This window comes from Fulvimarina thalattae (genome assembly GCF_040239565.1).
In the GTDB taxonomy this organism is placed as follows: domain Bacteria; phylum Pseudomonadota; class Alphaproteobacteria; order Rhizobiales; family Rhizobiaceae; genus Fulvimarina.
The window spans coordinates 55698-111219 of sequence record NZ_JBEHWS010000008.1; the positions used below are offsets into that span (position 1 = coordinate 55698).

58 protein-coding genes (1 of these 58 running past the window's edge) are annotated in these 55522 nt (G+C 61.9%); 31 read left to right on the plus strand and 27 right to left on the minus strand.

Annotated elements, in window-relative coordinates:
- Nucleotides 1–556 carry the start of a coiled-coil domain-containing protein gene (locus tag ABRA89_RS12050; protein ID WP_349941726.1) on the minus strand. The gene continues 593 nt to the left of window position 1, outside the view, so the window shows 556 of its 1149 coding nt (coding positions 1–556); its start codon is at nt 554–556; the stop codon falls past the left edge of the window.
- A 184-nt stretch (nt 557–740) separates the two neighbouring features.
- Nucleotides 741–1487, minus strand: a complete 747-nt coding sequence (locus tag ABRA89_RS12055; RefSeq protein ID WP_349941727.1) for a DUF1134 domain-containing protein — start codon at nt 1485–1487, stop codon at nt 741–743.
- A 285-nt stretch (nt 1488–1772) separates the two neighbouring features.
- Between ABRA89_RS12055 and ABRA89_RS12060 the strand changes: the two genes are divergently transcribed.
- Both ABRA89_RS12060 and ABRA89_RS12065 read left to right on the plus strand, forming a co-directional pair.
- A complete protein-coding gene (locus ABRA89_RS12060; RefSeq protein WP_349941728.1) occupies nt 1773–2399 on the plus strand; it encodes a histidine phosphotransferase family protein in 627 nt (208 codons plus the stop codon).
- A gap of 112 nt (nt 2400–2511) precedes the next feature.
- Entirely contained in the window at nt 2512–2895 is a 384-nt protein-coding gene (locus ABRA89_RS12065; RefSeq protein ID WP_349941729.1) for a response regulator, read from the plus strand.
- Here the strand turns inward: ABRA89_RS12065 and ABRA89_RS12070 are convergent, their stop codons facing one another.
- A complete protein-coding gene (locus ABRA89_RS12070; RefSeq protein WP_349941730.1) occupies nt 2896–3774 on the minus strand; it encodes an NAD(P)-dependent oxidoreductase in 879 nt (292 codons plus the stop codon). It lies immediately after the preceding gene.
- A gap of 802 nt (nt 3775–4576) precedes the next feature.
- Here ABRA89_RS12070 and ABRA89_RS12075 point away from each other — a divergent pair.
- Nucleotides 4577–4858, plus strand: a complete 282-nt coding sequence (locus tag ABRA89_RS12075; protein WP_349941829.1) for a type II toxin-antitoxin system RelE/ParE family toxin — start codon at nt 4577–4579, stop codon at nt 4856–4858.
- A 16-nt stretch (nt 4859–4874) separates the two neighbouring features.
- Complete coding sequence (locus ABRA89_RS12080) at nt 4875–5177, plus strand: HigA family addiction module antitoxin (protein ID WP_349941731.1); 303 nt, start codon at nt 4875–4877, stop codon at nt 5175–5177.
- A 707-nt stretch (nt 5178–5884) separates the two neighbouring features.
- Here ABRA89_RS12080 and ABRA89_RS12085 read toward each other — a convergent pair.
- The 5 genes from ABRA89_RS12085 to ABRA89_RS12105 all read right to left on the minus strand — a co-directional run bounded on the left by ABRA89_RS12085 (nt 5885) and on the right by ABRA89_RS12105 (nt 11654).
- The gene (locus ABRA89_RS12085; protein WP_349941732.1) at nt 5885–6271 is read right to left on the minus strand and encodes a response regulator transcription factor; all 387 of its coding nucleotides are present in this window, start codon (nt 6269–6271) and stop codon (nt 5885–5887) included.
- On the minus strand, nt 6268–7773 hold the full coding sequence (locus ABRA89_RS12090) for an ATPase domain-containing protein (protein ID WP_349941733.1): 1506 nt from the start codon (nt 7771–7773) through the stop codon (nt 6268–6270). Before ABRA89_RS12090 ends, ABRA89_RS12085 begins: the two co-directional genes overlap by 4 nt.
- Nucleotides 7766–9193, minus strand: coding sequence for a sensor histidine kinase (locus ABRA89_RS12095; RefSeq protein ID WP_349941734.1), 1428 nt, complete (start codon nt 9191–9193; stop codon nt 7766–7768). The genes ABRA89_RS12090 and ABRA89_RS12095 overlap by 8 nt, the downstream gene beginning before the upstream one ends.
- Nucleotides 9194–9800: 607 nt before the next feature.
- A complete protein-coding gene (locus tag ABRA89_RS12100; RefSeq protein ID WP_349941735.1) occupies nt 9801–10496 on the minus strand; it encodes an Ntn hydrolase family protein in 696 nt (231 codons plus the stop codon).
- 123 nt (nt 10497–10619) lie between these two features.
- Entirely contained in the window at nt 10620–11654 is a 1035-nt protein-coding gene (locus ABRA89_RS12105) for a hydantoinase/oxoprolinase family protein (protein ID WP_349941736.1), read from the minus strand.
- 77 nt (nt 11655–11731) lie between these two features.
- Between ABRA89_RS12105 and ABRA89_RS12110 the strand changes: the two genes are divergently transcribed.
- Nucleotides 11732–12418 (plus strand): HisA/HisF-related TIM barrel protein, encoded by a 687-nt coding sequence (locus ABRA89_RS12110; protein ID WP_349941737.1) that lies wholly within the window; start codon nt 11732–11734, stop codon nt 12416–12418.
- Nucleotides 12419–12607: 189 nt separating this feature from the next.
- Here the strand turns inward: ABRA89_RS12110 and fae are convergent, their stop codons facing one another.
- From fae to ABRA89_RS12125, 3 genes are all read right to left on the minus strand, one after another.
- On the minus strand, nt 12608–13117 hold the full coding sequence (fae, locus tag ABRA89_RS12115) for a formaldehyde-activating enzyme (protein WP_349941738.1): 510 nt from the start codon (nt 13115–13117) through the stop codon (nt 12608–12610).
- A gap of 241 nt (nt 13118–13358) precedes the next feature.
- Nucleotides 13359–14261: a triphosphoribosyl-dephospho-CoA synthase gene (locus ABRA89_RS12120; protein ID WP_349941739.1), complete on the minus strand. Its 903-nt coding sequence runs from the start codon at nt 14259–14261 to the stop codon at nt 13359–13361.
- The gene (locus ABRA89_RS12125) at nt 14258–15187 is read right to left on the minus strand and encodes a RimK family alpha-L-glutamate ligase (RefSeq protein ID WP_349941740.1); all 930 of its coding nucleotides are present in this window, start codon (nt 15185–15187) and stop codon (nt 14258–14260) included. Before ABRA89_RS12125 ends, ABRA89_RS12120 begins: the two co-directional genes overlap by 4 nt.
- A 687-nt stretch (nt 15188–15874) precedes the next feature.
- Between ABRA89_RS12125 and ABRA89_RS12130 the strand changes: the two genes are divergently transcribed.
- A complete protein-coding gene (locus ABRA89_RS12130; protein WP_349941741.1) occupies nt 15875–16324 on the plus strand; it encodes a GNAT family N-acetyltransferase in 450 nt (149 codons plus the stop codon).
- 95 nt (nt 16325–16419) lie between these two features.
- On the opposite strand, the gene ABRA89_RS12135 is transcribed toward ABRA89_RS12130, so the two are convergent.
- On the minus strand, nt 16420–17001 hold the full coding sequence (locus ABRA89_RS12135; RefSeq protein ID WP_349941742.1) for a TetR/AcrR family transcriptional regulator: 582 nt from the start codon (nt 16999–17001) through the stop codon (nt 16420–16422).
- A 131-nt stretch (nt 17002–17132) separates the two neighbouring features.
- Between ABRA89_RS12135 and ABRA89_RS12140 the strand changes: the two genes are divergently transcribed.
- The 3 genes from ABRA89_RS12140 to ABRA89_RS12150 all read left to right on the plus strand — a co-directional run bounded on the left by ABRA89_RS12140 (nt 17133) and on the right by ABRA89_RS12150 (nt 20024).
- The gene (locus tag ABRA89_RS12140) at nt 17133–17828 is read left to right on the plus strand and encodes a DUF4336 domain-containing protein (protein ID WP_349941743.1); all 696 of its coding nucleotides are present in this window, start codon (nt 17133–17135) and stop codon (nt 17826–17828) included.
- A gap of 694 nt (nt 17829–18522) precedes the next feature.
- Nucleotides 18523–19644: a sensor histidine kinase gene (locus tag ABRA89_RS12145; protein WP_349941744.1), complete on the plus strand. Its 1122-nt coding sequence runs from the start codon at nt 18523–18525 to the stop codon at nt 19642–19644.
- Nucleotides 19641–20024, plus strand: a complete 384-nt coding sequence (locus tag ABRA89_RS12150) for a response regulator (RefSeq protein ID WP_349941745.1) — start codon at nt 19641–19643, stop codon at nt 20022–20024. Before ABRA89_RS12145 ends, ABRA89_RS12150 begins: the two co-directional genes overlap by 4 nt.
- Before the next feature lie 104 nt (nt 20025–20128).
- Here ABRA89_RS12150 and ABRA89_RS12155 read toward each other — a convergent pair whose 3' ends face one another.
- From ABRA89_RS12155 to ABRA89_RS12185, 7 genes are all read right to left on the minus strand, one after another.
- Nucleotides 20129–20374, minus strand: a complete 246-nt coding sequence (locus tag ABRA89_RS12155) for a hypothetical protein (protein ID WP_349941746.1) — start codon at nt 20372–20374, stop codon at nt 20129–20131.
- Nucleotides 20375–20480: 106 nt separating this feature from the next.
- Nucleotides 20481–20867 (minus strand): response regulator, encoded by a 387-nt coding sequence (locus ABRA89_RS12160; RefSeq protein ID WP_349941747.1) that lies wholly within the window; start codon nt 20865–20867, stop codon nt 20481–20483.
- A gap of 14 nt (nt 20868–20881) precedes the next feature.
- Nucleotides 20882–22909, minus strand: coding sequence for a GAF domain-containing protein (locus ABRA89_RS12165; RefSeq protein WP_349941748.1), 2028 nt, complete (start codon nt 22907–22909; stop codon nt 20882–20884).
- Between the two features lie 302 nt (nt 22910–23211).
- Nucleotides 23212–24186 carry a methenyltetrahydromethanopterin cyclohydrolase gene (mch, locus tag ABRA89_RS12170; protein ID WP_349941749.1) on the minus strand — a complete coding sequence of 325 codons (975 nt, stop codon included), beginning with the start codon at nt 24184–24186 and terminating at the stop codon, nt 23212–23214.
- A gap of 63 nt (nt 24187–24249) precedes the next feature.
- Nucleotides 24250–25467 (minus strand): ATP-grasp domain-containing protein, encoded by a 1218-nt coding sequence (locus ABRA89_RS12175; RefSeq protein ID WP_349941750.1) that lies wholly within the window; start codon nt 25465–25467, stop codon nt 24250–24252.
- A 5-nt stretch (nt 25468–25472) separates the two neighbouring features.
- Entirely contained in the window at nt 25473–26372 is a 900-nt protein-coding gene (locus ABRA89_RS12180) for an NAD(P)-dependent methylenetetrahydromethanopterin dehydrogenase (protein ID WP_349941751.1), read from the minus strand.
- Nucleotides 26373–26492: 120 nt separating this feature from the next.
- Nucleotides 26493–27494 carry a beta-ribofuranosylaminobenzene 5'-phosphate synthase family protein gene (locus ABRA89_RS12185; protein ID WP_349941752.1) on the minus strand — a complete coding sequence of 334 codons (1002 nt, stop codon included), beginning with the start codon at nt 27492–27494 and terminating at the stop codon, nt 26493–26495.
- A gap of 71 nt (nt 27495–27565) precedes the next feature.
- Here ABRA89_RS12185 and ABRA89_RS12190 point away from each other — a divergent pair, with 71 nt between their 5' ends.
- From ABRA89_RS12190 to ABRA89_RS12215, 6 genes are all read left to right on the plus strand, one after another.
- Nucleotides 27566–27940, plus strand: a complete 375-nt coding sequence (locus ABRA89_RS12190; RefSeq protein ID WP_349941753.1) for a 4a-hydroxytetrahydrobiopterin dehydratase — start codon at nt 27566–27568, stop codon at nt 27938–27940.
- A gap of 126 nt (nt 27941–28066) precedes the next feature.
- Nucleotides 28067–29185 (plus strand): hypothetical protein, encoded by a 1119-nt coding sequence (locus ABRA89_RS12195; protein ID WP_349941754.1) that lies wholly within the window; start codon nt 28067–28069, stop codon nt 29183–29185.
- Nucleotides 29186–29216: 31 nt separating this feature from the next.
- On the plus strand, nt 29217–30857 hold the full coding sequence (locus ABRA89_RS12200) for a formylmethanofuran dehydrogenase subunit A (protein WP_349941755.1): 1641 nt from the start codon (nt 29217–29219) through the stop codon (nt 30855–30857).
- Entirely contained in the window at nt 30845–31765 is a 921-nt protein-coding gene (gene fhcD / locus ABRA89_RS12205) for a formylmethanofuran--tetrahydromethanopterin N-formyltransferase (RefSeq protein WP_349941756.1), read from the plus strand. Before ABRA89_RS12200 ends, fhcD begins: the two co-directional genes overlap by 13 nt.
- Nucleotides 31762–32568 (plus strand): formylmethanofuran dehydrogenase subunit C, encoded by an 807-nt coding sequence (locus tag ABRA89_RS12210; protein ID WP_349941757.1) that lies wholly within the window; start codon nt 31762–31764, stop codon nt 32566–32568. Before fhcD ends, ABRA89_RS12210 begins: the two co-directional genes overlap by 4 nt.
- 211 nt (nt 32569–32779) lie before the next feature.
- Nucleotides 32780–34171, plus strand: a complete 1392-nt coding sequence (locus ABRA89_RS12215) for an HD-GYP domain-containing protein (protein ID WP_463671289.1) — start codon at nt 32780–32782, stop codon at nt 34169–34171.
- Between the two features lie 176 nt (nt 34172–34347).
- On the opposite strand, the gene ABRA89_RS12220 is transcribed toward ABRA89_RS12215, so the two are convergent.
- The gene (locus ABRA89_RS12220) at nt 34348–35271 is read right to left on the minus strand and encodes a LysR family transcriptional regulator (protein WP_349941758.1); all 924 of its coding nucleotides are present in this window, start codon (nt 35269–35271) and stop codon (nt 34348–34350) included.
- A 134-nt stretch (nt 35272–35405) separates the two neighbouring features.
- Here ABRA89_RS12220 and ABRA89_RS12225 point away from each other — a divergent pair, with 134 nt between their 5' ends.
- From ABRA89_RS12225 to fliP, 14 genes are all read left to right on the plus strand, one after another.
- Nucleotides 35406–36098 carry a DsbA family protein gene (locus tag ABRA89_RS12225; protein WP_349941759.1) on the plus strand — a complete coding sequence of 231 codons (693 nt, stop codon included), beginning with the start codon at nt 35406–35408 and terminating at the stop codon, nt 36096–36098.
- 24 nt (nt 36099–36122) lie between these two features.
- Nucleotides 36123–36731: an NAD(P)-dependent oxidoreductase gene (locus ABRA89_RS12230; protein ID WP_349941760.1), complete on the plus strand. Its 609-nt coding sequence runs from the start codon at nt 36123–36125 to the stop codon at nt 36729–36731.
- Between the two features lie 293 nt (nt 36732–37024).
- Nucleotides 37025–37234: a hypothetical protein gene (locus ABRA89_RS12235; protein ID WP_349941761.1), complete on the plus strand. Its 210-nt coding sequence runs from the start codon at nt 37025–37027 to the stop codon at nt 37232–37234.
- A gap of 90 nt (nt 37235–37324) precedes the next feature.
- Nucleotides 37325–38572, plus strand: coding sequence for a putative DNA modification/repair radical SAM protein (locus ABRA89_RS12240; RefSeq protein ID WP_349941762.1), 1248 nt, complete (start codon nt 37325–37327; stop codon nt 38570–38572).
- 63 nt (nt 38573–38635) lie between these two features.
- Complete coding sequence (ybgC, locus tag ABRA89_RS12245; RefSeq protein WP_349941763.1) at nt 38636–39079, plus strand: tol-pal system-associated acyl-CoA thioesterase; 444 nt, start codon at nt 38636–38638, stop codon at nt 39077–39079.
- Between the two features lie 252 nt (nt 39080–39331).
- Nucleotides 39332–40003, plus strand: a complete 672-nt coding sequence (locus tag ABRA89_RS12250) for a response regulator transcription factor (RefSeq protein ID WP_349941764.1) — start codon at nt 39332–39334, stop codon at nt 40001–40003.
- Nucleotides 40004–40371: 368 nt separating this feature from the next.
- The gene (flgK, locus tag ABRA89_RS12255; protein WP_349941765.1) at nt 40372–41781 is read left to right on the plus strand and encodes a flagellar hook-associated protein FlgK; all 1410 of its coding nucleotides are present in this window, start codon (nt 40372–40374) and stop codon (nt 41779–41781) included.
- Nucleotides 41782–41799: 18 nt separating this feature from the next.
- The gene (locus ABRA89_RS12260; RefSeq protein WP_349941767.1) at nt 41800–42852 is read left to right on the plus strand and encodes a flagellar hook-associated family protein; all 1053 of its coding nucleotides are present in this window, start codon (nt 41800–41802) and stop codon (nt 42850–42852) included.
- Between the two features lie 134 nt (nt 42853–42986).
- The gene (gene flaF / locus ABRA89_RS12265; RefSeq protein ID WP_349941768.1) at nt 42987–43334 is read left to right on the plus strand and encodes a flagellar biosynthesis regulator FlaF; all 348 of its coding nucleotides are present in this window, start codon (nt 42987–42989) and stop codon (nt 43332–43334) included.
- On the plus strand, nt 43334–43810 hold the full coding sequence (flbT, locus tag ABRA89_RS12270; RefSeq protein ID WP_349941769.1) for a flagellar biosynthesis repressor FlbT: 477 nt from the start codon (nt 43334–43336) through the stop codon (nt 43808–43810). The genes flaF and flbT overlap by 1 nt, the downstream gene beginning before the upstream one ends.
- Nucleotides 43807–44217: a flagellar hook assembly protein FlgD gene (gene flgD, locus ABRA89_RS12275; protein WP_349941770.1), complete on the plus strand. Its 411-nt coding sequence runs from the start codon at nt 43807–43809 to the stop codon at nt 44215–44217. The genes flbT and flgD overlap by 4 nt, the downstream gene beginning before the upstream one ends.
- 111 nt (nt 44218–44328) lie before the next feature.
- On the plus strand, nt 44329–44607 hold the full coding sequence (gene fliQ / locus ABRA89_RS12280) for a flagellar biosynthesis protein FliQ (protein WP_349941771.1): 279 nt from the start codon (nt 44329–44331) through the stop codon (nt 44605–44607).
- A gap of 128 nt (nt 44608–44735) precedes the next feature.
- On the plus strand, nt 44736–45299 hold the full coding sequence (locus ABRA89_RS12285; RefSeq protein WP_349941772.1) for a flagellar basal body-associated FliL family protein: 564 nt from the start codon (nt 44736–44738) through the stop codon (nt 45297–45299).
- Nucleotides 45296–46090, plus strand: a complete 795-nt coding sequence (fliP, locus tag ABRA89_RS12290) for a flagellar type III secretion system pore protein FliP (RefSeq protein ID WP_463671290.1) — start codon at nt 45296–45298, stop codon at nt 46088–46090. The genes ABRA89_RS12285 and fliP overlap by 4 nt, the downstream gene beginning before the upstream one ends.
- A gap of 51 nt (nt 46091–46141) precedes the next feature.
- On the opposite strand, the gene ABRA89_RS12295 is transcribed toward fliP, so the two are convergent.
- Nucleotides 46142–46519 carry a hypothetical protein gene (locus ABRA89_RS12295; protein ID WP_349941773.1) on the minus strand — a complete coding sequence of 126 codons (378 nt, stop codon included), beginning with the start codon at nt 46517–46519 and terminating at the stop codon, nt 46142–46144.
- A gap of 403 nt (nt 46520–46922) precedes the next feature.
- Here ABRA89_RS12295 and ABRA89_RS12300 point away from each other — a divergent pair, with 403 nt between their 5' ends.
- Nucleotides 46923–48383, plus strand: coding sequence for a methyl-accepting chemotaxis protein (locus tag ABRA89_RS12300; RefSeq protein WP_349941774.1), 1461 nt, complete (start codon nt 46923–46925; stop codon nt 48381–48383).
- Nucleotides 48384–48672: 289 nt separating this feature from the next.
- A complete protein-coding gene (locus ABRA89_RS12305; RefSeq protein ID WP_349941775.1) occupies nt 48673–49725 on the plus strand; it encodes a hypothetical protein in 1053 nt (350 codons plus the stop codon).
- A gap of 20 nt (nt 49726–49745) precedes the next feature.
- Here the strand turns inward: ABRA89_RS12305 and ABRA89_RS12310 are convergent, their stop codons facing one another.
- From ABRA89_RS12310 to ABRA89_RS12335, 6 genes are all read right to left on the minus strand, one after another.
- On the minus strand, nt 49746–51041 hold the full coding sequence (locus ABRA89_RS12310) for a glycerate kinase type-2 family protein (RefSeq protein ID WP_349941776.1): 1296 nt from the start codon (nt 51039–51041) through the stop codon (nt 49746–49748).
- Between the two features lie 5 nt (nt 51042–51046).
- Nucleotides 51047–52015 (minus strand): 2-hydroxyacid dehydrogenase, encoded by a 969-nt coding sequence (locus ABRA89_RS12315; RefSeq protein WP_349941777.1) that lies wholly within the window; start codon nt 52013–52015, stop codon nt 51047–51049.
- Nucleotides 52016–52112: 97 nt separating this feature from the next.
- A complete protein-coding gene (gene sucD, locus ABRA89_RS12320) occupies nt 52113–53009 on the minus strand; it encodes a succinate--CoA ligase subunit alpha (RefSeq protein ID WP_349941778.1) in 897 nt (298 codons plus the stop codon).
- An 11-nt stretch (nt 53010–53020) separates the two neighbouring features.
- Nucleotides 53021–54205, minus strand: coding sequence for a malate--CoA ligase subunit beta (locus ABRA89_RS12325; protein ID WP_349941779.1), 1185 nt, complete (start codon nt 54203–54205; stop codon nt 53021–53023).
- Nucleotides 54206–54230: 25 nt separating this feature from the next.
- Complete coding sequence (locus ABRA89_RS12330) at nt 54231–55169, minus strand: HpcH/HpaI aldolase/citrate lyase family protein (RefSeq protein WP_349941780.1); 939 nt, start codon at nt 55167–55169, stop codon at nt 54231–54233.
- Between the two features lie 30 nt (nt 55170–55199).
- A complete protein-coding gene (locus tag ABRA89_RS12335; protein ID WP_349941781.1) occupies nt 55200–55430 on the minus strand; it encodes a hypothetical protein in 231 nt (76 codons plus the stop codon).
- Nucleotides 55431–55522 lie beyond the last annotated feature (92 nt).

Consider the following 55522-nt stretch of genomic DNA (forward strand, 5'->3'; position numbering starts at 1 on the left):
GAACCCGCAGATCGTCGGCGAGTTCGTCATTGCGCGTTTCCAGCGTGATGATCTGGACCTTTCGCTCGTCGGCGATGTCGGTCATCTCTTCGAAGCGGCGGCCCAGCTCCTCGAACTCCTCGATCCGGACCCTCAGGTCATGGTGGACCTCGCGCAGCTCGGTGTCGACTTCATCGGCTTCGGCCTCGCGTTTGGACAGAGCCGTATTGAGTTCCTCTAGTTCGCTCATCTGCTGAGAAACCTGCTTGGTGAGCGCCTTGGTGCGCGCCTTCAGCTCCGCGTTCTCGCTCGCCACCCGTCCGGCATCGGCCCGTTCGAGGGCGGCCCGGCGTTCGCGCTCTTCCGATGCGATCTCGCGCTGGCGTGCCTCGAACGCGGTCTGTGCGCGCAATCGATCATAGGTGCCCTGGATTTCCCGCGCGTTGACCGGGATCGTCGCCTCGAATTCCTGCTTGGCGATCGAGCGAGCCCGTTTCCAGACGAGCGGCGCGATCAGCAGGGCGCAGAGCAGTGCGAGCAGAAACCCGAAAGCAAATGTCAGGGCGGCGGTAATCATGGGCGCGAACGACTATCCTGATGAAGGCCGAAACAAGATAGGTCGCCTTCGTGCGGAATTCGCCCCCCAAACGAATGAAGGGCGAGGAAAACCGTCAGCTGTTGCGCGATTGCGAGCGACGTTCAGCAAGAAGTGTGCCGCGCGCCGCGTTCGTCATGGCGCTGGGTCTGGGGCCTTTGGTGGCTCAGAAGGGGTTCCAGGTCGGAGCCGGCGTCATCTTCAGATAGCCGATGTTCACGCCCAGGCGTGCGCCGACGCCCGTTTTGATCGGAACGATCATTACATTGTCACGCTTCAGCCCGGTCATCGCGAAACCGCCAACAAGATAAGCGGTACCGGTGATCCCGCCATAGCGACCATAGATTGCCTGAACGGAGGGCAGATCGTAGACGAGCATCATGGTGCGGGCGCCGTCCGCGCCGGCGTCGAGGCCTAATGAAGGTCCCTGCCAGAAGATGCGGTGATTGCCCGCGTTCTTCGTGTAGAGCGTGCCCTCTCCGAAGCGCACCCCGCCGATGAAGGCGCCCGAGGCCTCCTCTCCGAGGATGTAGCCATTCGGTAAACCGTAGCTCTGGATCGCCTGCTGCATGAGCTGGGCGAGGCCGCCCGATGTCGCGCCGAAGAACTGATGGCCGGAGCGCAGCACTTCATCGAAAGAATAGTCCGCACCGCCGGCAGGCGCTGGCTGCTGCTGAGCCGAGTAGGGCTGCTGGTTTCCGTAGGTTTGCTGCGTGCCGTAGCCGTTCTGCGTCGCATAGGTGCCAGCCGGATCGGCGTATCCACCAGACTGCGCCGTATAATTTGGCTGGGTGGAATATCCCCCCTGTGCCGGAGCGGCGTATTGTGCGCTGGCCTTGCCGGGTGAGAACACCAATGCGGAGGACAGGACTGAGATCAGGGCTGCTGCGATAGAAAATCGTGCCGATGACATGGGCGGTCGACCCCCCTCCGATCGAATGGGCGCGGAATTTGCGCATGGGCGAGCGTTCTGGTCCGCCATTAGAAAACGTTAGGCTTTCGAAATCGCTAACGAAGTTTGAGAGGCCGGAAATCAGGCTGGCGCAAGTCTGAAAGGGGATGCCAAGGTGGGAAGCGTTGAGCCTGCCGTTCCGGACCGCTCTACGAGCGTCGGAATTCATGGGTGCGGAAGCGAGCCGAGCGCCCGACGATCATGCGGTTCGAGAAGGCCGCGCCAAACCGATACGAGGAACGCCTGATGAACAAACTGCCAGAACTCGCCGCGGCCGATCTCGCGGCGCTGCTTGCGAGCAAGATCTGTCACGACATCATCTCCCCTGTATTCGGCATTCAGAGCGGGCTCGAACTCCTCGACGACATGCCGGACGACGCCGAGTCGATGGGCCTCGTGCGCAATTCCTGCAAGGCGGCCGTTGGCAAGCTTCAGTTCGCCCGCATGGCCTACGGCGCGTCAGGCTCGCAGACCGCGGCGATCGATCTCAACGATGCGAAGACGGTGGCCGAAGGGTATATGGCCCACGAAAAGCCCGAACTCGTCTGGTCCGGCGAGCCGGGATATGCGCCGAAGAATTTTGCGAAGGCCGTCCTCAACCTGATCGTGCTCGCGACCTCCAGCATCAGCCGTGGCGGCGAGGTGAAGGTGGTGATCGAACAAGCCGATCCGGGCCGCGCGATCGTTTCCGCCAAGGCCCAGCGCATCCGCATGCAGCCCGATACGATCGCGCTGATCGAAGGCACCTATGAGGGCGAGCCGATCAGCGCCCAGACGATCCAGCCCTATTATATGCTGTTCTGCGCAAACGAAGCGGGCCTGACCGTCTCTCACAAGGTCGAAGACGGCAGCGTCACCTTTACCATCGGCTGAAAACCCGGCCTTGTCGCATACCTTTTGGCAAGCTTCCTCAGGATAAGCTCCGGTTGGAATGCCGCTTGGCGGTGACCCTATCCGCGTTTATTCAAAGAGGGAGCGTCCCGCCATGGCGACATGCCTGTTGTTCGACGAGATGCCGATCGTTCGGAAGATCGGCGAGCGGATTCTGGCCAAGGCCGATTACGACGTCACGGTCGTCGAAACCCTCGCTGAGGCTGAGGCGCATATCGCGAAGGGCGAGCTTCCGGACCTTGCCATTCTCTCCTCCACCGGCGCGGCGAACAATGTCACCGATCTGGTCAAGGCGATCCGCGAGGAGCTGGGCGGCAAGCGGCCGGTGATCCTCGTCGCGATCGTGGAGCGCAATATCGGGGCGCTGATGCGGTTTCGGCGGGCCGGGGCGAACGGCATCCTGATGAAGCCGTTCGATGCCCAGACCTTCAGCGACACGCTGCAAATCCACATGCGCGCCGCCGAACTCGCCGCCTGACTATTTGGCCGGCTTGCGCAGGCGCGCGAGCAGGGCCGAGGTATCCCAGCGCTTGCCGCCCATGGCCTCGACCTCCGAATAGAACTGGTCGACCAGCGCCGTCACCGGCAGCTGCGAGCCGTTGCGCTTGGCTTCGGCGAGACACATGCCGAGATCCTTGCGCATCCACTCGATGGCAAAGCCGTGGTCGTAGTGGTCGTCGTTCATGGTCTTCCAGCGGTTTTCCATCTGCCAGGAGCCGGCGGCGCCCTTGGAGATGACCGAGATCACCTTCTCGATGTCCATGCCGGAATTCTGGCCGAAGGCGATCGCTTCCGACAGGCCCTGGACGAGACCGGCGATGCAGATCTGGTTCATCATCTTGGTGATCTGGCCCGAGCCGGCTTCGCCCATCAGGCCGACCATCTTGGCATAGCACTCGATCACGGGCTTCGCCGCGTCGAAATCGGCCTCACTGCCGCCGCACATGACGGTGAGCTGGCCGTTCTCGGCGCCCGCCTGACCGCCCGAGACCGGCGCGTCTATGAACTTCACGCCCTTCTCGCTGCAGGCGGCGGCAAGTTCGCGGGCGAGTTCGGCCGAGGCGGTGGTGTTGTCGATGAGGGTCGCCCCGCTCTCCATGCCGGCGAGAACGCCGTCGTCGCCGTAGACGACCGAGCGCACGTCGTCGTCGTTGCCGACGCACATGAAGACGAATTCGGCGCCGCTCGCTGCCTCCTTCGGCGTCGCGGCATGGGCGCCGCCGTATTCGCCGGCCCATTTCTCGGCCTTCGAGCCCGTGCGGTTCCACACCGTGACGTCGTGGCCGCCCTTGTTCTTCAGGTGACCCGCCATCGGGTACCCCATGACTCCAAGCCCGATGAACGCCGTCTTCGCCATGATCGCCTCCGCAATGTTTCAAGAAGACGGGCAGATATGGAAGGCGAGGCGGCTTTCAACGCCGGGACCTCGGGAAAGGGCACGGCTTGGCGTTCCCGCGCTCGGTGCCGAGCCGGGGTTTGCGGGAGTCTTGCTTGGACCGTCCCCTTAAGTGGCAGGCCATTGGGACGATCCCGCATGTCGGTCCGCCTTGGCAGCGGAGCGCCGGAGGCAAACCCTCCGAGAATTGGGTGTTGGTCGGTTCGCCACCGGCGCACCCCGCGCGGGATTTGTCGAACTCGCTGCGCTCGAGCCTCAAAAGCCCTCCCGCGGCAGGCCCGTTCCCGGCGTTCTCACCGGATCGCCGCCCAAGGGGCGGGTTTCGACGGAAAGGACCGATGAACGGCTGGCCCGCAGGCAAGCCCTTAATTTTCGGGCGGCTGTTGGCGTTTCCCACCCCTTAAAGGTGGTTAAGTGGACCGATCCACACCCGCGCCGTAGTACGCGAGGAGCCAACGGGGCCGCGAGACGTCCGGGACGCGGCAGCTTCCGGAATAAGCCACGCGCCGCAGACACCGCACGCATTCCCGAGGGATCCCGGCGATCACCCGTGCCATCCGGAATGCGATGGGCGGAGTGTAGGCGATGGCGCAGAGGCGGGGATAAGTTTCGGTGCAGGGGCGTGCCAATCCCGGTCGCTCGGGGTCGCACTCTCAAGCTTGATAGCCCGTAGCTACGCCGAGATTGTTGTAACGGATATGACGCATTGCGTTATATGCCGTATCGCGTTACACTCGCTTCAACTTCACAGCACGTCGACCGGATGATCGTCAGCTTCAACGACAAACAGACCGAGACGATCGCCAGCGGTCGGTCGGCTCGAAAGCTACCCGGTGACATTCAACGCACGGCGTTGAAGAAGCTGCGGCAGCTGGATGCGGCGGCGGTACTGGACGACCTGCGCATTCCTCCTGGCAACCGTCTGGAGGCATTGCAGGGCAACCGTGCCGGCCAGCACAGCATCCGCATCAACGACCAATGGCGCATCTGCTTCCGATGGGACGCTGGCAACGCCTACGACGTCGAGATCGTCGATTACCACTGACATTGAGGAGGCAGGCATGAGCGAACAGACGACCGAGGATTGGCTGCCCAACGTGCACCCCGGCGAGATCCTGCTCGAAGACTATCTGGAGCCCATGGGGCTGACCAAGAACGCGCTGGCCACCGCCATCGGCGTGCCGGCGACCCGCATTGGCGAGTTGGTCCGCGGGCGCCGTTCCGTCACCGCGGATACCGACCTGCGCCTGTCCCGCTATTTCGGCACGTCCGAGGGCTTCTGGCTGCGCTTGCAGAATGCCTATGACCTGATGGAGGCCCGGCGCTCCGGCCACTATCACGAGATCGAGCCACGGGCGGCGTGAGGCGTACCGCCGGATGACGGGTTTCGCGGGAACGGGCCGATGAACGTCTGGCCCGAGAGACGACCCTAACATTCCGGGCGGCTGTTGGCGTTTCCTACTTTCGGGGAAAAGGCCGAGTGGGCCGGTCCACGCCCGCGCCGCAGACACCTTATGCATTCCCGAGGGATCCCGGCGATCACCCTTGCCATCCGGTATGCGATTGACGGAGTGTAGGCGGGGTAGCGGGAGCGGGGATAAGATTTTGCCTTCTGCCGGTCGCTGTGCCTCTCGTTTTCAAGGAGAGATCCATCAGCGTCGTCATCCCGGGCTTGACCCGGCAACCAACGCGTCCGGCCTATCATCCGTTCGATGATTACGAGTGGAGATGGGTTTCCCGTCGAGACGATGTTTCGGAAAAAGACGCTTCGCTCGCTTGGAGGACTCGGGACGATAGTCATTGAAATGGCCGCCGTGGAGCGACCATGAGGAAATTCACGCCAGACCGCCCAAGTCCATCATTGAACCGAAGAAAGCCGTTCCAATCGATCGCCTCGATTTTTTCGACGCTCACATGACGAGAATGGAATGACTCGGACGTCGTGGTCTCTCCAAGCGTGATGTCGAAACGGATCGCGCGTCGATCCTTCTTGCGATCAAAAACGGTTCAGCCGTGCTCTTCCAATAAGTCATGGCTGGATCCGACTTCATCCTTTGCCTCACCGGCACTATCAGGATGCCTGAAGAGGCGCATCGTGACCGATCTTGCGGACGAGCGCGGCAACTAAATCTACCAGATCTTTTTCGAGGAAGGGTTTGGCAAGATAGGCCTGATACGCCTTCTCGCCGCTCACCGGCAATCGCCGTTCGGGAATTGCGCTCAGCAGCAGGACCGGAATTTCGAAATCCTCTGCCCGAAGCTGACGCACCATCTCCAATCCGTCCATCGTCGGCATCATGTAATCGCTCACGATGGCATCGGGCGTTAATTCGCGGACCATTTCCAGGCCCTTTTTCCCGTTGGAGGCGATGACGACCTCATAGCCCTCGTCTTCGAGCATGAGCGAGGTGAGCATGGCCATTGTCGCCTCGTCCTCGACGATCAGCAGCCGGGTCATCGGTTGGACTCCGTGTTGGCGACTCCGCCGGATTGGCCTGTGGAGCTGGCACCGCTGGTCGTCGTCTTGTCGCGATCTGCCGGATCGGCGGACTGCCGAAGGACGACCCCGCCACTCGTCACCTCGAATTCCTGACTGATGTGGTCGAAGTCGCTGTCGCGGACCTTCAGGATCGAGGCCCGATGCCGGACGGCATTGCCTTCGAGCGCGTAGTGAAGAAGAATAGAGTTGTCGATCGTCCCGGACAGCTCCTGCGCTGCCAGCGTCTCCGGAAAGAAGAGCTGCGGGACCTCCCGCGTGAAGACGGTCGTGGCACCGAGTTCCTTCAGCATATCGTTCAAAGCGCGCAGAAACGCGTTCAATCGAAGGTCCGATGGTGCCGATCCGACGAATGCGTTGATGCCGTCGACGAAAACCCGGCGGGCACCCGTTGCCTCGACGGCACGAAGCAGTTGTTCGCCAAGGTCGTCGATGAGATTTTCGAGCGGTCGCTGCCACAGGATGGCGAGAGAGCCTTCGTCTGCCAGCTTTTCCAGATCCATGCCGAGTGCTTTCGCCTTGCGGAACAGGCGGGAGGGCGTTTCGTAGAAGCCGAACAGCACGCCTTTCTCGTCGGGGCTCGACTCGCCAATGAACTGCAACCCGACCGTGGTCTTGCCGCTGCCGGTCGGACCAAGGAGGACGGTGGACGAAAATTCCGGAATGCCGCCGCGCATCATCTGGTCGAGCGCCGCAATCCCGCTTGTCAGACGATGGATGGAGGCGTTTCCTGACTCCCCGATGGGAGCGATCGCTTCGAGCCTCGGATAAAGTTCGATACCCCTGTCGCAGATCCGAAACTCGTTTCGTCCACGAATGATTTCACCGCCGCGCTGCTTGTGGACGATAAGCGACCGGAGCGATCTCTCACCGCGGATCTCGTCGACAATTTCGATCCAGCCATCGACCAGTGTGTATTCCGGAGACGACGCCGCCCGATCCTGATTGGTCAAGATCATGACCGTGGTGTTCGTCAGGGCCGCCTGCATCGAGAGTTCGTGGACGAAGAGCCTGAAATCATCGGCGTCCGCCGCCCGATCAGGATTTGAGGGTGCCGCGAAGAGGCCGTCGAGGATGACGACGGATGGCTTTCGTTTCCTCAGTTCCTGCAGGAGTGCGCGGCTGAGGGCGGCAAGTCCTTCGTCCCTGACGGTGGAATAGACGCTGGAATAAAAGACCTTTTCAGGCACCTGTTCCGGATCGAAGAACGAAAAGCCCTGCATATTCGCAAACATTCGCCCGAAGTTTTCGGCCAGCAATGTCAGGTAAAGAGCGTTTTCCCCGTTCTTGGCCTGCTGGTGGCAGATCTGATTGGCCATCACCGTCTTTCCCGCACCGGGCGGGCCCTGAACGATGTAGGCCGAGCCACGTATCAGGCCGCCGCCCAGAATGCGATTCAGACCGGTGATGCCCGTGTCCAGACGCTCGATCGATGCAATTTCCACGGAGGAAGACTCAATCATTGAGGGGGCTCGCTCTCTTGAAGCCGGTTTGATGCGAGGTTGGGACAGGCGGCAGAACCGCCTTGATCGTGCACACCAATCCCGTCGGGCGGTAGTCCGTGGTCACTGAATTTGCGTCCGCACCGAGGCCTCTCCTGATCAGCCTCGATCCGAAACCACGACGTTCGCTGAGCACAGGTGGTGGCCCGCCGAATTCGCTCCACACTATCTCTAAGGCTGTACCGGTGGGGACATCGTGCGTTTCCCACCGAATATCGACGTATCCACCGGGACGCGACAGCGACCCGTATTTGACCGCATTGGTGGCGAGCTCGTGAACGAGCAGTGTCGCCGAAAGAACGATCGACGCCGATATGGTCAGTGGCGGACCTGATATCCTGAAGCTATCGGCCGATTCCATGTGAGGAAGAACGGCCGCCGCGATGGCTTCCCGAAAATCAGCCGAAATGAGATCGGCCTGCATCAGTGCATCCTGTGCCCTGCCAAGTGCGCGGAGCCTGGCCGAGAATTGCGCGATGGCTTCATCCTTGCTGGCCGCGCCCCGAAAGGTCTGCGTCGCAATAGCGCTCACGACCGCGAGAATGTTCTTGATGCGATGCTGGAGTTCGCGGGCGAGAATCTCCCGACGTTCCTCCGCCTGTTTTCGCTCGGTGATGTCGACCACGACCCCCGGTAACCGTCTGGGGCCACCCTCTGGACCGGGCACAAGGCCGCCGCGTGCAAGAACCCATCGAATGGAGCCGTCCTTCTGTATGAGACGGTATTCGCACGAGAACGGTTCACCGCGATCGATCGTAGCGGCGAGCGCGAGGTCCAGTTTTTCCCTGTCATCAGGATGGAGAGCACGGACGTAGTTTTCGCGGGCAACACCCTCGATCACGCGCTCCGGATCGACTGAATAGATGCGGGCGAAGTTCTCGTCAGCAAATACGAGATCGGTCTCTACGTGGTAGTCCCAGACACCGACCATTCCGGACGCGGTGAGTGCCAATTGCAGGCGCTCTTCGCTTGTAGTCAATCGCTGCCTAGCTTCGAATTCGAACGTCTTATCGCTTGCGACGACAAGGAAGCCCGAGGCGTTTTCCGGGCCGTCGGCAGACAATGCGAATATCGAGCCTGTAACATAGGCCGAAGATCCGTCTTTCCGGCGAAACCAGCGCTCGAGCGACGCGGAATCGTCCGAGAGGACAGCCTCCATCTCTTCCTGAAGGGGGTGAGACGTCGATTGTTCGTCAATTGCAATCAGATCGACGGATCGATCGACAGCCTCGGACTCACTCCAGCCGAAGATGACTTCAGCACCGGAATTCCAGAAAGTAATGTTACCATCGATATCAGTCGCGAAAATCGCAAACTCAGACGACCTGTCTAGGATGGATGCGATGACGGCCGCACGTGAATCCGGAAAAAGCCTGAACATCCAGAGCCAATCCCCCGCCCTCCGATCCTTACACAGTCCTGTTATCTAACAAGGACTTGAGAAACAACCAACAATTCGGCTTATGAGCGAAATGTATATAACTCACTGTAGTTGGGTGCCGCATTCCTTGCCGCCTACTGTACCAGCTGCACAGGTGCTCCGACTGTCGCGCCCAAATTTCCGATTTGCGACTTGTTCAAACGCCGATTGAGAACCGAAATTGTTTTTGGATTTTAGCGATCGTTCTCATCAAGTAATGGTAGATCTTCACCTGACCAAATCATTCGCAAAGACGCTGAGCGCACTCGCTAGCGCGGCCCTTCGAACAGTGGCTCACAAATCGGAGGGGCAGTCGATGACGTCGAAGACGTCGACGACGCCGCGGTCGAAGCGTGACGCCAAACGCTTGAGGAGGGGGCGGCTGGCGCCAGCGACGACCAGAGGCACTTCGCGGTGTTTCTTCGCGGGACACGACTTTGAACGTCACGTCGTGGATGGCGAATGCGATGTCGGCCGGTCTTATTCATTCGTTGGAAGACACGTCAGGGCTTTGACCGGCGAGCGATGAAAAGCTGGCGACGTCGCGCCCCAACACCGATACAAAATATCAATCGAAAATTTTCCCGATGGCGGTCTTTTCGGCTTCCTTCCATTGACGCACGACATCGCTCACCTGTTCGATTTCATCACCGTCGAGGTGGTGGGCGCCTTCTTCGTCTATGCGGCAAAGATTGAACGGTCCGCCGACGCTGGGCGAGGTGAGGTCGAGCGCCTGGAGGACCCTGAGGATCGCCGCGCAGCCGAATTCCAGCGATCGCTTGGCAAGGTGGAAGTGGGACAGAAGCGAGCCGGCCTGCTGGGCCATGGGCGCTCCGCTGCCGATCGCGTGGAAGCCGATATCGGCATAGTGCCCGATCATGCCCGAAGGCGTGATCTCCGTGATCCACGGCTCGCCGTCGCGCCATCCGGCCGCCATGACATAGGCCGATGGCGTTCCGCCGCCGTCCTCGCCCGGAATGTCCGGGATGAACGTATCGTAGTGGTGGCGGAGGATCGGGAGGACCTGTTCCTGCAGGGCGCGCCCTATATCGGGTGCTTCGAGGATCGCCGCGCTGTTTTCGTTGAAACGACGCTCCACGTCGGTCAGCACCGCGCGCGATCCGCTGCCGCCCCAGGCCGCGAGTTCGCCCAAGGGATGAAGCTTGTCGGCGGGATAGGTCATGTCCCGCCCCTTGTCCGTGATCTGCGAGTCCGAGCCGAGCACGACTCCGTTTCGGCAGACGGTGGCAAGCACGACGGTCATGGTGCGATCCTTTGAAGGTTGGGACACCTGTGCGTTGCCGAACTTTTGTCCACGATAGTCAGGCTGGGATGCAGCTTGAGGGCTTAACGGCCTCAACGCCTGTTGGCTGCCGTTCTTTAGGTTTTATTTATGCCCCGCGTTCGCCAACACACTCAGCGCACTCGCCGGTGCCGACCTCAGCACCGCGTCGCGCAGGTCGGAGTGGCAATCGACAAGGTCCGAAAAATCGACGACGCCGCGGTCCAGCCTTGAGGCGAGACGCTTAAGGACCGGGCGGCCGGCGCCGGCGACGACGAGGGGCGCATCGTCGGTGATCTCCTCGCGGGAGAGGACCTTGAGGGCGGCATCGTGGATGGCGCGGACCTGGGCTTCGGCGAAGGCGTGGGCGAGCCATTCCCAGGCGCCGTCTCGGGCATCCGCCGTATCCATGCCGATCATCCGCGCGATGCGCCGGCGCGAGCCTTCGAGGTTCTTGTCGCCGTTGTCTGCCGCATCGTGCAGGTCGTCGTCTTCATCGAGATTGCCGATGACGCGCTGGACATCGGCCATGGTGGCGAAGAACTCGTTCATGACCGGGATCGTGCGGCCGACGAAGGGGACTTCTCGGGCGACCGCCATCAGGGCCGTGCGGGTATAACCCTGATAGACGAGCTCGCCGGAGGCGAGGCGATCGCGATCCGTATGGCCCTTGGAGGCGTGGACGATGCCGTCCGCGATGGGCACGAGATCGGTCGTCGTCGAGCCCATGTCCATGAAGAGGGCTTCCTCGATGTGCTTGGCGGCGAGGGACGCGCTGGCGTGCCAGTTGGCGGACGCGATGTCGAAGGTGTTGGAGCGGGCATCGCCCAAGGAGAGGAAACCCGCCGCCCCGCCATAAAGCCGGATATCGCCCGAAAGGCGCTCGCCCATGACGCGGGCGATCTTTTCGACGCCCTGGCGGCGGGAGGGGAAGACATCGGCGACTTCGCCCGTCATGGTGATGGCGTGGCGATCGACGGGGCCGGCTTCCTCCTCGATGAGGTCGACGGCGGCTTCGAGGCTCTCGAAATCCTTCCAGATCGGCGTTACCTTCTGCCAGACCTTGACCACACGGTCGTCCTCGGCGAGGGCCGCCTTGAGGTGCGCGCCGCCGATATCCCAACCCAATGCCCGTGCCATGAAATGCCCCGATCGCGATTCGAACTGGAGCGCGTCATAGCATTGTGTGCGGCGAATGACAGGGGAATGAACCCGCCATGCAGCTGATCCCGGTGCTCGACGTGATGAATGGCGAGGTCGTGCGAGGGCAGGGCGGGCGGCGCGAGAGCTATCGGCCGATTAAGACGCCGCTTGCGGAGAGCGCCGAGCCGGTGGCGGTGGCGCGGGGGCTGATCGGGGCGACGGGGGCGGGGGTGATGTATGTCGCCGATCTCGACGCGATCACGGGCGGGGCGGCGCAGGTGGCGGTATTGCGGCGGCTAGCGGAGGCGCTGCCGGAGGTGACGTTCTGGGTGGATGCGGGGTTTCAGACGGTGGCTGCGGCGGAGGCGCTGATCGGGGAGGTCGGGGCCGAGCCGTGGCGGATCGTGCCGGTGTTCGGGACGGAGACGTTGGCCGAGGGCGAGGCGCTGGCGGGGATGGATGCGGCGGTGCTCTCGCTCGACTTCGGGGCAGAGGGCTATCGCGGCTCGCGGGCGCTGCTGGAGGATGTGAGCGGCTGGCCGAACGACGTGGTGGTGATGTCGCTCACGGCGGTCGGCTCGGGCGGCGGGCCGGATTTTTCGCGGCTGGAGGAGATCGTGGCGCGGGCCGGGGGGCGGCGGGTGCACGCGGCCGGAGGTGTGCGGGGCGATATCGATCTCGATGCGCTTGCCGCGATGGGCGTTGCCGGGGCGCTGGTCGCGAGCGCGATCCATGACGGGCGGATCGCGCGGCGGGGATAGAAGTCCCGGGGGAGCAAGGCGAACGGCGGCCGGCCAAAGAAAAAGGAGCCTTTCGGCCCCTTTTTCCTTCGATGTTTTGCGTCCGCGAGAGCGGCGCCCGGTTTATTGGAAACCGAATTTGGCGGCCAATCGCCGGAGAAGTCCACCGGACATCGCCGATTCTTCCTCTCCCCCGGGATGGTCTCTTGTCTAAGCGCCGGCGAACGGATGCTCGGCGGAACCCTTCTTGGAGACGACTTCCTGCGCGGTCGGCGTACCCTTGATGGCGCGCTCGATGGACTCCATCGTGGCCTGGTAGTTGTAGTCGCGGATCTTGGCGTCGTCCTCGGCTTCCCAGTGGATGAAGACACCGACGCAGATGTAGAGATCGTCGGCTTCATCTGCCGGGATGATGCCCTTTTCGACCGAGTCGGCGACGGCGCGCGCGACGGCGGTCTGGGCCGGGCCGAACATCTGGACAGCCTGCTTGGCGCCCTTGATGGTGACCTTGTTGAACATCACGGTGTTCGGCTTGGTCGGCAGGTTCGGCGCGACGACCGCGAGGAGCGTCGTGAAGCCGTCCTTGTTGTTCGTCAGCGAGTGGCAGAAAGCCGACTCGGCGGCCGAACCGCGGGGGCCGATGATGAGGTCGATGTGTGCGACTTCGTTACCGTCGCCGACGAGCGACTCGCCGACCATGACCTTATTGATGGTTGCCATGAGCAATTCCTCCTGTTGTTCGGTCCCACCGGTTGCGTTCCAGTCGGACCTCGAAAATGTCTGTTACCGGGATATGAGATAGCCTACTTACCTGCCTCAACAAGCCGTATCGGCCATCTCCTCCCGGCCGATGGACTGCGAGAAGCAATCCATCCTCACGGCTACCCTTGTTGGCGGCATCCCATAACGAGACCGGTTAGCCGGATAGCGCCGTTGTCACATGGACCTCGACGGCGCGCAGTCAATCATCGCGGGGGCTGTTCCGCAAGTGAGCGGGAAAAAAAGCCGATTGCGAGAGGTCAATAGCGAAGAGTGTCGCAACGGTGAGGTCGGCGGAAGTGCCTGGATTCAAACCCTCCTCCTTCAATTCGGCGTCGAGCCGAAGGGCTTTTGCGGCGATCTCTTCGGGGGGCGAAGTAGGGGTGATCGTCGCTGCAAACCGGGCGAATCGCGCGCGGACGGCTTCGGCGCGCTCGGGCCCGAATTTGCGGCCGATATGGGAGTCGGCGAAGCGTGCGGTATAGGCGAGGTAGATCGCGAAGGCCGGCCCCAGGGCATATCCAAGGATCGCCTTGTGTACGGCAGCGGGTGCGGTGACGCCGATTGCGAAGATGTCCGAGAAGTCTGTCGCGTATTGATGCGCGATGCGATCCTTCTCGGCGGAAAGGCGCATGGCTTCGATCAGCGGAATACTCGGGGCTTTGCGGACATCGTGTGCATCGTCCTCGCCGAGGCCGCCGGGGGATGCGTGAGCGATGGCGGCGAAGACGTCGACGGTGTCTTCCTCGGTAAGGGTGGTAAGGACCGTGTGGAGCGCCTCTCGCAGAGCCTCGGGGCCGGAGCCGACCATGGTTTCGGCGGCGCGGGCGAGCGGGGCTGCGAGGAGGAGGATGCCGAGATTGGCGTTGCAGCCGGCGGCGGCGAAGCTGGTTCGGGTGGCATCGAGAATGCGGCGGCCGACGAGCCGGGACGGATCGGCGATAATCGGGGCGGCGGCAAGGGCGGCGCGCTCGAAGGTTTCGGCGTCCATGTCGTGGCCGGGCGCGTGGATGTGGACATTGCCCGGCTTGATGGCGGCGAGTTCCGCGCGGCAGGCTTTCAGAAAGGCCGCCTCGATCGCGCCTGGTGTCTCGAAAGGGCTCATACCGCGCGTGGCAGAGCGATATCCGCGCCCGTCTGCCTTTCACAAGCACCGTCGAGGCGCGAGAGGAGGTCTTCGGCGCGGGTGCGGGCGATATCGAGCGGGACGACGCGCGAAAGGCCGGTCCAGGCGGGCATGGAGTTTACCTCGATGAGCTGGATCGCGCCGTCGGCGTCGCGCAGGAGATCGACGCCGCAGAAATCGGCTTCGACGGCCTTGGCCGCCGCGACGGCGAGGGCGCTCATCGCCTCGTCCGGCTCCATGGGCAGGGCGATCGCGCCCTGCTTAATGTTGGTGATCCAGTTCGCCGCCTCCCGGCGCATCCCGGCGATCGCCTTGCCGTTGGAGACGAGGATGCGGAAATCGGTCCACCGCTCACCGACTGCTTTGCCCGCGAATTCCTGAAGATAGTAGACGCCGCCGGCAATCTCTTCGGGTGGCGGCAGATCGTCCGGAGAGCGGAGCAGCTTGAGCCCCTTGCCCTGGCTGCCGAAGAGCGGCTTGAGCACGAGGGGGCCGGATGTCGTCTCGATCGCTTCAAGCGCCTGCTCTCGTTTCTCGACGCAGAACGAGCGCGGGCTCGGCAGGCCTGCGGCCTTGAGGCGAAAGCTCGTCGCGGCCTTGTCGACGCAGAACTCGATCGCGCGCGCGGAGTTGGAGACGGGTATGCCAAGGCCTTCGAGCGCGTGGAGAATGCCGAGGCGGCGCGTCACGCCCTCGAACGTGCCGCCGTCCATGGTGCGCACGCAGACCGCGTCCGGCAGATCGCCGTCGAAGCCGGGTATGGCGAAGCCGGAGGGCGAGCCGGTGTCGAAGGCGATGTCGGCGAGCTTGGCGAAGGACGCGCTTGCCCCGCACGCCTCGAACGCCGCCTTCATCTGCCGTGCATGGCGGTCGAGATTGGCGGTGACGACGAGGATGCGGGGCATGGATGGTCCGGTGTTGACTGAAATGGTCCTGCGCAGCCAAGCAACGCGGGGGGCAAGGCTGTCGCGGCTCGACTGCGCGAAACGTCATACGCTCGGATCGTATGCGAGGGTAGGGTGCGCACGACGGATTTTGCCTCGACACGTATTGCAAGGCGTTCGCCTCACACTTCTATATTGCCGCCTCGGCGGGAATGCGCCCGACGCCATCTACTTCAACCAGCCGCTGCTCGCCGCGGCCTGAAACCCGCAGCCGTTCCGCTTATCAGAACCGGTGAGACTTTTCAGACTACCGGAGCCACCTCTACTGACACGCCCGCACGGGCGAACCGGATCGTTCCCGTGGGGACGAGAGGTTCGGTGATCTCGCGATAATTCTGGACCCATCGGCAGAAGCTGATCAGGTCGTGAAACAGATCGAGACGCCAAGCCTTCTGGACCCCATCATGCGGCGGCTCAAACGCCGACCGCGAAGAGAAGCATGCGGCCCACGGGGCGACATGATCCGGCGATGAAGATCAGGGAGCTTGACCTCAACGACCCCAATCAGAGAAGAATTGTAAATTCTGTTTCAGAACCCCTGGTCGTTAGCTTCTGACCCCTTGCAGTCTTTGCAACGTCACCGTTGCCTCCCAAAACCAAACATGGATAGCGACGCGAGAGGCGAGCGTAAGCCGAAGAGTATCAACGATGCCAAAGCATTCCACTATCGAGGTGGGTCGGATTAAGGGGTTGCCCGAAGCAGTCGACGTGCTCCTGAAGGACGCAGATGCCGAGGGCTTCGACACGATGTCAGTGCTCCGCGACGAATGGAGCGCCGGTTCCAATCGCTTCGAGCGTCCGGGCGAAGTTTTGATGCTGGCGAAGGTAGATGGGACGGTGGCGGGGATTGGGGGAATCACACAAGACTTTGTAGAAGCGGACCACCTGCGGATGAGACGCTTCTATGTGCGTCCTGCTTTCCGTCGGCTTGGTGTCGGTAGCCAGATTGCACTGCACGTCCTGGAACATGCCCGTCCGTTCAACCGGCCCATCGTACTTCATGCCGATGGGCCAGATGCGGAGGTGTTTTGGCCGACGCTTGGTTTTGTCTCCATAGACCGAATTCACACGACCCATGTGTTCAGGCCTTTCGGTTAGCGGCTTTCGCTGCAACTGTCCCGTTCGACCAGGCCGATTCCGACCCAAATGAGACGTTCGGGCGCAACGTAAGGAATATCCGCTTCCAGCTTACGTTACGTGCCGATACCCTCTACGACGATCCGGACGATGCGGTTGATCTCGTCGGAGCCGACCTCTCTCCTCTCCAAGCCGGAGAGCATCACCTGAGCGTAGAGACCCAATAAGACAAGCGACAGGAAGGCTGCGTCTTCGTCCTTGCGGATGATGCCCTGCGACTGCCCGAGCCGCATCGCGTCGGTGACGACGCCCTGGAACGATTGTCCCTCCGGAGGAGTGGTCGTCGGACGAATGCGCGGCGCAAGCGCACGCCGAGCAAGATCGGGGTTCGCAAGGCACCACCTCGCGCTGTCGCAAAGGATCTTCTCCAGCAGAGCCAGTGCCGCTTCGCCCGATCGAATTGCGGGTCCATAGAGCGGCTCCGCCAGCGCTCCTGCCTGTGCAATGATTGCATCGGCCACCGCATCCTTTGACGCGAAGCAGTTGTAGACCGTCTTGCGCGTCAATCCCGCTCTAACGGCGATCTCCTCGACTGTCGCGGCTTCAAATCCGGCCTCGCGGAAGACCGCCTCGGCTGCGTCCAGAATGCGGGCGCGGGACCGGGCGGTCCGAGGATGAAGAGTTATGACGTCCGTCATGGTCGAACGCTGACCCGACTGGGCAAGCTTGAAGATCCTGCTGGAAGAAATTTACACACGTGTGTATATCGCAAGAGCGATCCGCCGAGAAGTCGTTTCGTGCGCTCATCGCAAACCGAAGGTGCTACGATATGCTTCAACAGTTCGGCTCCGAGCTTTGGCTCTGCGACGGTCCCGCCATAACAGGAACCGCGGGTTTTCGGTTTCCCACGCGCATGGTGGTGGTGCGGCTACCAAACGAGGGCGGCCTGTGGGTCTGGTCGCCTGTGGCCTTGACCGCAGACATTCGGACTGGCGTCGATGCACTCGGACCCGTCCGGCATCTCGTTGCACCCAATAGCCTGCACTACACATTCTTGGCCGAATGGGCCGCGGGCTATCCCGAGGCGCGGGTTCATGGGGCGCCCGGTTTGAAGGAGAAAACGTCGGGAACCGCAATCCATGCCCGGCTTGACGATAGGCCCGATCCCGAATGGAGCGGCACGTTGGATCAGGTTGTCGTGCAGGGCAACCGGATCACCACGGAGGTCGTCTTCTTCCATAGGGCATCCTCCACCGTGATCGTGACAGATTTAGTGCAGCACATCCCACGGGACTGGTATCGCGGGTGGCGCGCGGTGATTGCCCGGCTGGATCTTATGAGCGCGCCTGAGCCATCGGTCCCGCGCAAGTTCCGCCTTGCGACGAGGGATCGGAGTACGGCACGGCACGCTGTCGAACGCATTCTCGCGTGGAATGCCAGGCGATTGGTGTTCGCTCATGGCCCGTCATTACCGGCGGGCGGTACTGAGGCTTTGAGACGGGCGTTCGATTGGCTGAGGCACTGAGCGGGGCCAGCTCGAAATGAGCGTTCCTGCAAAGCACAGCAAAATTGGCTTCGTTCCGAATAGCTGCCGTAAGTCGGCGGTCTCGCAAATGACCGCTCTCCACCCCTTCCTGACATTTCGACCCTTCCTTTCTTAACGCTTTCCGTGATTTCCGTGTCATCTTTCGCGGGCGAACAGAAGGGCTCTGCAGCCTCTTGCTTCCGGGGCTCGGAGACGGTTCGAGGGTGACGATGTTTGGCGGGTCTCGCAGCAAACGCAAGGATCGCTCCGCCCTCCCACCATTGCCCCCTCTGTCGAACGACGCATCCATCAGTTTCGGCTCGAACGACCCGTCGCGGAAGATTTTGCGGGAGCCGGGCGCGTCCATTAGCGCCGCGTGCTGGGGAAGCGCCTTGGGTCGATGTCGTGGATGTCGCTTCGATCGTCCCTGAAGATCTCCGCGAAGGGCTTGCCTTAATCGGCTGCCGCCCGGCGGGAACGCTTTTGCCGGGATCCGGATAGAGACCTTGTGCGTTTGGCTGACAGGTCGAAGTCAGCCAACGAATTTTTCGAGGAACGGGGTGCGCCGATCCATTGAGGCGTTCGCTTCGGTGGCTTATTTCGCGGATATGTGATTGAAATATCTGACCCCAAACCCGAATTCCAAAGGGGCTCAGTCGTTCGTAGTTCCAACCCGCGCGAAGAGTCCGTGTTCATGCCAAACTCGCGGCAACCGCTGCAATCGACCTCAGCGGCGAACGCGCCGCTCAAGAACCTTCGCCGCGGGGGAGAGCAGCTTTTCGAGACCGAACGCCGTCTGAACGCCGTTCTGAACAACGCATCGGTCGCCATCTTCCTGATGGATGACCGCCAGCATTGCATCTACATGAACCGCGCCGCCGAGCACCTGACCGGCTGGAACCTCTCCGAAGTGCTCGAACGCGATTGCCCCCTGCACGACATCATTCATCACACCTATCCGAACGGCGAGCCGTTTCCGCTGCATGAATGCGCGATCGATCGCGCCTTCCCGGAGAACAATCAGGATCGCGGAGAGGAGGTCTTCATCCATCGCGATGGCCACTTCTTCCCGGTCGGCTTCACGGCGAGCCCGATCCGGGACGACGAGTCCAACATCATCGGCACGATCGTCGAGGTTCGCGACATCAGCGAGGAGAAAGCGGCGGCCGAGCGGCAAAGCCTGCTGATCAACGAGCTGAACCACCGGGTGAAGAATACTCTGGCGACGGTTCAGTCGATCGCTTCGCAGACCTTTCGAGGGCAGGCGACGGATCCGGCCATCCGTGCGGTTTTCGATTCCCGCATGGCCGCCCTTTCGACCGCGCACAACGTGCTCGTGGAAGACAACTGGGAAAGCGCCAGCCTGAAAAGCGTCGTCGAACGGGCTGTCGCCCCGCATCTCTCGGTGGACGCCGACGTTGACCGTTTCACGCTCGAAGGCCCCGATGCGCGCCTGCATTCCAAGGTCGCGGTGACGCTTTCGATGGCACTGCACGAACTGATGACGAACGCCGCCAAATACGGCGCCCTGTCCGTTCCTGATGGTCAGTTGGTCGTGCGATGGTCGCTGTCCGATCTCAACGACGGGCGCGAGCAACTCGATCTCGTCTGGGAGGAAAAGAACGGCCCATCGGTGATACCGCCGACCCGTAAGGGTTTCGGCTCGCGGTTGATCGAACGGCAACTGCCCATGGAGTTTGCGGGCAGCGTGGATATTCAATACGCGCCCACGGGCGTCGTCTGCAAAATTCAAATTCCGCTGACACCGCTTGGTTGGGATGGGCAGGCCAAGTTGACGGAGGCGCTCTCCCGATGACTGCCTTGAAGGGCCTTAGAGTTCTTCTGGTCGAGGACGAAAGCCTTATCGCCATGATGGCCGAGGACATCCTGAGCGACCTCGGCTGCGACGTCGTTCTGGCCATGCGTCTCGACCAGGCGCTGACCTATGCGCAAACCGAAACATTCGATCTCGCGGTGCTCGACGTCAATCTCGGTGCTGCGCGAAGCTATCCCGTCGCCGATCTGTTGCTGGAGAGCGGAACGCCTTTTCTCTTTGCGACCGGATACGGCCTGAAGGGCGTGGATCCGAACTATGGATCGATCCCGGTGATCCAGAAGCCCTATGTCGAGGCGCAGATGGCGGAGATGCTCGTGCGGCAACTGCCGGCCGATGCAACGCCGGCCGAGCTGCAATAGGGCGCGCGGGCACTCGATAGGATCGAACGCCGCGCTCGAGGAGCTTTATTGCGCGGGATGCTGGCGAAAAACCGGTGCCATTTCGGGTTTCCGCCGCTGATCGCTCAGCCGAGCGATGCGTCGACGAGCTTGGCGAAGGAGCCGCTCGCGCCGCATGCCTCGAACGCTGCCTTCATCTGCCGCGTGTGGCTGTCGATCTCTGCGCTGACGACGAGGATGCGGGGCACGGATGGTCCGGTGTTGGCGAAAATGTTCGTGCGCAGCCCCGCGACGTAGGCAAGGTCGTCGAGGCTCGACTGCGTGAAACGTCTTATGTTCGGATCTGCTGCGAGGGTAGGGTGCGGATGCAAACACCATGCCTACTCTCAAAGATGCGTTGGATAATGCTTTGGGTTGATGAATCGAGCGGGTATTGGGCTCGAGAATACGCCTGGAAATCGCCAATTCCGTTCAAGCTTAAACTGTCGATGCCATTGAGCGCATGGTGGTGGCAACGATGCCATGATCGATTGGCTTTGAGAAAAATTCTGAGCGAACAGGCAAACGCACTTTGGTCGCATCGAGTGTCGATGCGGTCAGAATGATCTCGATCGGTGGCCATCGATCCCGTATTGCGGCCGCGATTTTTATCCCGTCTATGCCCTTCGGCATGTCGAGATCGATATAGACGATGCGGATATCCGGCCGACTTTCGAGGATCGCGATGGCATCGTCCACGTCCATCGCCTCGATGACTTCGAAGCCGTTCTCTTCACACAGATCGACCACCTCGAGACGCAGAACAGGCTCATCCTCGATCACGAGCACGATGTCCTTCGCCGTATCGTCGATGGTTCTGTGCATACGTGACATCGATATCATGTTTGCTGCATTTGCGCCAAAGAGGCGGACATGGCGGCTTCGAAGCCCTGTTCGCCGTATTTCAGTTCAACGTTTCCTGCGCCGATGAGCCCAGTGCGGATAATACGCGAACCGAAGCCACGCCCTTCCGGTTCCTTGGCCGGCGGACCACCGCGCTCTCGCCAACTAAAGTAGAGCCGTTCCTCGTCCTCTCCTTGCCGTATCGTCCATGCGATTTCGACACAGCCATCTGGCACGGACAGAGCACCATACTTCGCAGCGTTTGTACCGAGTTCATGAAGGAGGAGCGAGAGCGACAAGGTGGCACGTGGGCCGATCTCGATGCTGCGTCCGGTGATGACGAAGCGGTCCCCGGCTTCGAACACCGCAAGGACGCCCGTGACCACGTCTCGCAATCGTGCGGAAGCCCAGCTCTCCTGCAACAGAACATCATGGGCATTCGACAAAGCCCTGAGGCGCTTCGAGAGCGCATTCACCGCGTCCCGGTCCTCCACTCCTTTCAGCGTCTGAGTGGCGATGGCCTGCACCATGGCAAAGGAATTTTTGAGACGGTGGGAGAGTTCGCCGTTGAGGATCGCCTGGGTCTCCTCTGCTCGTACCCGGCCGATGGCGGCTTGGGTCCGGTCGCCCACCTGCCTCACGAACTGCAATTCTTCATCGGACCAGACATGAGGATTTCGACTGTGCGCGAACACGACCAGCACAAGCTGGCCGTTCTCGATGACCGGAAGGTTGAGAAGGGCACGGATTTGCATGGATGCTAACGCCTCGGCGCTATCCACCGTGCGTTCATCCGCCGTCACATCGTGGATCGCGACGGTTTCGCCTCTCTTGAGATTCTCGATATACGATCCGAACGAGCGAAACTCGTGCGTTCCCGCTACGCTCGCGATGTCTGTTGCACACCAATCGAGGGGTACGTCGATGGTTTCCGACCGAAAGTCGACAGGTCCGAACCCGACACGGTCGGCGGGTATACCTTTGGACACGCAGTGTGCCGCCGCGAACGTAATGTCGGATACGGACTCGAGGTCGCGCAGTTCGTCTCCGAAGCGGATCAGCGCATCCTGACGCCTCTGCTGGACGATGCGGTCGGTGACTTCGATAAAAATGACCGTAAAGCGGTCGCCTCCGACTGATTGGGCAACTCCATCATACCAGCGGTCCAACTGACCGACCTGCCGAGTAAAACGTATCGGCCGACCTGTTCTGACGACATTCGCGAACTCTTCGACCCACGCATCTTCGATTTCAGGAATGAGTTCGCGAACCGTGCGTCCAATGACAGATCCGTGTGGGAGGCCGATCAGATCGTACCAGGCTGTGTTCACCTCCTCATAGCGCCAGTCGTAGATGTGCCCGTTTTCGTCTCTCACCACGCGGCCCAGTAGGAAGCCTTCCTGGAGGCTATGGAACAAAGAATGCCAGCGATGCTCGGAGATGCGTACCGACATCTCCTTTTCGACCATTTGCGCGACGGAATTCAGTCGGCGTATGTCGGTGTCCGACCAGGAATGCGGTTCGTTGTGAATTGCCGCCAAAGCCCCGACGATTTCCCCATCCGGCAGTGAAAGGGGAACGCCGAGATAGGCGACGACGCCAATATCCCCGATGGCGGGGTTATCCTTGAGCAAAGGATCAAGCCGGGCGTCTTCTACGATCAACGGGGCATGCCGATCGACCACGTGCTGGCAGAAGGAATGGGTTATCGGCGTTTCGCCGCGTTGGTCCCAGGGCGCCGGCAAGCCGCTATGGCCTGCGAAAACCTGTCGATTCTCATCGACCAGCGTCACGGTGGCGACCGGGACTTCCAATATGTCACGAACATGATCAGTCAGGTGTCCGAACTGTTCGTATCCGCTGCGATCGAGAAGGCCGCTTTGTCGAAGAGCGAGAATGCTCGCAGATCGGCTATCGGAAATGTTGGTTTGAAACATAGAAGTCAGAGACAGTTTGGGACGATCATTCAATCGGTTGGGCACCGATTTGCATTTTCTTGTAGCGTAAGAAATTCCACCCGTCACGGTGGCTTCATTATAAGAGACGCTCCAGAATTATACTCGCGCATGGTCAGGACGATGCTCCCCACATGCTAGCCAACGTAGAAATTGCTAGCCAACGTGGAATACTTACCCGCGCTTGTCAGCTTTCTAACACCGTCGGTATTGAAACGCTTTCATTCTATTTTGCTTCGACTGCCGTGGGCGCGCAGGAGGACTTTGCATCCTTCTACCTCTAGTCCTTCAGGACGGCATCTGAAAATGAATACGTTTAAATGTCTCACCGGGAAGGCGAGGATCGCGCCACGCCCTCCCGCTTCGGTCGCTCAGTCGAACGACGCATCCACCAGTTTCGGGTCGATGGAGCCGCCGCGGAAGGTTTCGCCGGATTCGAGGGCGACGACGTGGACTTCGGCGGGCGAGAAGAGCATCGGGTCGATTTTGTAGAAGTCGCCTTCGTATTCCCTGAAGATTTCCGCGAAGGGCTTGCCGTAGTCGGAGGCGGTGGAGCTCGGCAGCTTCTCCGCAAGATCCTTGGCTTCGCTCGCCGGGCCGGTGACGTGGAGCAGGATGCGGCCGCCGTAGATGACGGCATCGTTGGTGCGGCCCATGGCGGTGATGAAATCGGGGTGCGGCGGGGCGAGCGGGGCGGTGCCGATGCCCTCGACGATGCGGGAGAGATCGAACTTCAATTCGTGCGCCTTGTGGAGCGCGACCTCGACGACGCGGCCGACGATCTGGATCGCGCCGGCGAGCGAGGTGGTCGGCGTGATCGCGAAGGTGAGCTTTTCCGGCGCGACGCCGCAATCCTTGGCGATCTCGCGGACCAGCTCTTCCGGCGGTGCGGTATCGGTTTCGAGGACGAGCACCGCCTCGTCCGCGCTGTCGGAATAGGCTATGTCCTCGAAGATATGCTCCTTGCCGGCCATGGCGCGGCCGGGGCCGGAGCCCATGGAGAAGTATGAGCTGTCGCCCTCGCCATGGGTCAGCTGCCAGCCGGCATACTGGCTGCCGAGGCAGGCGATGACGGGCTGGGAGGTTGCGACGGTGAGGGTGAAGGGCCAGCGATCGAGATAGGAGCCCACATCGATCCGCACCTGACCGAGGCCGCCGAGGCAGACTTCCGTCAGCAAGCGTCCAGCCTCGAAGGAGCCGGCGACGGCAGAGCCTGCGTCGATGATGGTTTCACCGGCCGCGCCGGTCGTCACCTTCACGCGGAGTTCTGCGGCATTGTCCTTAAGGGTCTGGATCAGGGGCAGTACGCCCTTGTTGACCGAAATCTTTCTCTGCTGCGTCGACATTCATTCCTCCCGATCGATTGCGATCGAACCCCCTTGGCCCCGGATTCGCACTCGGTTTCTATGTTATTGGACTTCCGCCGCCAACAGGGATGATCGTTGGCCGGCATCGGTGCGCTGGTTTGTGTTTTCCGATTTCGCGGGCGTGCGAAGATCGGCGATATGCTGCTGAAAAAGCGCCATCGCCTCGGTTTCCGTCTCACCTTCGGCATAGACCGTCGCGATCGGCTCGCCGGTTTCGAAGCTGTGGGGCAGGGAAGAGCGGTCCCGCGTCCACTCCGGCCAAGAATAGTTCTCGTCGAAGGTGAGCGGCGCATCGGCCCAGGCGAGGCCCGAAGCCCGGTAGGCGTCCGGATAGGGCGGCAGGTCCTTCGGCAGGATGCCGTTGCAAGCGTCGATGTGGAGCTTCAGGAGCGGCGCGTCCGGCTGGTCGAAGATATCGACCGTCGCGCCGAAGCGGGCGTTGATTTCGAGACAGTAGACGAATTCGCCCGCGACCACGAAATCGGCGCTGAGAAGGCCGGTGAGGGCTGTGCCCGTCTCGTAGGCCGAGCGGACGATGCGGCGAAGATCGTCGCGCATCGTCTTGGCGACGGAGGGGGGCGGATCGAGCGGGCCGACCGCGCCGCCATAGCGGAACGGTTGGTCCTCGGTTGCGTCGACCCACTGACGCGAGAAGCCGAGGGATCTAATTTCGCCGCGTGAGGCCAAAGCGGCGAGCGAGAAGCGGGTGCCGCGCACGAAGCGCTGAGCGTAGCGCCGGGTCCCGCTGTTGCCGGAAGGCCGCTGCGCGTTGGACCACTGCACGTGATTGCCGCCGCAGCCGCCGACCTGTTTGGAGACCCAGCCATCGTCCTCGGGCGGAGCGTAAAGGGCGATCTCGGGGAAGAGGACGCCTGTCCGGTCGCATATCTGCGCGAACCAGAGCGGGTCCTTCAGCCGAGCCGAGGCAGTCGCGCCCGTGCCGAGGATCGGCCAGCGCTTTCCGATTTCGGTGAGGAGGTGCGGGCGATCCTCGAAGCCAGCGCCATAGACGAAACCGATCGGCTCCTCGCCCTCGGCCAGCTGATCGAGCGCGGCGAGGAGGTCTTCGTCGGTGAAGCCGTCCGGATAATGGCCGGTGACGAGTTCGGCGCGCTTCGCCGCCGCTGTGAGGTCGAGATCGGCGAAGAAGTCGACGGCCAGCGCGTCGTAGCCCGAGGGGCGCGCGCTCTCGGCGATCTGGCGCGCCGAAAACGCCGCGCACAGGATCGTCGGGCGGCCCGTCGTTTCTGGTCCGCTCAAGCGGTTCAGTCCTCGTTGACCAGCTTGCGGGCCAGATCGAAGGCGTGGCGGAAGTCCAGAACCTGGCCTTCCTCGGCCTCGATCATCTGGCGCAGCAGGCCGTATTCCGTCTTCGACTTGAAGACGCCGGTCGCCAGCGCGCCGATGCCGAGCGCGTCGGTGCCCTCGATCTTCACGGCATCGTCCATCACGTCGATGCCTTCGAGGCCGACAGGCGGCACGGCGTTGACGTCGGCGGCGACGAGAAGCTTCGAGGCCTTCTTCAGCTGATCATTGCTGAGAACCTGGACGCCTGCCTTGGCGGCGGAGAGAATGACCTCGACATCGGAGATGATCTCCGAGTTCTTCTCGTCCGAGGAACCGTCGACCGGCTCGACTTCGACGCCGAAGCGCTCCTTCATCTCGTCGGCGCGCTTCTTGACCCGGTCGACGCCGCTATAGCCGACGATGCGGACCTTCGCGCCTTCCGAAGCCGCGATGACGGCGGCGCAATAGCCGACGACGCCGGTCGCGCCGAAGACGGCAATGGTCGTGTCTTTCAGCTCGGTGCCCTTTTCCTGCTTCAGCGCCTTCTCGACCTTCGCAACCATGGCGGCTGCGGTGGTGAAGGAGCCGGCAGGATCGGCCATGATGTTGCAAGTGAAGGGCGGAACGAGCGCGTCCTTGGCCGCATCGATCATGTCGAGGGCGAGGACCGCGTCGTCACCGCCGAAGAAGATGGCCGAATTCACGCCGTGATCGGGCGGACGCGAGAAGATGACGTCCTGCACGAGGTCGCTTACTTCGTCGAGCTCGACGCTCTCGTACGGGGTGACAGACTCGTAGCCTGCATCCAGCGCCTGATTTACGTCGAAGGGGCTCACGTGCTTCTGCGGCGTGATCATGTGCAGTATGTTTTTTGGCATATCCGTTTTCCGTTCGATTGATTCAGTCGGCGGCGCCCCGTGAATGTGGGGCTGCTCCTAACACCGATTCGATGACGTGGCGAAGAGCCCGATCGGGTAGAAAAAGTGCAGTCGGCTGTTTTAACGGCCCGAAACGTGCGCAAGGGAAAGGCGGCGGCGGTTTTCCTGCCGCACCGATTCGACCACCGCACCCTGATTGCGGCCTTTCGCGATGGTGATGGTCAGACCGTCGAGATCTGTCTCGGCCTCAGCCCGCGCCACGATCCGTTTTGCGTCTTCCTCGCTGGCCGCGAAGGCAAACCCCGTCGGCCCCCAGGAGCTCTGGCCGATGCCGTGGGCGCCGTTCGCCGCGAGGCGCGCCATCATGTCGGCGACACGCGCACTGGTGAAGATGCCGCCCTGGGCGGGCGCGAAGTGGGAGCCGACGATCTCCTGGATGCGCGCCAGACCCCGGCCGAAGGTGCTGATGTCGCGCTCGACCAGGCCGGGGAGGACGTTCATGAGGGTAAGCGCGGAGACCTCACCGGCAGCTTCGGCGGGGAATTCGGGGAGGGTCGCGAAGGCTTCGAGTTCCGCGGCGCCGTGGATGCCGGAAAGATCGTCCTGAAAGACGAGGATGATCCGCCAGTCATCCGGAAAGTCGAAATGTGCAACGAGGGGCGGGGGCGCTTCGCTCTCTCCCTTGCCGCCATCGACCGCGAGGCCGCCGCTGGTGACGAAGGCGGCGCCGAGGCCGGATCTCTGGCCGCGCCCGAGTGCGGCTGCATCGCCCGCAACATCCAGTTCTAAGCCTTCGAGGGTGCGTAACGCGGTTGCGAGGGCGAGGGCGAGCTGCGTGCCGGATCCGAGCCCGGAATGGCCGGGAATGACGGTTTCGATGGCGACGCGATGGTTCGTTTCCAAACCGATATGTTTCTGCAGCGTCTCCAGATATCCGCGGGCACGCTCTTCGTCGGGGCCGGTGACCGAGTTTTCATGGTCGCGCGTGATCGAGAGGGACGTTTCCGGGCCGTCGATCGCAAGGCCGATACCGCCGAAACGACGTCCGAAATTTGCCCCCGGATCGAGAAAACCCAGATGCAGGCGAGCGGGGGCGGAAACGTGGACGACGTGGTCTGGCAAATTCGATCCTGTCTTCATGAAGCGCACCGCCTATTATTGAGTGCAGAACCGATCGGACAAGGGAGAAACCGATGGCCGCCAAGACCTATTCCGACGCGGAAGTCGAAGACCGCCTGAAGAGCGAACTGCCGACATGGCGCCTCGAGGACGGCTGGATCCGCCGAACTTACAAGACACAAGGCTGGAAGGGCACCTTGATGGTGATCAATGCCGTCGGTCATCTGGCCGAGGCAGCGTTTCACCATCCGGACATCACCGCTTCCTATGCCTGGGTCGAGGTGCGGCTGATGAACCACGCCGCCAAGGGCATCACCGATTCGGACTTCGCCCTCGCCAAGATGATCGAACAGATGATCATGTGGCAGCCGGGCAAGGAGGACGGACCGCTTCAGGGCACGCCGGACGATCCGCGCTTTGCTTATATCAAATACGAGAAATCCAGATGATTTCAGTCGGCTAGTGCAGGTTGCGGGCGAGCTTTCTTCGCTTGAAGAGATTTCTGGAAAGCGGACGGCTTGTCGCAGCCGGAAGACGTGATAGTTCCCATAGCGGGCACAGAAAGTGATTGAGACGTGACGACTGCATGGATCGACGGCCAGCCGGTCTCGTCCGGCGAGGCGATCCGCGAGGCTGTGAGGCTGCTATCGACGAGCCGCCTGCCGCTGGTGACGGGCCGGTTCGATGATATCTCGGCCTTGCGCGAAGCCGCGCGGGTGGCTGGTTTCAGTGGCGGCGTTCTGGATCATCTGGATCTGGACAAGGTTGCGCCGCTCATCGAGGCGCTGCGCGACAACGGGATCATCCGCGTTTCGCCGGGCGAGATGCGGCGGCGGGCGGACCGTGTACTGGTCGTTGGCGCCGATCCGTTCGCGAAGAGCGAGGCGGTTTTCGAACAGATTTTCTCCGTGGACCCGGACCTTGGCGCAAAGACCAAGGGCGAACCGCGCGAGATCGTGCTTTTGGGCCCAGATGGGCCGGGCCGCTTCTCGGAAGCCAAGGGGAATGTACGGACAATCGCCTGTCCCTCGGACGATCTTGGCGATGCGATCGGCATTCTTCGGGCGGCGCTGGGCGGCAAACCGTTCAACGACGGGCCGTTCGAGGAAGGTGCCGCGCGGGCACTGGCGGGCTGGTTGAAGGATGCGGGGTTCGCGGCGATCGTCTTCGATGCGGGCGAACTCGATGCAATCGCGATCGAGGGCGTTGCGGGGCTGGTATCCGATCTCAACGCCGAGACGCGGGCTTCCGCCCTGCCGCTGGCTGCGGGAAGTGCCTATGGCGCGGCCGAGGGCGCGATCTGGTCGACGGGATTTCCGCTCCGAACAGCGTTTGGGCGGGGGGATCCCGAGCAGGACATGGCGCTGAACGATGGCGGACAGCTGCTTGCCTCGGGCGAGAGCGATGCGCGTCTGGTGCTGACCTATGACGACGGCGCACTCGACGCGGCGGACGTGCCGACGGTTTTGCTGAGCCCGGCGGAAGAGCCGGCTGGCGAGGGTGCCCACGTCGTCTTCAAAATCGGGCGGCCGGGGGTTGATCACCCGATGGTCCATCACGAGCCGCGCTTCGGCAGTTTCGTGTCGAAGCCGGCCGAGCATTCCGGCATGGCGACGAACGCCGCCGATATTCTCTCCGCGATCGCCGACCAGCTCGGCAAGGTACACCATTCGAACGACGAGGCCCGCGCATGATTTTCACGCGGCGGGACGGAAAGGCAGCCCCATGCTGACGCGCCTCAAAGGCGGCCATGTGGTCGATCCGGCGAACGGCATCGACGAGGTTCGGGACATCTTCATCGAGAGCGGCAAGATCGTCGATGCGCCGGCCGAGGCTGCGTCGGCGGACGAGACCGTCGATTGCTCCGGCATGGTGGTGATGGCGGGTGCGATCGACATCCACTCGCACATTGCCGGCGGGCATGTGAATACGGCCCGCCTGCTGCTGCCGGAATGGCATCGAGCCTTCTCCGCGCGGCCGGGCGAGACGGCGCTTTCCAAGGTGGGATGGACCACCGAGGAGACGGGCCTGCGCTATGCCGAAATGGGCTTTACGACGGTGGTCGAGCCAGCCATGGGGCCGCAGGCGGCGCTGCATGCCCATCTGGAGCTCGCCGACATTCCGATCATCGACAAGGCGACGCTGGTCGTCCTCGGCAATGACGACATGCTGATGGCGATGATCCGCGACGGCGAAAGCGACGAGGCGATCGCCGACTATGTTTCGTGGACGGTGGATGCCTCGAAGGCGCTCGGCGTCAAATGCATCAACGCCGGCGGTTCGGCGGCCTTCAAGGAGAACGTCCGCTCCTACGCTTTCGATGCTGAGGTGCCGGATTATGGCGTCTCGTCGAAGCAGATCGTGAAGACGCTGCAGAAGGCGGTGACGGATGCCGGCATCCCCCATCCGCTGCATGTCCACTGCAACAATCTCGGCGTGCCGGGCGCATCGGCGGAGGCGGCGACAGCGACGATCCGGGCTTCGGAGGGCATGCCGCTCCACCTCGCCCATATCCAGTTCTACGGCTACGGCACAGAGGGCAAGCGCGGCTTTTCCTCCAAGGGGCAGGAGCTGGCACGGCTGATCAACGAGAACCCCGACGTCACCGTCGATATCGGCCAGGTGATGTTCGGCCAGACGGTGACGATCTCGTCCGACGAACTCCGCCAGTTCGCGGGTCGCGGGCAGGCGAGCCCCGGCAAGACGATCATCATGGATCAGGAGGCGAACGGCGGCGGCGTCGTGCCGATGAACTACAAGGAAAAGAGCTTCTTCAACGCGATCCAATGGGCGATCGGACTGGAGCTTTTCCTCCTCATTGAGGATCCGTCCCGCGTCTTCTTCACGACCGATCATCCGAACGGCGCGCCCTTCACCACCTATCCCGACATCTTCGCTCTGTTGATGGATAGAAATGTACGGGAGAAATGGATCGAGGCCCTGCCGAAGGGCGTGAAGAAGTGGACCTCGCTCGCTGAGATCGAGCGCGAATATACGCTCGCCGAAATTGCGACGATGACCCGCGCGGCCCCCGCCAAACTTCTCGGCACGAAGGATCGCGGTCATCTCGGTTCGGGCGCAACAGCCGATATCTCGGTCTACCGGCCAGACGATGACAAGGCGAAGATGTTCGGCGCGGCGGCCTATCTCTTCAAGGACGGTACGAAGGTGGTCGAGAACGGCGCGGTCGTTGCCAAGCCTTACGGGCGGGCGCTGACACTCAAGACCCATTCGGACGCCAAGATGGGCTCGCGGCTCGATCGCTATTTCGACGAGGCCTACGGGCTTCAGTCGCGCTGGTTCAAGGTGGAAGGCAGCGCGCTGAGACGCGAGACGCCGTTCCGGGAGGTCCCATGCCTGTCATAGAGCTCGCTGCCACGATCAACGGCGTGCGCATCGACGACGATTTCGCCGAAGCCTTCCCGATGTGCGGCACGGCGATTCAGATCACGGCCATCAACGAGAAATGGGCGCTGGAAGCTGCGACCAAGATGACGGGCTTTGCCACATCGGTCATCGCCTGCGGCTGCGAGGGCGGCATAGACCGTGCGCTTTCGCCGGACGAGACACGCGACGGCCGGCCGGGCGTTCGCGTCCTCTTCTTCGGCTTCGATGCCAAGGGTCTCGAAAAGCAGGTAACGACGCGGCTCGGCCAGTGCATCCTTACCTGTCCGACGGCTGCCTGCTACGCCGATTACGAGTCTGACGAAACCATCGATCTCGGTTCGGCCATCCGCTATTTCGCCGACGGTTTCCAGGTTTCGAAGAAGTTTGCGGGCAAGCATTTCTGGCGCATGCCGGTGATGGAAGGCGAATTCCTCTGCGAGGCGAAGACGGGCTACACGGCTGACGGTGTCGGTGGCGGAAATCTCCTTATCATGGCGCGCGATATCAATGGCGCACTCGCGGCCTCCGAGGCGGCGGTCGAGGCCATGAAGGCGGTGCCCGGCGTCATCATGCCGTTTCCCGGCGGAATCGTCCGCTCCGGTTCGAAGGTCGGTGGCAAGTATGAGGGCATGATGGCCTCCACCAACGACGCCTATTGCCCGACGCTGAAGGGCTCGACCGAAAGCAAGCTCGACGACGACATCGGCTCGGTGCTGGAAATCGTGATCGACGGGATGACGGCGGATGCGGTTTCCGCCGCCATGGCCGCAGGCATCAAGGCGATCACCGATCTCGGGCCCGAAAACGGCGCCTGCCGCATCGGCGCCGGCAATTACGGCGGCGGCCTCGGCCCCCATCATTTCAAGCTGAAGGACCTGTTGCCATGAGCGCGCTCACCTTTCGCCTGAAAGGCGAACCGGACGAGCGGATCGACTGCTCTTCCCTCGTCCCCGACCGGCTGAAATCTCTCGGCGTTTCCGAGATCGAAAAGCTCCCCCTGGGCACGACGAAACGCAAACTCGTCGCGGGCGACGTCTTCGAGATTTCAGGTGACGATGCCGCCGAAATCCGCTTCGAGGGCGGCTCCTCGAGACTGGACCGGATCGGCGAGAAGATGTCGTACGGCATGATCCGCGTCGCCGGTGACGCGGGCTTCCGCGTCGGGCGCGTGATGAGCGGCGGCGATCTTCACGTCGAAGGATCGGTTGGCGATCTCTGCGGCTCCGGCCTCGAAGGCGGCCGAATTCGCGTGAAGGGCGATTGCGGCGCAAGGCTCGGCGGACCGGATGCTGGCGAGATGAAGGGCATGTCCGGCGGCACGATCCGCGTCCACGGCAAGGCCGGCGAGCGTGCTGCCGACCGCATGCGGCGCGGCACGATCCTGATCGACGGTGCCTGCGGCAAGGATGCCGCGAGCCGCATGATCGCCGGCACGCTGATCGTCGGCGGTCGCACGGAAGGCGCACCCGGCCGGCTGATGAAGCGCGGCACGCTCCTCCTCATGGGCGGCGCCGAGCGTTTCACGCCGACCTTCATGGATGCGGGCGTCCACGACCTTCTTTTCCTCCAGTTGATGGCAGACGGGTTGAGGACCACCTTTGGAGACATCCCGTTCGACGGCGCGCCGATGCGCAAGATGAGCGGCGACACGGCGGTGCTGGGGCTCGGCGAGGTCTATCTGCCGGCCTGAGCTTGTTGGAGAGGATGGCGCGCGATGCTTAACCGGCGCGGAGTGGGCCGCCACGCGTTCTGCCGCCAAAGGCGGTACAACCGTCCTACATCAATAGGTTGAAACGCCTTTTTTACCGAGATTGACGATCACGCCGAACGCTAAGAATTGCGCGTCGAACTTGATCTAGTTTCGTCCTCGCTACGAGTTTCGGGAAAGGGCGAGGCATCGCATGGTCATGAACGTCGTTGGGAAGGATGACCCCCAGCCATCGCAGATCATTCGGTTGTCGGACCTGCTCGGTGCACTGTCATTCGCGCTGGATCTGACGGAAGGCCAGCTGGCCGGGCACTGCATTCGCGCCACCTATATCGCGCACCATATCGGGCGGCGTCTCGGCCTGCCGGACCTGCAGCTCTGGGAGCTGTACTATACGGTGATGCTCAAGGATCTCGGCTGTTCGTCAAATGCGGCCCGGATCTGCGAACTCTATCTCTCCGACGACATCGGCTTCAAACAGGATTTCAAGACGCTTGGCACCTCGCTGCCCAAGGTGCTTGGTTTCGTCGTTTCGCACACCGGGCGCAATTCGCCGCTCGGCGAGCGGTTGAAGGCGATCCTCAACATCCTGAAGAACGGTGGGGAGATCGTCGACGAGCTGATCGAGACGCGCTGTCATCGTGGCGCGGAGATCGCGGCCGCCCTTCGCTTCCCCAAGGCCGTCAGCGAGGGCATCCACGCTCTCGATGAGCACTGGAACGGCGAGGGGAGACCCGAGGGCCGTGCGGGTCCCGCGATCCCGCTCTATGCGCGGATCGCGCTCCTGTCGCAGGTTGCAGATGTCTTCCATTCCGCGGCCGGTCCGAAGGCCGCGCTTGCCGAGATCGCGGACCGTGCCGGCCAGTGGTTCGATCCGCACTTGGCCGGGGTCTTTGCCAAGGTCGCCGCCGAGCCCGGCTTCTGGGACGTGTTGAAACGGGACGATCTCGCCGACCGGGTCTCCGAGATGGAGCCCCCGAGCAGCCTCATCCACGTGGACGAGAACTATCTGGACGAGATCGCCCAGGCTTTCGCGAAGGTGATCGATTCCAAGAGCCCTTTCACCTCGGGTCATTCCGAGCGCGTCGCCGTCTATGCCGAGATGACGGCCCGCCAACTGGGCCATTCGGAGGCCGATTGCCGCTGGCTGAAGCGCGCCGCCTTGCTGCACGACATCGGCAAGCTCGGCGTCTCGAATTCGATCCTCGACAAGAACGGCAAGCTGGACGACGAGGAATGGGTCGCGATGCGCGCTCATGCCGAACTCTCCGAGAGTATCCTCGCGCGGGTGCCGATCTTTTCGGAAATGGCACTGATTGGCGGTGCCCACCACGAAAAGCTCGACGGTCGCGGCTATCCGCGCGGCCTGAAGGCTCAGGAGATCAACGAGCGCACGCGGATCGTTTCGGTCGCCGACGTCTTCGATGCGCTGACGACCGACCGCCCCTATCGCGCGGCTATGCCGGTCGAGAAGGCTCTATCGATCATGCGATCCGAGGTCGGCACTTCTTTCGACGGGCGCTGCTTCTCGGCGCTGGAGCAGGCGATCGCCCAAGCGGAAACCGGGCTCGCACGCGCCGCTTGAGATCGCCCGGAGCTCGATGGGCGTTGTCGTTTGTCGCTGACCCCGTCGTTCGACATGCATCGTAGAGCAGGATCAGGACGCGCTGAAGCGCTTGCGGCCAGTCTGCTTTCGCTAACGAAACGAGTGCCTGACGCGCGTTTGAGGGGCCGCAAGCTTTTGCGATCGCCCACTCGTCTCTACCCTGAGAAACCGCCACCGTTCGCGGCGCTTTTCAAAGCCGAAGACAGCATCTCGACGAAGGCCGAGACACGTTTGGGTCTGAGGCGGGCGGAGGGAAATACCGCGTGGATTCCGCCGGTCGGCAAAGTCCAGTCAGGCAGGACGCGGATCAGCCGGCCGGCCGCGATATCGTCCGCGGCAGCAAATTCGGGGAGGACGGCGAGACCTGCGCCCGATAGAGCGGCGGCCTGGACGCCGCGCGTCGTATCGACCGCGAGCCTCGCTTCCACTTCCAGTGACTGCCGCTTTCCCGAGGCATGGGTGAAGTGCCAAGTCGTTGGATCGGGGAGGGCGGTGTTCGCGATGAGGGGAAGGGCCGAAAGGTCTTCCGGCGAAGTCAGCGCTTCTGTTTCCGACCGGAACTTGGATGCGGCGACGAGGAACTGGTCGAAGGCGCCGAGGCGCCTGGCGTGGAGACTGGAATCGGCGAGCCAGCCGACCCGGATCGAGAGATCGATCTCGCCTTCCAGGATGTCGGCGATCCGGTCGTCGAGGCGCAGGTCCGCGGTGCAGCCAGGATAGCGGGCCAGAAAATCGGCGACGACGGGCACGATGACGAGAGAGCCGTAATCGGCGGGCGCCAGGATGCGGAGCGTGCCCCTCGGCTCGGTATTCGACTGCGCCGTCTCAGCAATCGCGTCGCCAGCCTCCCGCAGAACACCGGCGGCGCGTTCATAAAGGAGGCGGCCGGCTTCCGTCGGCTCGACGCGGCGCGTCGTGCGCACGAGAAGCGCCGTTTGAAGGTCCTCTTCGAGACGCGAGACCTGTTGGCTGACCACTGCCTTGGTAATACCCAGCCGGTCTGCGGCGCGGGTGAAGGAGCGCGTCTCGACGACGGCGCTGAAGTAGACGAGGCGGCTCAGGATGCGTGGTTCGACCATGCGCTATTGTTTGCCAATGGCATACGGTTTGTAAAGTTTGTCGATCTTCTTCTGCCGGTTCCGGACTGCCATTTTGGGGCCGTCGCCAGTCGGACCCCGAAGGGTTTCTGGTTGCCGGTGAAAGGACGATGAGAATGACCGACCAGCCCATCAAACTCGACTATTTCTTCGATCCGTTCTGCGGCTGGTGCTATGCGAGTGCGCCTGCGCTGAAGGCTCTCGCGGAAGCCTATCCGGAAGCGCTGGCCATGCATCCGTCAGGCCTATTCGCAGGCGACGGGACGCGGCCGATGGCCTCCATCGCGGATTTTGCCTGGCGCAACGATACGCGCATTTCTCAGCTGACCGGCCAGCCTTTCACAGAGGCCTATCGGGACCAAGTGCTGCGTGCACCGGATGCGATTTTCGACTCCATGCTGGCGACACGGGCGATCGTGGCGCTCGGCGACATCGACGCCAGTCTTGAGCCTTTCGTGCTGAAGGCGCTCCAGACGGCGCGTTATGTGGATGGCAAGGATACGGGAACGGCCGTTGTTGTTGCGACGGTCGCCGCCGAGGTGGCGCGGTCTGACGGCCATACTCTGGACGAGACTGCCTTTGCCGAACAGCTGCTGCATGATGGTGATCTGGCGGCACGTACAGACGCACGCATCGGCGAGACGCAAGCGCACATGCAAAAGCTGTCGCTCACCGGCGTTCCCCAGCTTCTCGTCACCGTCGCGAACCATCGTGAGGTCATTGGTGGCGGCGATCTCTATGGCGGTGGGGCCTCGCTCCATGCGGCCATCGAACGGGTGGCGGCCAAGGCGAAAGTCCACGCGCACTGAACCCCAACACTGAAGGAAATCATCATGAAAATCGCACTCATCGGCGCGTCTGGAAATGCCGGATCGCGCATCCTCGCCGAACTGTCGTCGCGCGGCCACGAGGTGACCGGCATCGCCCGCGATGCCTCGAAGATCGCGGCGCTGCCGGGCGTGACGCCGGTTGCCGTCGATATCGCAGATACCGAAGCTCTGGTTTCGGCACTCAAGGGCCACGACGCGATCGTCAGCGCAGTGCATTTCAGTATGTCGGACCCTGATCAGCTGATCGCGGTCGCAAAGTCATCGGGCGTGAAGCGATATCTCGTCGTCGGCGGAGCGGGAAGCCTCGAGGTTGCGCCCGGTAAAAAGCTCATCGACACGCCTGAGTTTCCGGCGGCCTATAAGGAAGAAGCCGCGGCCGGCGGCGTCTTTCTCGACAAGCTGAGGCAGGAAAAAGAGCTCGATTGGACGTTCCTGTCGCCCTCGGCCATGTTCGTGCCTGGCGAGAGGACCGGCCAGTTCCGGATCGGTCAGGATCAGCTCCTGACCAACGAGAACGGCAGCAGCATCTCTTTCGAAGACTATGCGATCGCGCTGGTCGACGAGATCGAGACGCCGAAGCATTCGCGTCAGCGGTTCACCGTCGGCTATTAGGCTGATCGCCGGGCCGGGAAAAGGAGAAGAGTTCGTCCGCGCCGCGCGTTTCGGATTTTTCCCGACCTGATGAAACCATCGCGAAAAAGCGTTCGTAACTTCCGTAGCAGACCGGATGGGACGGGACGCTGGCGCCGCAGATTCCAGTTCGTGAGCCTGCGGCGTCATGACCTCCTTCCGGCGTCTTGCGATGACGCACCGTTGCGTCACATGAAATGAGTGGGCACCGCGGCCGGCAGGTTCATCGTTTTCGACCTGCCGCGACAAACCGTTCTTGGGAGGAACGTTGAGCGATGATGGTCGATCTCATCCTGACTGTCTGTATGGTGACCAACCCGGAAGCCTGCCGTGAAGAACGCCTGAGTTTCCAGGCACGACAGTCCCTCGCGCAATGCGTGATGCTGTCGGCGCCCTATGTGGCGCAATGGGCCGGCAACCACCCGAACTGGAAAGTGAAGCGGTGGGAATGCGGCTGGCCGGACGAGCGCAAGCAGAAGATCTGATTGCTGCCTCTTTTCGTAGCACGATCTGGCTGACAGACCTGCGGCGTTTTCCCGCTGGAGTGAACGGATCAAGAACGTTATATGCGTTTTATGGCCAAGATCTCGCTGCGCGACAAGCTCGCGATCCTTTCCGATGCCGCGAAATACGACGCGTCATGCGCTTCGTCGGGGGCGCAATCTCGCAATTCGGTGAAGACTGGCGGCATCGGCTCGACCGAGGGGCACGGCATCTGCCATGCCTATGCGCCGGACGGGCGATGCATTTCGCTGCTCAAGATCCTGATGACGAATTTCTGCATCTACGATTGCGCCTATTGCGTGAACCGATCGTCGTCGAATGTGCAGCGGGCGCGGTTTTCGGTTCAGGAAGTCGTCGACCTGACGATGAACTTCTACAAGCGCAATTACATCGAAGGCTTGTTTCTCTCCTCCGGCATCGTGCGGAACTCCGACTACACGATGGAAGAGATGGTACGGATTGCCCGCAAGCTGCGGCTTGAGGAGAATTTTGCGGGCTATATCCATCTGAAGACGATTCCCGACGCAGCGCCGAAACTGATCGAGGAGGCGGGGCTCTTCGCCGACCGGCTGTCGATCAATATCGAACTGCCGACGGATGTAGCGCTCGGTGCCTTCGCGCCGGAGAAGAACCCGCGCGACATCCGCCGCTCAATGGCCCATCTTCGCGAGAAGATCGAGGAGCACAAGGGCGAAAAGCGCGACCGCAGAAAGCCTGAGAAGTTCTCGGCGAGCGGGCAATCCACCCAGATGATCGTCGGCGCAGATGGGGCTGACGACGATGCTATTCTGGGGCGCTCGGAGAACCTTTACGGCAATTACCGGCTAAAGCGCGTCTACTATTCCGCCTTTTCGCCGATCCCGGATTCCTCGGCCAAACTGCCGCTGATGAAGCCGCCCTTGATGCGCGAGCATCGGCTCTACCAGGCCGACTGGCTGATGCGCTTCTATGGCTTCGATCGCGGTGAGATCGTCTCGGGCGGGGAGGGCGGCATGCTCGATCTCGCCATCGATCCGAAGCTCGCCTGGGCGTTGAAAAACCGGGGTCGGTTTCCGGTGGATGTGAACCGGGCGGACCGCGAAATGCTTCTGCGCGTGCCCGGTTTCGGAACGCGTGCGGTGAAGCGCATTCTCTCGACGCGGCGGTTCCGCACGTTGCGGCTCGACGATGTGGCAAAGCTCTGCCAGTCGATCGACAAGGTGCGGCCGTTCATCGTGACGCCCGACTGGTCGCCAGGCGGACTGACCGATAGCATTGGGCTTCGCGAGAGTTTCGTGCCGAGGGCGAAGAAAAGTGCGGCGCAGCTGGAGCTGTTCTGAGCTGCCTTTGATCGTGGGCGTTCTTATCTTGCAAGAGGCCGCCCCCCGTGAAAGAGACCTGCCATGAACACCGAACTGGCAGGCCGACTGACGGACGCGGGACATGAACTCGATGTCCGCATTTATTTCGAAGACACGGATTTTTCCGGCGTTGTCTACCATGCCCGCTATCTGCATTTTCTGGAGCGTGGGAGGTCAGACTTCTTGCGCTTAAAGGGCATTGGTCATCGCGAACTGATGAGCGGTGAGCTCGGCGATCCTATGGCCTTCGCTGTACGCAAGATGGAGATCGAATTCCTGCGGCCCGCGCGGATAGACGACGTTCTTCTCGTGTCGACGCGGACCCGGCAACTTGGTGGCGCGCGCGTGCTTCTCGATCAGACGATCTCGCGAGACGGCGTGGTGCTGATCGAAGCGAATGTGAAAGTCGCCGTCATCTCGCCCGAGGGCAAGCCGATGCGCATGCCGAGTCGCGTTCTCGATGTGCTGGCTCCGGCAGCCACCTGAGAAGAGTCAAGCGAGCGCTGTGCTCACGATGTTCGTATGCAGTCGGAATCGATGGGAAAACGGTGCCTTATCGGTGGAAAATAAACGAAACGTAAAAATCGTGAAAATTTTTATTCAACAATTTCAAATGTTTATATTGAAGCTGGAGTGAAAACGTTATCCACCACTAAATTTCAGGATAGGAGCAAGTTCGAGGTCAGGTTACTCCTTACTCACAGGTTAACGCGGCGGGGGCCGAAGGGGAACAAGACCATGATCGTGATCGTAGACAACCGTGAACTCGTCACTGACGGCTACCAGTCTCTCTTTGCACGTGAGGGCGTGTCTGCAGCTGGATTTAGCTCGGAAGAATTCCAGGACTGGATCTCGACCGCACCTGAAGCTGACCTCTCTGCGGTCGAAGGCTTCCTGCTCGGCGACTTCGACGAGCGAGCTACCTCGACCCGCACGATCCGCTCACGTTCCAAGGCTCCGATGATCGCACTCTCCGAGAGCCGCAATCTCGACAACACGCTCGATCTCTTCGCCGCCGGTATCGACGACGTCGTCGCCAAGCCGGTCCATGTGAAGGAAATCCTCGCCCGGGTCGGCGCCATCCGCCGCCGCGAGAGCAGCGAAGCCGCCAAGACCGTCACCGGCGAGATCGCCATCTATCAGGACGGCCGTGACGCCGAAGTCGCCGGCAAGCCGCTCGCGCTGCCGCGCCGCGAGCGCCGCATTCTCGAATATCTGGTCGCCAACAAGGGCCGCCGCGTTTCCAAGCAGCAGCTGTTTTCCGCAATCTACGGCATCTTCGACGAGAACGTTGAGGAGAACGTCATCGAGAGCCATATCTCCAAGCTTCGCAAGAAGCTGAAGATGCGCCTCGGCTACGATCCGGTCTCCTCCAAGCGCTATCTCGGCTACGGCATCGGCGTCGAATAAGCTCTCAGTTACTTATAAGCCTGAACGTAAAAGGGCCGTCGCGATGATCGCGGCGGCCCTTTTGCGTTGAGGTGATACCGCGTTTCCGCCGGCATCGACCGCCGATAGCCGATAACTCTCAGGCCAGCACAAGCTTCACCATCTACGACTGGGTCGAACGGGCAATGCCGGGAGATCAGGTCATGAGACAGGCTGCAAAAACGGCGGGGAGGCGTCCTTTACGGCTGTCCTCGCCCTCGATGAACGGCGCCCTTCCTCATCTCGTCCGGTCTCGTCCGACCAAGACGATCATCTGCGATTGCGGACCCAGCCGGCCGGCTCACCGGTTCGCTGCCCGCGCCGCCCTCACAGAATAGAAGCACCTCGCGATGTCACTTCTTTCGGTTTTCAATAGCGCGCGTTCTTCGCTCGCGGTCACGAGCCAGCAGTCGGCGCTCGTTGCGCGCAACGTCGCCAATGCGGATGATCCGACCGCCACGCGGAAATATGCCAACCAGACCTATGAGCGCGTCGGTGCGGTCGACATCAGGTCGATTTCCCAGTCCAGCGATCCAGCGCTCTATCGCAGTCTCATCAGCGCCCAGGCGAGCCTCGGAACGAACGAGACACTGTCCGAGGCGCTCGACCGCGTGCGTGATGTGATCGGTGATGTCGACGCGTCGACTTCGCCATCCGCTTCGATCGCGGCCCTCAAGGATGCGCTCACCGAACTCGCCACGTCGCCGGAAAATTCGCATCTCCAGCGCGCTGCCGTGGATGCCGCGCGCAATCTGACGACGAACATCAACAACGCGACCAAGTCCGTCCAGACCATGCGGGCCGATGCCGATCACGAACTGGAGCTCGGCGCGAAACGGCTGAACGAGCTTCTTGCCGATCTGGAAAAGGTCAATTCACGCGTTGTCGCCGGGACGCAGGCCGGCCTGGACGTCACCGACGAGGCGGATCAGCGCGACCGGATCGTATCGGAAATTTCGGAATATGTCGGGGTCTCGGTCCGGTTTCGGGCGCACAACGACATGGTCCTGTCGACCGACTCCGGTATCGTGATGTTCGAGACACGGGCGCGGAGTGTCGAATTCACCAGCACGAAGGCCTTCGACCCCTCGGTTCGGATCGATAGTGCGACTCCAGGCAAGCGGCCGGGCGAATTCAAGATCGACGGGGTGAGCATCGGTGCATCGAGCACGATGGCCGTGCGCGAGGGCTCGCTCGTCGCTGCACTTCAGTTGCGCGACGAGGTCGGTGTCGAATTCCAGGAGCGGCTCGACGAGACCGCTAACACGCTGATCAACGAGACATTCGCCGAGAACGGCGCACCTGGCCTCTTCGAACGGACGGGTCCCGCGACGATCTCGATCGCGGCGAGTGTCGACTATCGTAACGGCGGTAATCCGAAACTCCTGCGCGACGGCGGGATCAACGGTAGCCCTTCCTTCAATCCGGCGAACGAGGCAGGCTATGCCGATCGTCTGAACCAGCTCGTGGCCAGGTTCAACGATCAACATACCTTCTCGACGGGCGACAGCGGTACGCTCGGCAGCTTCACGGCGGGATCCATGGCTTGGTTCGAAAACAACCGGGCGATGGCGAGTGAGGATGCCTCCTATCAATCCGTCATGGTCACCCGCGCACGCGACGCGCTCTCGAACAAGACCGGCATCAATCTCGATGACGAGATGAGCCGCCTCCTGGAGCTCGAGCGGACTTACCAGGCCTCGACCAAGCTCGTTCAGACCGTCGGTGATCTTCTCGATCGCCTGCTGGCCCTCCGCTAATTTCGAAAGGCTGAATCCATGTCGAATTTCCTCGTCTCCAGCCTGTCTCTTACGGGAGCGCCGCGAGCCACCATTTCTCGTGTTCAACAGGAACTTACGATCGCTCAAACAGAGGTCGCCACGGGCCGCTTTGCCGATGTTGGCAAGAATCTCGGTATTTCCGTTGGGCGAACCATCACGATGCGGGCAGAGCTTTCCAATATGGAAAAGCTCACGACCAACAACAAAGCTGTCGCACAGCGGTTCGAAACCATGCAGGCTGTGATGGGCACGATCGCAGATACGGGTGAGAGCCTGCTGGCCACACTGATTTCGGGATCCAACACGGATGCCGGATCGCGAACCAATCAGCGGTCCGCCACTGCCAATATCGGCCAGATCGTCAGTGGGCTGAATGGGTATTTTGGTTCCCGTTACCTCTTCTCGGGCGCAAAGACAGATACCACACCGATGAAGACAGCACTCGTCGACGATTTCGCTTCATCGGCGGCTTCAACAGCGGTGGATACGGCCTGGACGAACTACGTTAATGCCAATGCCGGCGGCGACTCCTCCCTGCTGACTCCCGCCCAAATGGAAGACTTCCTCACGAACGATTTCGACGCTCTCTTCCAGACTCCGAACTGGGAGGCCAATTGGTCGGATGCTTCCGACAACCAGGCCACGAGCCGGATCGGCGAGAACGACTTCATCCAGAGCTCGCTTTCGGCCAATGACGAAAGCTTCCGCAACATCATCAAATCTTACGTCATGCTGTCCAAGTTCAGCGGCGAAAATCTCGATCTCGAAACGCGTCAGGTTCTCACAAGCACCTCCATTGAAACTCTCTCGAATGGCCTCGCTGAGCTGACGGACCTGCGCTCCGAAATCGGCCTTCTCGAAGAACGTGTCAGCATGGCTAACGAGGGCTTGAAGACGCAGAGCGCGGTGCTGGAGATCGCGATAGGAAAGGAAGAAGAGGTCGATGTTTATGAAGCCAAGATTCGGATCGACAGTCTGATGAACACGCTGGAGATGTCTTACTCCCTTACGGCGCGTATCTCACGGATGAGCCTGCTCAACTTCCTTTAATTCTAACGCGGGTATGATCCCGCGTCCGAGATCAAGCGCCTGAACATCATTGTCGGGTGATGATAGCGACACGCCAGAAACAGGACTGTCCGCAGCCTTAAAGAAGGTGAGGACCCGCATACCAAGGGGTTTCAATGTATCAGTTTTCCTACGCGGAAGTGGCTCAGGACACGGCGGTCGATGCGCGCGAGCGCGAGCGCCAGGCCTTTGACCACTCGATCGCGCTTCTCGAGAAAGCCGAGAAGAGCGGTCCGCGAAGCCGTGATGCGATCGAAGCGGTCTACATCACGCGTAGCTTCTGGGCGATCCTGATCGAGGATCTAGGTAGCGCCGAAAACGGACTTCCTGAAGAGCTTCGCGCCGAACTCATTTCCATCGGCCTCTGGATCATGGCCGAGGCTGAGTCCATCCGCGTCGGCAAGTCGACGAACTTCCAGGGGATCATCGAGATTTCCCGCCTTATCCGCGACGGTCTGAATTAATGTCTACGCTCAGGATATCCCTGCGCGCGGGCGAGCGCATCTTTGTGAATGGCGCCGTTATGAAGGTCGATCGCAAGACGACCCTCGAATTCCTGAACGACGTGACCTTTCTTCTCGAAAGCCACGTCATGCAGGCCGAGAACGCGACAACGCCCCTGCGCCAGATCTATTTCGTCGTGCAGATGATGCTGATGGATCCGGCCAACCAGGATGGGCCGAGGGCGGTCTTCAACGACAGCCTCGCCCGGATGCTCAAGACCTATTCGAACGGGGACATCCTTGAGGGCCTTCTCGAAATCGAGGAGATGGTCGGGCGAGGCCGGGCTTTCGAGGCGCTGAAGCGTCTACGTTCGCTGATCCCGGTCGAAGATGAAATTCTCGGACGGCCGGAAAGCGGCGTCGTCCGTCCCGCCGCACCGCGAGTTATCAAAAGTGAAAATCAGAAACTCCGCATGGCGGCAGGAGGCATGTCATGAGCGTTGACGCTGTAGGGGCCACCCAACAGGCACAGACGATGTCCGCACAGAGCGGTATCACCAAAGGCGGCGCGTCCGAAATGGACTACGACGCCTTTCTTCAGCTGCTCGTGGCGCAGATGAAGAACCAGGACCCGCTCAATCCGGCGGCGTCCACCGAATATGTCGCGCAGTTCGCGACCTTCGCCAATGTCGAGCAGGCGATCCAGACCAACAACCGTCTTGAAAGCATGATGACCGTCTCGGCGCTGACCCAGGCTGATGCCCTGATCGGACGGACGATCATGTCGGCTGACGGCACGACGAGCGGAACGGTAGCCAGCATCCGCTCCGTGGATGGCGGTATCCAGGCGACGACCTCGAGCGGTGATACGATCATGCTCGGCAACGGCGTTTCGGTGGCCTGACCGCCGCGATTGCATATCGAGCCGAGGCTTTTGACAGCGAAATTCCCGGCTCCTGACTTCGAATACGGCGACCATGATGGTCGACCGGCCAAGCTATGAAGGCTTACACCCATGAATCAGGCTGACGCGATCGATATCGTCCAGGAAGCGATCTGGACAATTATTACCGCATGCGCACCTGCGGTCGGCGCGGCGATGGCCGTCGGTATCGCCATCGCCCTGTTCCAGGCCCTCACCCAGATCCAGGAAATGACGCTGACCTTCGTGCCGAAGATCCTGGCGATCTTCGTGGTCATCGCGGTATCGGCCTCATTTACCGGCGCGCAGGTCTATGCGTTCACGCAGGAAGCCTATGGCCGGATCGAGTCCGGCTTCGACGTCAGCCCGTAAAGCTCAAATCTTTCGGCTTCGGTAAGGCTGACATCAGTCTCCCCTCTTAAGACATCTTTAACGTTTCCCCGCGGCTGCCATGATGGCGGTCGCGAGGGTTTCGAGGATCATTTCGGAAGGGCTCTCGAATGGACGAGACCATCGATTTGCAGATCGAGGACGAGACGAAGAAGAAGGGCGGCATGATGCCCCTGATCGTCGCCCTCGGACTTGTTACCCTGATTGGCGGCGGCGGTGGCGCTGCGATGGGTGTGCTGCTGAGCGGCGGATCGAGCAGCGAGGAGGCAGCGCCTCCCGCTGAAGAACACGCCGAAGCGCCGGCAGAGGAAGAGCAGGCGGCCGAGGCGCACGGCGAAGACGGCGAGGAGAGCATCTCCGAAATTGCCCAGGCTGAGGAAAAGCCGCTTCGCATCATCGAGCTAAATCCGGTCCTGACGAACCTTTACAATCCAGCCACGTCCTGGATCCGGATCGAGGCCGCGATCATCATGAAGGACGACGCCGAGACCGATCCCGCGATTCTTGCGGCCGAGATCGAGGCCGATACCCTGGCCTTCGCACGCTCGCTTCAGATTGCCCAAGTCGAAGGCACGCGGGGCCTCCTGCATCTCAGAGACGACCTGCGCGAACGCGCCAAACTGCGCTCGCCCGCCGTTGTCGACTATCTCATCAAGGCAATGGTCGTCGAATGAGACCCTCGGTTTCGCGTGCGGCCCTTCGGCTCGCTATCGTTCTTCTGGGCCTCGTCGGCCTGGCGACCGCGGCCAATGCCCAGATGGCCGACCCCTCCAGCCTTGCAGACCTGATACCCCAGGGTGATGGCACGATTTCGGGCCGCATCATCCAGCTCTTCGGTATCGTCACCGTGCTCTCGATTGCGCCGGGCCTCCTCGTCATGGTGACGGCCTTCACGCGCATCGTCATCGCGCTGTCGATCATGCGGACCGGTCTCGGCCTTCAAACGACGCCGGCGAACCTCATCATCATCTCGCTCGCGCTGTTCATGACCTTCTTCGTCATGTCGCCCACCTTCGACCGGGCGTGGAACGACGGCCTTCAGCCGCTGCTGGAGAACGAGATCGACGAAGAGGAGGCGTTCTACCGGATCGCCGATCCGTTCAAGGAATTCATGCTGACCCAGGTGCGTCCGTCGGACCTTCAGCTCTTCGGCGACATTGCCGCTGTCACCGGTCGCGATCGTTTGCAGCCGGAAGAGCAGGGCGCTTCCGACGAGCGCGAAGTCGAGCTTCGCGTGCTGATTCCCGCCTTCATGATCTCGGAACTGCGGCGCGGCTTCGAAATCGGCTTCCTGATCGTGCTGCCATTCCTCGTCATCGACATGATCGTCGCCACGCTGACCATGTCCATGGGCATGATGATGCTGCCGCCGACCATCATATCGTTGCCGTTCAAGATCCTGTTTTTCGTCCTGATCGACGGCTGGAATCTGCTGGTGGGATCGCTGGTACGAAGTTTCTTCTAGCGGCGGCATCCGAAGGCACGGCGCGGCTATTATGACCGCCGCATCGCGCCGTCAGACTTCCAAAACTTCCTGGAAGGCATCGGGGTGGGTCTTTCGGGCGGCGTTCTCGTCGATGCGGAGCAGGGCTTCGTAGGACTGCGGGTCGAACGGATGTTCTGCCGGCACGATCTCCCGGTTGAAGAGCCATGAGATGCGCCCCGCATCGAGATTGCCGCGCTCGAACGGCTCGTCGCCGAACATATGCCAGATGGCATGCAGGAAGGCGGTGTCCGCAAGCTTTTCGGTGGACGTCCGATCGTGGAAACGCTTGCGTTCGATGATCTTCGTCGCGCCCTTCGGGTTCGCCCGTCGGACCGTGAACTGGAAGCCCGTGCCCGGCAGGCCGGACGGAAAACCGCGATGCTTGGTCATGGGCGGGAGTTTCGGCATGGCTCGGCTTTCGTCGTACGGCGTATTCTGGATGATGCGAGTGTAACGCCGTCACCTTCTAATGCGCATTGCAGGTCGCCGGAAGACCGATTGCGATCGAGCAAATTCCAAACTTGCCTGTGCAGGCTTCGAAAGGCGTTGTCGGAATTCAATCCGACCAAGCGTCTCCGTCCGATTGAGAATGCGATTATGCCGGAACCCATGTTCATCGATCGGGTGTCCGCCGCTCTCCTGCCGAAAATATTACTATTATAAGTCAACTTTGTTGCTACTTTTAACGATTTCCTCACAGTTTTGACAACTACTCTTAAGTCCATCGTGTTGATCGCAATCAGCGAAAACGGGTCGGCCCGTAGCGTTCTCAGTGCTCTTCGGGTCGAAGCTCTGCCTGGAGGCCGCCGCCGTGTCATTCTTTCGCAAACGTTCCAACGCCGAGCGTCGCGAGGCATCGCCGGCTGTTCCCGATGCGCTTGCCGCCTTCGCCTCAATGGCCGTGCCGGCCTTCGTCCTCGGACGGGATGGGGCCGTGGCGATGTGGAATCCGGCCTGCGAGGCATTGACTGGCCTCAAGGCTAAAGACGTCATGGGCACGAAGGACCACTGGAAGGGTTTTTACGCCGCAGCCCGTCCATGCCTTGCCGATCTGGCCTTCGGCAAGAATCCCGAAGCCGTCGCCGCACTCTATGCCGCTCAGGAACGCTCCCTCGACAGCGCCAATCTTCGCGCCCAGAACTGGTGCGATCTGCCCTGCGGCAAGCGCCGCTATCTTCTGATCGACGCCTGCCCGATCTTCGACGAAGCCGGCGAGATCTGTGCCGTCGTCGAGACCCTTCAGGACATGACGGTGAACGAGGAAGCAAGGCTCGCGGCGATCGCGCAGAAAGAACAGCAGACAGCCGTCGTCGGGACGATCGGAACGGCGCTCAAGGCGCTGGCGTCAGGTGAGCTCGCGACGCGCATCGACACCGATTTCCCGGGCGAATACGAGGTGCTCCGCCGCGACTTCAATGCGGCCGTCGGCGCCCTCGCCAGGGCCATCGTCGCCGTCAGCGACAAGGCAGAGGGTATCCGTACCGGCTGCTCCGAACTCGCTGCGGCCGCAAGCGATTTTGCGATACGCACGGAGCGCGAAGCGGCGAACGTGGAGGAAGCGGCGCACGAGGTCAGCCGGATCAGCACCGCCGTGATCGAAACCAGCAGTGGTCTGGTCAATGCGCGCCGGGTCATTGCGCAGGCCCGCGCTGATTCCGCCCGCTCGGAAGAGGTCATTCAGCAGACTATCGCTTCGATCAAGGCGATCGAAGCTTCTTCCGACAAGATCGCGCAAATCATCGGCGTCATCGATGAGATCGCCTTCCAGACCAATCTTCTTGCTCTCAATGCTGGCGTGGAAGCTGCAAGGGCAGGTGAGGCGGGGCGCGGATTCGCGATCGTCGCCCAGGAGGTGCGGGGCCTGGCCCAGCGCTCGGCCGATGCCGCGCGCGAGATCAAGACCCTGATCACCAATTCCAGCGAGGAAGTTGCCGACGGCTCGCGGCTCGTCGGCGAAACGGGGACCTTCCTGAAGGCTATCGTCGAACAGGTTCTGGAGATCGACACACTCGTCGTCGGCCTTGCAGGAGCAGCCGAAGATCAGTCCACGCGCATCAAGAAGGTGGATTCAAGCGTCTCGGATATCGACCGCATGGTCCAGCAGAACGCGGCCATGGCGGAAGAAACATCCGCGGCAAGCCAGAGCTTGACGGATGAGACCAACGACCTGACGAGTTTGCTCTCCCGCTTCAGCACCTCGGAGTCCGGCGCTTCCCACAGGGACAGGCCACGATCGCACCGGTACGACTACGCAGAAAGCGCCGCGGCCTGAGGGGTTCGGCGCGGATAAACTCGTAGCTCCGTTGCCACCGACCGGCATAGAAAACTGTCGAGCTGAACGGCGTCGGGACCTGCCGTATCGTTCCCGCACGCCGGTGACTATTCCGCTGGGTAATTGCCTTGGTGGTCAGTGACCGTTCTCAACGTCCGACTCAAACAGTCCTCGACAAATTTATTTGCCCCCGGTTCCTTCCGTCTGAGTCGCATGCCGGTATAGGGAACGCCCCGCGCGGGTGATTGCGCCGGTGCGAATCGAGAGATTGCGACAAGGACGTTTTCAGATGGCCGTAGGTGATAGAATTCGGGCCCGAGCACCTACTCAAGTGGTTCGGCAGCTTGCTCTGACCGTCGTCCTTATCCTCGTCGCAATGACGCTTTCTCATATTCCGCTGCCGGGGCTGAAGATTTCAGCCGATCCTATGAATTTCGAGACTCTCGTTCGCGCGGCATCGGTCGTCACAGTGGCCGGCGGCGCATGGATGCACGCGTACCTTGTTGTCCAGACTTTGGCATTGGCGCTGCCGCAAAGGGTCAGCCGGTTTTTCGCCAATAACGGGTTTGTCGATCCATTTGCGCGCTCCGTCGTCATTTTCGCGATACCGATATCGGTCATGCAGGCAATCGGCATCGTTGCCGGATTGGAATCGTCTGCCAATTTGACATTCGTGTTTCCGGACTATGCTTTGTCGACGGTCATCATCGGTGCTACCGGTGGGATGATCATCTGGATCACTCTCGGCTCACTGATCGAACGCATGGGGACCGGGGGCGGCTTCTGGCTGCTGCTCGTCATCAACCCCCTATCGTCGCTTGTTCCCAATATTGGCAGTGCGTTCGAGTTGCTAAGAGCGGGTGTACTGCCCGCGAAGACGTTGCTCCTTTCTCTCCTTGCCTATCTTGCCGTGTTCTGCGGCGTGACCCTCTTATTGCTCGCGCGCAGAAATGATGGATTGACTCGAGCCGAGCCGATTGTTCTTCCGTTGTTTCTCGGCAGCTTCGTCTACTGGATTGTTTTGCCAATTTTGGTGCCAGCGTCCGGAGAATACGGCCAGCCGACGGTGTTGTACGGCCTTCTTTTCGCAGCGTATGGCACTCTGCCTGTTATCGGCACGGCAATCGCGACCGCGCTGGTCGCGCTGCGCTTTGCTTCGTTCGAGAAGGCGTGGAGACAATTTCCGTTCGTCGCAATGTTCCTCGTTGTCGTCGGCCTCGCCGTGGAAGTTGCGTTAAGGTATGGCATCTATGCGCCGATCGATGCAGCCAACACCGTTCTCGTTGCGGCTATTGCGGTCGGTGCGATCGTCGGTGTGCGAGAACGCATGTCCAGCATCTAGAACGGCTTGGCACGACCGCCCTACCGCAGCAGGATGACCTGAATATCCGCAACATTGGTCCCGGTCGCGCCAGTCTTGACCAGTGCGTCGGCGGCGTCGAGGGCGGGGTTGGAGTCGTTGTCCGTCAGCTTGCTCTGAGGGTCGAGGCCGGCCTCTCGCATCTTGCCGAGGGTCTCGCGGTCGACGATCGCGCCGGCTGCGTCCGTGGGGCCATCGCGGCCGTCCGTGCCGCCCGATAGGAAGACCCAGTCGCCTGTGATCGGTTCGTCTTCGGCGAGCATGGCGAAGCGCATCGCCATTTCCTGATTGCGGCCGCCCTTGCCGCTGCCCTTGAGGACGACCGTTGTTTCGCCGCCGGCGATGACAGCGATCGGCTTGCCGCCCGAGGAATGGTTGTTCAGGAGTTCGCGCAACCGTTTGGCGGCGTCGGCGACGTCGCCGTCAAGCCAGCCTTTCACGCGGTCGGTGAGATAGCCCATTTCTTCGGCTGCCGACTCCGCCGCATCGCAGCTGAGAGTGTTGGAGCCGATGATGACGGTCTCGAAATCCTGCGAGGAAAAATCCTGACTGTCGCCGGTTTCGCGAAGCCGGGCGAGGACGGCTTCGGGGAGCTTGTCCTGGATGCCGTAGCGCTCAACGATTCCGAGGGCGGCTTCAGGCGCGTCTGAAGAGGGGGCGCTTGGACCGGAGGCGACCGATTTCGGATCGTCTCCAGGTACGTCGGAAAGGATGAGGGACAGGACGCGAGCCGGCGCGGCGCGTTTGAGAAGCCCGCCGCCTTTCAGGCGCGAAAGCTTGCGGCGCACCGTGTTGATCTCGTCGATCGGTGCCCCGCAGCCGAGGAGCGCATCGTTGACGGCGATCTTGTCTTCGAGCGTCAGGCCTTCGGCGGGTGCGGTGAGAAGCGCCGAACCGCCACCCGAGACGAGGACGAGCACGAGATCGCCTTCTTCCGCGCTGTCGGCCGCCGCCTCGATCGCTTCGGCGCCCTTTTCGCTGCCTTCGGTGGGCGTCGGATGGCCACCGACATAGGTATCGACGCCTGCGATCACCCTGGCCGCATCCTGCGTGGTGACGGCGACGCCGGCTTTCAGCTTGTCCTGAACGTAGGGGAGGGCCGCTTCCGCCATCTGCGTAGCGGCCTTGCCGAAGGCGATGAGGACGATCCCTTTCGCGTCGAGGATCTGTTCCTGCCGATCCCGAAGCGCGGCTTCCACCGCGCTCGCCGGATCGGCGGCCTCGACAGCGCGTTTGAAGATCGCCTCGGCATCGGCGCGAAGCGAACGCTCGCCCTGCGGTTCCTGCGTCTCGGACATGGGCTTCAGGCCACCCGGTCGCCGGGTTCCTTGCCGGCAAAGAAGGCTTCGAGATTGTCCATAACGCGCCAGCCCATGGCATCGCGTGTCCATTTGGTGGCCGAGCCGAGATGAGGCAGCATGACGGCGTTGGTCTCGAGAAGCGGCGGCGGGATGATCGGCTCGCCCTCGAAGACGTCGAGGCCGGCACCGGCGATCGTGCCGTTGTTGAGGGCGTCGGCGAGGGCCTTGGCATCGACCACCTCACCGCGCGCGGAGTTTACCAGGATCGCGGTTGGCTTCATCATTGCAAGCCGCTCGGAGTTGATGAGGTGGTAGTTCTCCTTGCCGCCCGGCATGTGCAGCGAGACGACGTCGGCTTCCTTGAGGACGGCCTCGATGGAATGGCGGGATTCAGCGTTGGTCGCTGCTGCCTTCTCAGGTGCGACGGGGAAGGCGTCATAATAGATGACCTTCATACCGAACCCGTGATGGGCGCGCTTGGCCGCTTCCTGGCCGATGCGGCCGAAGCCGAGAACGCCAAAGGTGCCACCGGAAATCTTGGTGCCGATCATGTGGGTCGGGCGCCAGCCGGTCCAGTTGCCGGCGCGCAGTTCGCGCTCACCCTCGCCGGCGCGGCGCGCGGCCATGAGCATCAGCGTCATGGCGAGATCGGCGGTGCATTCGGAAAGGACTTCAGGCGTATTGGTGACGACGATGCCGGCCTTCTTGGCGGCGTCCGTGTCGATATGGCTGAAGCCGACGCCGTAGCTGGCGATGATCTTCGTCCTTGGATCCGTGACGTCGAGAACCGAGGCGTCGACCTTGTCGGAGACTGTCGGGCAGAAGGCGTCGTACTCCATGAGCGCCTGACGCATCTCGTCGGCCGACATCGGCTTGTCGTTCTCGTTGAACGTGACGTCGTAGGTCTCTGCGAGTTTCGTCTCGACGGCTTCCGGCCAGCGGCGCGTCACCAGTATCTTCGGCTTGCTCATGCGAATCCTCCTCCCGAGTGCTGACAAGAAAGGGCGGATGGCGCGGGTTGTCCATACCCGCGCCCCGCCGATCCTGCCGTGTCTTTTCGTTGCCGCGTCAGGCGGCCTTCTTCGTTCCGATCATTTCCTCGACGACTTCGCCGAAGGCGGAAGGGTGCGGGACGACATTGATGCCGCACTTCTTCATGATCTCGATCTTCTCGGCCGCCGACTCGCCCTCGGTGGAAACGATGGCGCCGGCATGGCCCATGCGCTTGCCCTTTGGCGCCGAAGCGCCTGCGATGAAGGCGGCGATCGGCTTTGACATGTTCTCCTTGGCCCAGTGGGCGGCTTCGGCCTCCTGCGGGCCACCGATTTCGCCGATCATCACGACGGCGTCGGTATCCGGATCGGCCTCGAAGAGTTCGAGACAGTCCTTGAAGGAGGAGCCGTTGATGGGATCGCCGCCGATGCCGATCGAGGTGGAGATGCCGATGCCCTTCTCCAGCATCTGGGCGGCCGCTTCATAGGAGAGGGTTCCCGAACGCGCGACGACGCCGATGCGGCCGGACTTGTAGATATTGGTCGGCATAATGCCCATGAAGCCCTGATCGGGCGTGATCATGCCCGCGCAGTTCGGCCCGAAAAGGCGCATCTTGTCGGACTGCTTGTAGCGGCGCATGTAGCGCTTCACGCGCATCATGTCCTGGGCGGGGATGCCGTCGGTGATGCAGACGCAGAACTTGATGCCGGCGTCCGCCGCTTCCATGATCGAGTCCGCCGCGAACGGTGGCGGCACGAAGACGATGGAGGCCTCGGCCCCGGTCTCCTCGACCGCACCACGAACCGTATTGAAGACCGGCAGGTCGAGATGCATCTGGCCGCCCTTGGAGGGCGTCACGCCGCCGACAACGTTGGTGCCATAACGGATCATGTCCTCGGCGTGGAACGTGCCGATCTTGCCGGTGAAGCCCTGGACGATGACCTTGGTATCCTTGGTGAGTAGTACTGCCATGATGTCCTCCCTCAGGCGGCTTTCGACGAGCCGGCGTTCTTCCACGCGGCGACGGCTTTTTCCGCACCCTCCTTGAGGGTGTCGGCGACGATGATGTCTTCGCCGGAATCGGCGAGGATCTGCTTGCCCTTTTCGACATTCGTGCCGGCGAGGCGGACGATGATGGGCAGGTCGACGCCGACCTCCTGCTTGGCCTTGATCACGCCTTCCGCGACCCAGTCGCAGCGGTTGATGCCGGCGAAGATGTTGACGAAGATCACCTTCACGTTCTCGTCCTGAAGGACGGCGCGGAAGCTCTTCGCCACGCGGTCGGGGCTCGCGCCGCCGCCGATGTCGAGGAAGTTCGCCGGTTCGCCGCCCGCGATCTTGATCATGTCGAGGGTCGCCATGGCGAGGCCCGCGCCGTTGATGATGCAGCCGATCTCGCCGTCGAGGCCGACATAGGAAAGGCCGCGATCGGACGCGAAGGTCTCGCGCGGGTCTTCCTGGCTCTTGTCGCGGAGTTCGGAGATTTCCTGCCGGCGGAAGAGGGCGTTCTCGTCGAAGCTCATTTTGGCATCGAGCGCCATGACGCTCCCGCCACCCGTGATGACAAGAGGATTGATTTCCAGCATCGAGGCGTCGTGGTCGCGGAAGGCTCGGTAGCAGCCGAGGATCGTGTCGACCATGCGGTTCACGACCTTGTAGTCGAGGCCGAGATTGTAGGCGATCTCACGGGCCTGGAAATCCTGAAGGCCGTGTCCGGGATCGACCACCGTCTTGATGAGGGACTCCGGTTCCTTGTCGGCGATCTCCTCGACTTCCATGCCGCCGGAAGAGGAGGCGATGATCATGATGCGCTCGGCCTTCCGGTCGAGCACGAAGCCGAGATAGAGCTCCTGCGCGATGTCCACCGTCTCCTCGATATAGAGGCGGTTGACGAGCTTGCCCTCAGGGCCGGTCTGGTGTGTGACGAGGCGCTTGCCCAGCATATCCTCGGCGGCCTCTTTCACCGCCTTGTCGCTGTCGCAGAGCTTCACGCCGCCGGCCTTGCCTCGGGCGCCGGAATGGATCTGCGCCTTCACCGCCCAGCGGTCGCCGCCGATCTCGCTCGCACGATACGCCGCCTGTTCGGGGCTGTAGGCAAGGCCGCCGCGTGGCAGGTTCACGCCGTGCCGGGCGAGAAGCTCCTTGGCCTGATATTCATGGATATCCATGTCATGTCTCCCTTGTCGTGGCTGCTCAGCGCGCGTTGATCGCTTCGTGCATTTTCAGAACGTTCTGGGCCATGCGCTCGGACGCGGCGTCGATCATCTTGCCGTCGAGGGAGGCCGCGCCTTGGCCCTTGCCTTCCGCTTCCTTCAACGCTGCGAGGATCTTGCGGGCCTTCTCGACCTCGGAGTCCGGCGGCGAGAAGACGTCGTTGGCGAGCTTGATCTGCGAAGGATGGATCGCCCACTTGCCCTCGATGCCGAGGGATGCCGCACGGTTGGCGCCATCGACGAAGCCTTCGGGATCGGAGAAGTCGCCGAAAGGTCCGTCGATCGGGCGAAGGCCGTATGCGCGGCACGCGACCGTCATGCGCGACAGGGCGTAGTGCCACTGGTCGCCGGGATAGTTGGGGTTGAGGCCGCCGATATTGGTGGTGCGCGCCTTGTTGAAGGCGGCATAGTCGGCGACGCCGAAATGCAGGGCCTCCAAGCGGCCGCCATAGGCTGCGATCTTTTCCACGTTCGCCATGCCGAGGGCAGTCTCTATCAGCGCCTCGATGCCGACCTTTGTGTCGTAGCCCTTCGCCATCTCGATCTGATTGACCATGGCCTCGACCATGTAGATGTCGGAGGGGTTGCCGACCTTCGGGATCAGGATCGTGTCGAAGCGATCGCCGGCCTGTTCCATGAGGTCGACGACGTCGCGATACATGTACTTCGTGTCGATGCCGTTGATGCGGACGGAGACCGTCTTGTTCTTGGCGCGCCAGTCGATGTCGTTGAGGATCTGGATGATGTTCTTGAGCGCCTTTTCCTTGTCGGGCGGCGCGACCGCGTCCTCGATATCGAGAAAGACGTAATCGGCCTCGCCCTCGGCGGCCTTTTCCATCATCGTGACGTTGGCGCCCGGCACGGCGAGTTCGCTTCGCTGAAGCCTGAATTTCCGTAGATTGTGGAGCTCGTGGCTCATGGGCTTCTCTCCCTTTGAATATGATTGGCCTCAGGCGATCGCGGTTGCGCGGCTCGCTTCGCAGGCGGTGGACTGTTCGATGGCGGGGGCGAACCTCGGCCGCTGAGAGCGGTTATCGTTCGTCGAGCTGGCGCAGGTCGGACCGGAAAGCTCTTTGAAGTCTGTCGCGCTATCGCTCGTCTCTGCCGCTTCCGCGGCTTTGCGAACAGGCTGCGGCACGGTCATCGGACGCGGTCGAAACAGCTGTTTATGACCGGTCATTGCAAGTCCTCCCAGCGACTTCAACATGCCGGGAAGTATCTCGCCTGGCCCTCTGCGATACAAGGAAGGGACGGATAGGAACTTGACTGGTT

Coding starts and splice junctions, on each gene's coding strand:
- mch (WP_349941749.1), bottom strand. CDS start 24,186: ATGTCGACGCAGCAGAGAAAGATTTCGGTCAACAAGGGCGTACTGCCC.
- ABRA89_RS12110 (WP_349941737.1), top strand. CDS start 11,732: ATGCAGCTGATCCCGGTGCTCGACGTGATGAATGGCGAGGTCGTGCGA.
- ABRA89_RS12215 (WP_463671289.1), top strand. CDS start 32,780: ATGGTCATGAACGTCGTTGGGAAGGATGACCCCCAGCCATCGCAGATC.
- ABRA89_RS12335 (WP_349941781.1), bottom strand. CDS start 55,430: ATGACCGGTCATAAACAGCTGTTTCGACCGCGTCCGATGACCGTGCCG.
- ABRA89_RS12230 (WP_349941760.1), top strand. CDS start 36,123: ATGAAAATCGCACTCATCGGCGCGTCTGGAAATGCCGGATCGCGCATC.
- ABRA89_RS12065 (WP_349941729.1), top strand. CDS start 2,512: ATGGCGACATGCCTGTTGTTCGACGAGATGCCGATCGTTCGGAAGATC.
- ABRA89_RS12180 (WP_349941751.1), bottom strand. CDS start 26,372: ATGCCAAAAAACATACTGCACATGATCACGCCGCAGAAGCACGTGAGC.
- ABRA89_RS12240 (WP_349941762.1), top strand. CDS start 37,325: ATGGCCAAGATCTCGCTGCGCGACAAGCTCGCGATCCTTTCCGATGCC.
- ABRA89_RS12305 (WP_349941775.1), top strand. CDS start 48,673: ATGGCCGTAGGTGATAGAATTCGGGCCCGAGCACCTACTCAAGTGGTT.
- fae (WP_349941738.1), bottom strand. CDS start 13,117: ATGGCAACCATCAATAAGGTCATGGTCGGCGAGTCGCTCGTCGGCGAC.
- flaF (WP_349941768.1), top strand. CDS start 42,987: ATGTATCAGTTTTCCTACGCGGAAGTGGCTCAGGACACGGCGGTCGAT.
- fliP (WP_463671290.1), top strand. CDS start 45,296: ATGAGACCCTCGGTTTCGCGTGCGGCCCTTCGGCTCGCTATCGTTCTT.
- ABRA89_RS12190 (WP_349941753.1), top strand. CDS start 27,566: ATGGCCGCCAAGACCTATTCCGACGCGGAAGTCGAAGACCGCCTGAAG.
- fhcD (WP_349941756.1), top strand. CDS start 30,845: ATGCCTGTCATAGAGCTCGCTGCCACGATCAACGGCGTGCGCATCGAC.
- ABRA89_RS12135 (WP_349941742.1), bottom strand. CDS start 17,001: ATGACGGACGTCATAACTCTTCATCCTCGGACCGCCCGGTCCCGCGCC.
- fliQ (WP_349941771.1), top strand. CDS start 44,329: ATGAATCAGGCTGACGCGATCGATATCGTCCAGGAAGCGATCTGGACA.
- ABRA89_RS12150 (WP_349941745.1), top strand. CDS start 19,641: ATGACTGCCTTGAAGGGCCTTAGAGTTCTTCTGGTCGAGGACGAAAGC.
- ABRA89_RS12210 (WP_349941757.1), top strand. CDS start 31,762: ATGAGCGCGCTCACCTTTCGCCTGAAAGGCGAACCGGACGAGCGGATC.
- ABRA89_RS12105 (WP_349941736.1), bottom strand. CDS start 11,654: ATGGCACGGGCATTGGGTTGGGATATCGGCGGCGCGCACCTCAAGGCG.
- ABRA89_RS12075 (WP_349941829.1), top strand. CDS start 4,577: ATGATCGTCAGCTTCAACGACAAACAGACCGAGACGATCGCCAGCGGT.
- ABRA89_RS12085 (WP_349941732.1), bottom strand. CDS start 6,271: ATGACCCGGCTGCTGATCGTCGAGGACGAGGCGACAATGGCCATGCTC.
- ABRA89_RS12200 (WP_349941755.1), top strand. CDS start 29,217: ATGCTGACGCGCCTCAAAGGCGGCCATGTGGTCGATCCGGCGAACGGC.
- ABRA89_RS12250 (WP_349941764.1), top strand. CDS start 39,332: ATGATCGTGATCGTAGACAACCGTGAACTCGTCACTGACGGCTACCAG.
- ABRA89_RS12295 (WP_349941773.1), bottom strand. CDS start 46,519: ATGCCGAAACTCCCGCCCATGACCAAGCATCGCGGTTTTCCGTCCGGC.
- ABRA89_RS12325 (WP_349941779.1), bottom strand. CDS start 54,205: ATGGATATCCATGAATATCAGGCCAAGGAGCTTCTCGCCCGGCACGGC.
- ABRA89_RS12060 (WP_349941728.1), top strand. CDS start 1,773: ATGAACAAACTGCCAGAACTCGCCGCGGCCGATCTCGCGGCGCTGCTT.
- ABRA89_RS12315 (WP_349941777.1), bottom strand. CDS start 52,015: ATGAGCAAGCCGAAGATACTGGTGACGCGCCGCTGGCCGGAAGCCGTC.
- ABRA89_RS12235 (WP_349941761.1), top strand. CDS start 37,025: ATGATGGTCGATCTCATCCTGACTGTCTGTATGGTGACCAACCCGGAA.
- ABRA89_RS12330 (WP_349941780.1), bottom strand. CDS start 55,169: ATGAGCCACGAGCTCCACAATCTACGGAAATTCAGGCTTCAGCGAAGC.
- ABRA89_RS12125 (WP_349941740.1), bottom strand. CDS start 15,187: ATGCCCCGCATCCTCGTCGTCACCGCCAATCTCGACCGCCATGCACGG.
- flbT (WP_349941769.1), top strand. CDS start 43,334: ATGTCTACGCTCAGGATATCCCTGCGCGCGGGCGAGCGCATCTTTGTG.
- ABRA89_RS12145 (WP_349941744.1), top strand. CDS start 18,523: ATGCCAAACTCGCGGCAACCGCTGCAATCGACCTCAGCGGCGAACGCG.
- ABRA89_RS12100 (WP_349941735.1), bottom strand. CDS start 10,496: ATGACCGTCGTGCTTGCCACCGTCTGCCGAAACGGAGTCGTGCTCGGC.
- ABRA89_RS12140 (WP_349941743.1), top strand. CDS start 17,133: ATGCTTCAACAGTTCGGCTCCGAGCTTTGGCTCTGCGACGGTCCCGCC.
- sucD (WP_349941778.1), bottom strand. CDS start 53,009: ATGGCAGTACTACTCACCAAGGATACCAAGGTCATCGTCCAGGGCTTC.
- ABRA89_RS12310 (WP_349941776.1), bottom strand. CDS start 51,041: ATGTCCGAGACGCAGGAACCGCAGGGCGAGCGTTCGCTTCGCGCCGAT.
- ABRA89_RS12055 (WP_349941727.1), bottom strand. CDS start 1,487: ATGTCATCGGCACGATTTTCTATCGCAGCAGCCCTGATCTCAGTCCTG.
- flgK (WP_349941765.1), top strand. CDS start 40,372: ATGTCACTTCTTTCGGTTTTCAATAGCGCGCGTTCTTCGCTCGCGGTC.
- ABRA89_RS12220 (WP_349941758.1), bottom strand. CDS start 35,271: ATGGTCGAACCACGCATCCTGAGCCGCCTCGTCTACTTCAGCGCCGTC.
- ABRA89_RS12095 (WP_349941734.1), bottom strand. CDS start 9,193: ATGTTCAGGCTTTTTCCGGATTCACGTGCGGCCGTCATCGCATCCATC.
- ABRA89_RS12285 (WP_349941772.1), top strand. CDS start 44,736: ATGGACGAGACCATCGATTTGCAGATCGAGGACGAGACGAAGAAGAAG.
- ABRA89_RS12070 (WP_349941730.1), bottom strand. CDS start 3,774: ATGGCGAAGACGGCGTTCATCGGGCTTGGAGTCATGGGGTACCCGATG.
- ABRA89_RS12120 (WP_349941739.1), bottom strand. CDS start 14,261: ATGAGCCCTTTCGAGACACCAGGCGCGATCGAGGCGGCCTTTCTGAAA.
- ybgC (WP_349941763.1), top strand. CDS start 38,636: ATGAACACCGAACTGGCAGGCCGACTGACGGACGCGGGACATGAACTC.
- ABRA89_RS12225 (WP_349941759.1), top strand. CDS start 35,406: ATGACCGACCAGCCCATCAAACTCGACTATTTCTTCGATCCGTTCTGC.
- flgD (WP_349941770.1), top strand. CDS start 43,807: ATGAGCGTTGACGCTGTAGGGGCCACCCAACAGGCACAGACGATGTCC.
- ABRA89_RS12260 (WP_349941767.1), top strand. CDS start 41,800: ATGTCGAATTTCCTCGTCTCCAGCCTGTCTCTTACGGGAGCGCCGCGA.
- ABRA89_RS12160 (WP_349941747.1), bottom strand. CDS start 20,867: ATGCACAGAACCATCGACGATACGGCGAAGGACATCGTGCTCGTGATC.
- ABRA89_RS12080 (WP_349941731.1), top strand. CDS start 4,875: ATGAGCGAACAGACGACCGAGGATTGGCTGCCCAACGTGCACCCCGGC.
- ABRA89_RS12130 (WP_349941741.1), top strand. CDS start 15,875: ATGCCAAAGCATTCCACTATCGAGGTGGGTCGGATTAAGGGGTTGCCC.
- ABRA89_RS12090 (WP_349941733.1), bottom strand. CDS start 7,773: ATGATTGAGTCTTCCTCCGTGGAAATTGCATCGATCGAGCGTCTGGAC.